47 protein-coding genes, 4 tRNA genes and 1 other RNA gene (1 of these 52 running past the window's edge) are annotated in these 57,671 nt (G+C 66.6%); 15 read left to right on the top strand and 37 right to left on the bottom strand.

Going from position 1 to position 57,671, the window contains the following annotated elements; translation table 11 throughout:
• Positions 1-539: 539 nt before the first annotated feature.
• The 4 genes from AQZ59_RS07850 to AQZ59_RS07865 all read right to left on the bottom strand — a co-directional run bounded on the left by AQZ59_RS07850 (position 540) and on the right by AQZ59_RS07865 (position 3,728).
• Positions 540-612: transfer RNA gene (locus tag AQZ59_RS07850), tRNA-Ala, on the bottom strand.
• Between the two features lie 63 nt (positions 613-675).
• Positions 676-1,308 (bottom strand): alpha/beta fold hydrolase, encoded by a 633-nt coding sequence (locus tag AQZ59_RS07855; protein WP_062614117.1) that lies wholly within the window; start codon positions 1,306-1,308, stop codon positions 676-678.
• Complete coding sequence (locus AQZ59_RS07860; RefSeq protein ID WP_152994737.1) at positions 1,305-2,351, bottom strand: hypothetical protein; 1,047 nt, start codon at positions 2,349-2,351, stop codon at positions 1,305-1,307. The genes AQZ59_RS07855 and AQZ59_RS07860 overlap by 4 nt, the downstream gene beginning before the upstream one ends.
• Before the next feature lie 162 nt (positions 2,352-2,513).
• The gene (locus AQZ59_RS07865) at positions 2,514-3,728 is read right to left on the bottom strand and encodes a molybdopterin molybdotransferase MoeA (protein WP_062614119.1); all 1,215 of its coding nucleotides are present in this window, start codon (positions 3,726-3,728) and stop codon (positions 2,514-2,516) included.
• A gap of 82 nt (positions 3,729-3,810) precedes the next feature.
• Here AQZ59_RS07865 and AQZ59_RS07870 point away from each other — a divergent pair, with 82 nt between their 5' ends.
• Positions 3,811-4,458 carry a 5-formyltetrahydrofolate cyclo-ligase gene (locus AQZ59_RS07870; RefSeq protein ID WP_062614120.1) on the top strand — a complete coding sequence of 216 codons (648 nt, stop codon included), beginning with the start codon at positions 3,811-3,813 and terminating at the stop codon, positions 4,456-4,458.
• A 69-nt stretch (positions 4,459-4,527) separates the two neighbouring features.
• Positions 4,528-5,184, top strand: a complete 657-nt coding sequence (locus tag AQZ59_RS07875) for an SAF domain-containing protein (protein ID WP_062614121.1) — start codon at positions 4,528-4,530, stop codon at positions 5,182-5,184.
• Here the strand turns inward: AQZ59_RS07875 and AQZ59_RS07880 are convergent.
• From AQZ59_RS07880 to AQZ59_RS07905, 6 genes are all read right to left on the bottom strand, one after another.
• On the bottom strand, positions 5,181-5,489 hold the full coding sequence (locus tag AQZ59_RS07880) for a hypothetical protein (protein WP_148132144.1): 309 nt from the start codon (positions 5,487-5,489) through the stop codon (positions 5,181-5,183). The two genes, AQZ59_RS07875 and AQZ59_RS07880, sit on opposite strands and share 4 nt — an antisense overlap.
• Complete coding sequence (locus tag AQZ59_RS07885) at positions 5,482-10,302, bottom strand: hypothetical protein (protein ID WP_062614123.1); 4,821 nt, start codon at positions 10,300-10,302, stop codon at positions 5,482-5,484. The genes AQZ59_RS07880 and AQZ59_RS07885 overlap by 8 nt, the downstream gene beginning before the upstream one ends.
• 192 nt (positions 10,303-10,494) lie before the next feature.
• Positions 10,495-10,567: transfer RNA gene (locus AQZ59_RS07890), tRNA-Arg, on the bottom strand.
• Positions 10,568-10,661: 94 nt separating this feature from the next.
• Positions 10,662-11,603 carry a universal stress protein gene (locus AQZ59_RS07895; RefSeq protein ID WP_062614124.1) on the bottom strand — a complete coding sequence of 314 codons (942 nt, stop codon included), beginning with the start codon at positions 11,601-11,603 and terminating at the stop codon, positions 10,662-10,664.
• Positions 11,604-11,741: 138 nt separating this feature from the next.
• Positions 11,742-12,479, bottom strand: a complete 738-nt coding sequence (locus tag AQZ59_RS07900) for a C40 family peptidase (protein WP_062614125.1) — start codon at positions 12,477-12,479, stop codon at positions 11,742-11,744.
• 106 nt (positions 12,480-12,585) lie between these two features.
• Entirely contained in the window at positions 12,586-13,263 is a 678-nt protein-coding gene (locus AQZ59_RS07905; RefSeq protein ID WP_062614126.1) for a metal-dependent transcriptional regulator, read from the bottom strand.
• A 106-nt stretch (positions 13,264-13,369) separates the two neighbouring features.
• Between AQZ59_RS07905 and serC the strand changes: the two genes are divergently transcribed.
• Entirely contained in the window at positions 13,370-14,443 is a 1,074-nt protein-coding gene (gene serC / locus AQZ59_RS07910; RefSeq protein ID WP_062614127.1) for a phosphoserine transaminase, read from the top strand.
• Between the two features lie 73 nt (positions 14,444-14,516).
• On the opposite strand, the gene AQZ59_RS07915 is transcribed toward serC, so the two are convergent.
• The 4 genes from AQZ59_RS07915 to AQZ59_RS07930 form a co-directional block, all read right to left on the bottom strand.
• Positions 14,517-15,983: an NCS2 family permease gene (locus AQZ59_RS07915; RefSeq protein ID WP_201783178.1), complete on the bottom strand. Its 1,467-nt coding sequence runs from the start codon at positions 15,981-15,983 to the stop codon at positions 14,517-14,519.
• 265 nt (positions 15,984-16,248) lie between these two features.
• Positions 16,249-17,589, bottom strand: a complete 1,341-nt coding sequence (manA, locus tag AQZ59_RS07920) for a mannose-6-phosphate isomerase, class I (RefSeq protein WP_062614129.1) — start codon at positions 17,587-17,589, stop codon at positions 16,249-16,251.
• Between the two features lie 6 nt (positions 17,590-17,595).
• Positions 17,596-18,384: a DUF3027 domain-containing protein gene (locus AQZ59_RS07925; protein ID WP_062614130.1), complete on the bottom strand. Its 789-nt coding sequence runs from the start codon at positions 18,382-18,384 to the stop codon at positions 17,596-17,598.
• On the bottom strand, positions 18,368-18,751 hold the full coding sequence (locus tag AQZ59_RS07930) for a cold-shock protein (RefSeq protein WP_062614131.1): 384 nt from the start codon (positions 18,749-18,751) through the stop codon (positions 18,368-18,370). The genes AQZ59_RS07925 and AQZ59_RS07930 overlap by 17 nt, the downstream gene beginning before the upstream one ends.
• A gap of 213 nt (positions 18,752-18,964) precedes the next feature.
• Here AQZ59_RS07930 and AQZ59_RS07935 point away from each other — a divergent pair, with 213 nt between their 5' ends.
• The 5 genes from AQZ59_RS07935 to AQZ59_RS07955 all read left to right on the top strand — a co-directional run bounded on the left by AQZ59_RS07935 (position 18,965) and on the right by AQZ59_RS07955 (position 24,578).
• On the top strand, positions 18,965-20,878 hold the full coding sequence (locus AQZ59_RS07935; RefSeq protein ID WP_082661238.1) for a TPM domain-containing protein: 1,914 nt from the start codon (positions 18,965-18,967) through the stop codon (positions 20,876-20,878).
• Positions 20,879-20,925: 47 nt separating this feature from the next.
• Positions 20,926-21,681, top strand: a complete 756-nt coding sequence (locus AQZ59_RS07940; RefSeq protein WP_062614133.1) for a PspA/IM30 family protein — start codon at positions 20,926-20,928, stop codon at positions 21,679-21,681.
• 81 nt (positions 21,682-21,762) lie between these two features.
• Complete coding sequence (locus tag AQZ59_RS07945; RefSeq protein ID WP_062614134.1) at positions 21,763-22,314, top strand: NYN domain-containing protein; 552 nt, start codon at positions 21,763-21,765, stop codon at positions 22,312-22,314.
• 9 nt (positions 22,315-22,323) lie between these two features.
• Positions 22,324-23,067, top strand: a complete 744-nt coding sequence (locus AQZ59_RS07950; RefSeq protein WP_062614135.1) for a response regulator transcription factor — start codon at positions 22,324-22,326, stop codon at positions 23,065-23,067.
• Positions 23,064-24,578 carry a sensor histidine kinase gene (locus AQZ59_RS07955; RefSeq protein ID WP_062614136.1) on the top strand — a complete coding sequence of 505 codons (1,515 nt, stop codon included), beginning with the start codon at positions 23,064-23,066 and terminating at the stop codon, positions 24,576-24,578. Before AQZ59_RS07950 ends, AQZ59_RS07955 begins: the two co-directional genes overlap by 4 nt.
• A gap of 134 nt (positions 24,579-24,712) precedes the next feature.
• On the opposite strand, the gene AQZ59_RS07960 is transcribed toward AQZ59_RS07955, so the two are convergent.
• Positions 24,713-25,408 (bottom strand): lysophospholipid acyltransferase family protein, encoded by a 696-nt coding sequence (locus tag AQZ59_RS07960; RefSeq protein ID WP_062614137.1) that lies wholly within the window; start codon positions 25,406-25,408, stop codon positions 24,713-24,715.
• On the bottom strand, positions 25,405-26,193 hold the full coding sequence (locus AQZ59_RS07965) for an SDR family NAD(P)-dependent oxidoreductase (protein WP_062614138.1): 789 nt from the start codon (positions 26,191-26,193) through the stop codon (positions 25,405-25,407). Before AQZ59_RS07965 ends, AQZ59_RS07960 begins: the two co-directional genes overlap by 4 nt.
• Before the next feature lie 97 nt (positions 26,194-26,290).
• Here AQZ59_RS07965 and AQZ59_RS07970 point away from each other — a divergent pair, with 97 nt between their 5' ends.
• The gene (locus AQZ59_RS07970; protein ID WP_145989888.1) at positions 26,291-27,604 is read left to right on the top strand and encodes a hypothetical protein; all 1,314 of its coding nucleotides are present in this window, start codon (positions 26,291-26,293) and stop codon (positions 27,602-27,604) included.
• Positions 27,605-27,874: 270 nt separating this feature from the next.
• Here AQZ59_RS07970 and groL read toward each other — a convergent pair whose 3' ends face one another.
• From groL to AQZ59_RS08000, 6 genes are all read right to left on the bottom strand, one after another.
• Positions 27,875-29,500: a chaperonin GroEL gene (gene groL, locus AQZ59_RS07975; RefSeq protein WP_062614186.1), complete on the bottom strand. Its 1,626-nt coding sequence runs from the start codon at positions 29,498-29,500 to the stop codon at positions 27,875-27,877.
• Positions 29,501-29,772: 272 nt separating this feature from the next.
• Complete coding sequence (locus AQZ59_RS07980) at positions 29,773-30,363, bottom strand: LytR C-terminal domain-containing protein (RefSeq protein ID WP_062614140.1); 591 nt, start codon at positions 30,361-30,363, stop codon at positions 29,773-29,775.
• A 106-nt stretch (positions 30,364-30,469) separates the two neighbouring features.
• Positions 30,470-30,865 carry a DUF3263 domain-containing protein gene (locus AQZ59_RS09000; protein WP_152994738.1) on the bottom strand — a complete coding sequence of 132 codons (396 nt, stop codon included), beginning with the start codon at positions 30,863-30,865 and terminating at the stop codon, positions 30,470-30,472.
• A 135-nt stretch (positions 30,866-31,000) separates the two neighbouring features.
• Positions 31,001-32,374, bottom strand: a complete 1,374-nt coding sequence (locus AQZ59_RS07990) for an ABC transporter permease (protein ID WP_062614141.1) — start codon at positions 32,372-32,374, stop codon at positions 31,001-31,003.
• Positions 32,375-33,391, bottom strand: a complete 1,017-nt coding sequence (locus tag AQZ59_RS07995; RefSeq protein WP_062614142.1) for a COG1361 S-layer family protein — start codon at positions 33,389-33,391, stop codon at positions 32,375-32,377.
• A 10-nt stretch (positions 33,392-33,401) separates the two neighbouring features.
• Positions 33,402-34,106: an ABC transporter ATP-binding protein gene (locus tag AQZ59_RS08000; protein ID WP_062614143.1), complete on the bottom strand. Its 705-nt coding sequence runs from the start codon at positions 34,104-34,106 to the stop codon at positions 33,402-33,404.
• Positions 34,107-34,215: 109 nt separating this feature from the next.
• Here AQZ59_RS08000 and AQZ59_RS08005 point away from each other — a divergent pair, with 109 nt between their 5' ends.
• Positions 34,216-34,884 (top strand): uracil-DNA glycosylase, encoded by a 669-nt coding sequence (locus AQZ59_RS08005; RefSeq protein WP_062614144.1) that lies wholly within the window; start codon positions 34,216-34,218, stop codon positions 34,882-34,884.
• A gap of 141 nt (positions 34,885-35,025) precedes the next feature.
• Here AQZ59_RS08005 and AQZ59_RS08010 read toward each other — a convergent pair.
• From AQZ59_RS08010 to AQZ59_RS08020, 3 genes are all read right to left on the bottom strand, one after another.
• Positions 35,026-35,098, bottom strand: a tRNA-Thr gene (locus AQZ59_RS08010).
• Positions 35,099-35,249: 151 nt separating this feature from the next.
• Positions 35,250-36,077 (bottom strand): DsbA family protein, encoded by an 828-nt coding sequence (locus tag AQZ59_RS08015; protein WP_160326887.1) that lies wholly within the window; start codon positions 36,075-36,077, stop codon positions 35,250-35,252.
• Between the two features lie 64 nt (positions 36,078-36,141).
• Positions 36,142-37,965, bottom strand: coding sequence for a serine/threonine protein kinase (locus tag AQZ59_RS08020; protein WP_082661240.1), 1,824 nt, complete (start codon positions 37,963-37,965; stop codon positions 36,142-36,144).
• Between the two features lie 395 nt (positions 37,966-38,360).
• On the opposite strand from AQZ59_RS08020, the gene AQZ59_RS08025 reads away from it, so the two are divergent.
• Both AQZ59_RS08025 and AQZ59_RS08030 read left to right on the top strand, forming a co-directional pair.
• Positions 38,361-39,542 carry an ABC transporter ATP-binding protein gene (locus AQZ59_RS08025; RefSeq protein WP_082661241.1) on the top strand — a complete coding sequence of 394 codons (1,182 nt, stop codon included), beginning with the start codon at positions 38,361-38,363 and terminating at the stop codon, positions 39,540-39,542.
• Between the two features lie 109 nt (positions 39,543-39,651).
• Positions 39,652-40,923, top strand: coding sequence for a DUF4032 domain-containing protein (locus AQZ59_RS08030; RefSeq protein WP_062614147.1), 1,272 nt, complete (start codon positions 39,652-39,654; stop codon positions 40,921-40,923).
• Positions 40,924-40,982: 59 nt separating this feature from the next.
• On the opposite strand, the gene AQZ59_RS08035 is transcribed toward AQZ59_RS08030, so the two are convergent.
• The 8 genes from AQZ59_RS08035 to AQZ59_RS08070 form a co-directional block, all read right to left on the bottom strand.
• The gene (locus AQZ59_RS08035) at positions 40,983-42,074 is read right to left on the bottom strand and encodes a Gfo/Idh/MocA family protein (protein WP_062614148.1); all 1,092 of its coding nucleotides are present in this window, start codon (positions 42,072-42,074) and stop codon (positions 40,983-40,985) included.
• A 29-nt stretch (positions 42,075-42,103) separates the two neighbouring features.
• Positions 42,104-42,559 carry a hypothetical protein gene (locus AQZ59_RS08040; RefSeq protein WP_062614149.1) on the bottom strand — a complete coding sequence of 152 codons (456 nt, stop codon included), beginning with the start codon at positions 42,557-42,559 and terminating at the stop codon, positions 42,104-42,106.
• A gap of 107 nt (positions 42,560-42,666) precedes the next feature.
• On the bottom strand, positions 42,667-43,299 hold the full coding sequence (locus AQZ59_RS08045) for an endonuclease domain-containing protein (RefSeq protein WP_062614150.1): 633 nt from the start codon (positions 43,297-43,299) through the stop codon (positions 42,667-42,669).
• Positions 43,300-43,835: 536 nt separating this feature from the next.
• Positions 43,836-44,891, bottom strand: coding sequence for an aspartate-semialdehyde dehydrogenase (locus AQZ59_RS08050; RefSeq protein WP_062614151.1), 1,056 nt, complete (start codon positions 44,889-44,891; stop codon positions 43,836-43,838).
• Complete coding sequence (locus AQZ59_RS08055) at positions 44,888-46,162, bottom strand: aspartate kinase (RefSeq protein WP_062614152.1); 1,275 nt, start codon at positions 46,160-46,162, stop codon at positions 44,888-44,890. The genes AQZ59_RS08050 and AQZ59_RS08055 overlap by 4 nt, the downstream gene beginning before the upstream one ends.
• 58 nt (positions 46,163-46,220) lie before the next feature.
• Complete coding sequence (gene recR, locus AQZ59_RS08060; protein ID WP_179853720.1) at positions 46,221-46,838, bottom strand: recombination mediator RecR; 618 nt, start codon at positions 46,836-46,838, stop codon at positions 46,221-46,223.
• Positions 46,839-46,840: 2 nt separating this feature from the next.
• Positions 46,841-49,945 (bottom strand): DNA polymerase III subunit gamma and tau, encoded by a 3,105-nt coding sequence (locus tag AQZ59_RS08065; RefSeq protein WP_070808070.1) that lies wholly within the window; start codon positions 49,943-49,945, stop codon positions 46,841-46,843.
• A gap of 521 nt (positions 49,946-50,466) precedes the next feature.
• Positions 50,467-50,551, bottom strand: a tRNA-Ser gene (locus AQZ59_RS08070).
• 132 nt (positions 50,552-50,683) lie between these two features.
• Between AQZ59_RS08070 and ffs the strand changes: the two genes are divergently transcribed.
• Positions 50,684-50,780, top strand: an RNA gene (gene ffs, locus AQZ59_RS08075) — signal recognition particle sRNA small type.
• Between the two features lie 64 nt (positions 50,781-50,844).
• Here ffs and ppk2 read toward each other — a convergent pair.
• The gene (ppk2, locus tag AQZ59_RS08080; RefSeq protein WP_062614154.1) at positions 50,845-51,777 is read right to left on the bottom strand and encodes a polyphosphate kinase 2; all 933 of its coding nucleotides are present in this window, start codon (positions 51,775-51,777) and stop codon (positions 50,845-50,847) included.
• Positions 51,778-52,058: 281 nt separating this feature from the next.
• On the opposite strand from ppk2, the gene AQZ59_RS08085 reads away from it, so the two are divergent.
• Together AQZ59_RS08085 and AQZ59_RS08090 are read left to right on the top strand one after the other, a co-directional pair.
• Positions 52,059-53,453 (top strand): MATE family efflux transporter, encoded by a 1,395-nt coding sequence (locus AQZ59_RS08085; RefSeq protein ID WP_062614155.1) that lies wholly within the window; start codon positions 52,059-52,061, stop codon positions 53,451-53,453.
• Between the two features lie 130 nt (positions 53,454-53,583).
• A complete protein-coding gene (locus tag AQZ59_RS08090) occupies positions 53,584-54,636 on the top strand; it encodes a hypothetical protein (protein ID WP_062614156.1) in 1,053 nt (350 codons plus the stop codon).
• Positions 54,637-54,689: 53 nt separating this feature from the next.
• Here the strand turns inward: AQZ59_RS08090 and AQZ59_RS08095 are convergent, their stop codons facing one another.
• From AQZ59_RS08095 to AQZ59_RS08105, 3 genes are all read right to left on the bottom strand, one after another.
• Positions 54,690-55,478 carry a CDP-alcohol phosphatidyltransferase family protein gene (locus tag AQZ59_RS08095; RefSeq protein WP_062614157.1) on the bottom strand — a complete coding sequence of 263 codons (789 nt, stop codon included), beginning with the start codon at positions 55,476-55,478 and terminating at the stop codon, positions 54,690-54,692.
• A gap of 44 nt (positions 55,479-55,522) precedes the next feature.
• Positions 55,523-56,527: a ferrochelatase gene (gene hemH / locus AQZ59_RS08100; protein WP_062614158.1), complete on the bottom strand. Its 1,005-nt coding sequence runs from the start codon at positions 56,525-56,527 to the stop codon at positions 55,523-55,525.
• Positions 56,528-56,713: 186 nt separating this feature from the next.
• Positions 56,714-57,671: the 3' portion of a potassium channel beta subunit family protein gene (locus AQZ59_RS08105; RefSeq protein ID WP_201783180.1), read on the bottom strand. The gene runs 14 nt beyond the window's last position; 958 of the gene's 972 nt are visible here — the last part of the coding sequence; the start codon falls outside the window, past its right edge — the gene reads right to left on this strand; it ends in the stop codon at positions 56,714-56,716.

Here is a 57,671-nt window from a genome sequence, read left to right on the forward strand (position 1 = left end):
AGCGGTCATCGTTACGTGCCTTTCGGTGAGATGTGGTAGTTGAGTCGAAGGTTACTGACGATGGCCGCCCCACTATTTCCGGGGCCCACCATCAGCAAGCGTTACACCACACTAAGGGACGCAACCCCTTGGCCTACCTGCTCGAGTTGAGCCCCATTTTTGCGTCGTGCCACCACAGATTTTGCATCGAGGATTTCCCATTCCCTAATCCAAATCGATTCAAACCCCGACCTTACCGCGGAATATCAATCAAAAACCGGGATAAAACCAACACGACCTGGCCAACCAAGAACTCAAGTCACAACGAGTCCAACCCCCACCTTTCGGCTTTGTAGCAACGAAAGACAGCCCAAAAACCAACACAACCTGACCTATAAGACCAAAACGTCACCCACGTGGGCAAAGCAAAAGGACGCTCACTTTGTATCAAAATGAACTTCCTAATGGTGCTAGTAATCCCTAACGGGATTAAGCACTATTTCGTCGTCCTTACTAATGAAAAAGCCCGAAGGCTTTTTCACCGTTCGGACTCCTCATCGTGGAGCTAAGGGGATTCGAACCCCTGACCTTCTCATTGCGAACGAGACGCGCTACCAACTGCGCCATAGCCCCTGACCAGATGATAGTAGCACTACTCGGCCGCCCTTCGCCCGTCCGCGACCGTAAAGTAGCTCACTAAAGCCCGTGAGCCGTGGCGAACTCGGCCACCCGCGCGGCGAACGCCGCAGGCGCGTAGGCATACCAGTCTTCGGAGGCTTCCCTGGCTACGTCGCGTTCCCAGCCAGCACCCTGGAGCTCGGTGGCACCCCGGGTCCCCACACTGTCCTTCTCCCCGGCGATCGCCACGCGCGGCACCCGCACCTGCGCCGCCGCCTTGCGCTCATCGAGTCCGACCAGCCCAGCAAGATACGTCCCCATCTGCTCCGACGTCACCGCCGTCGGCCCCTTCCGTCGCATCACCGCGCCCACCTGCAACCGCATCGACTCCCCACGCCGCAACGCCAGCCTCGGCCCTGAAACGAAGACCCCGGCCACCCGGCCCGGGTGCTCGACCGCGTAATGGATCGCGGGAATCGCGCCGAGCCCTTCGGCTACCACGATCACGGGCTCTTCCAGGCCCATCATCGCCAGGTCGCGGTTGATGTGTGCGGCCATGGCGTGGCGGTGGGCGTCGGCGTCGGAACCGACGCGCGCCGCGGCGAAGAGGTCGGGCGCCACGACAGCCCACGCGGGCGGCAAGTGGTCAGCGACCGGCCGCCATACCTCGGGCGTGTGGGCGTGGCCGTGAATGAAGGCGACGGCCGTCATGCCCGCCGGCGGTCGAGCAGCGCGTCCAGCGTGGAGCCACCGCCGAGCACGTCGGCACGGAACTCTTCATTGCCAGTCATGGCCGGTGCGGGGCTCGCCGCCTCGAGCGGCCCGTCCCCGATCCGCTCCCCCAGCCGGGTGGGGCGGAAGGGTACGTCGGCCACCGGCGCCTCGGGAGCCTCGTACGGCTTGACCGTGCGCCGCACCGCCTTCAGCGTGTAGGACGGCACGTCGGCGGGGCGCTCCTCACGTTCGACGACGTCGACCCGCGCACTTACGACCTTCGCCGGACGAGCCTTTCGGGCCGGGCGCGCTTCGACGGCGGGCACCTCCGCAGGCGCTTCCACGGCAGGCTCGGCCGCAGCCGCCTCAGCGGCACTCGCCGCGGCCACTTCATCTTCACCAACCTCAGCCTCGGCCGCCTCGACCTCAGCCAAGCCAACTTCAGCCGCTTCCAGCTCCGCCGCCGGTCGAGCTGCCACGTAGTCGCGAACACCCGCGCGCTTGGCCCGGCGCAACACCTTGTTGGCCTTGGCGATGCGCTCCTCGTCAGCGGCGTTGAGCACGGCCCAGGAGGAGACCAGGTAGCCGACACCGAGCAAGTAGAGCCCGCCGACCGCCGTCGCCGCAATGGCAAACCCGGGAGCGAGGGACGTCAGCCCGACCGCCACCCACAGCGCCGCGGCCAGGACCGCGAGCGCGGCGCCAGCCACGAGAGCGCGCTGCTGGTGAGCGCCACGGCGGGCGATGCGGGCGCGAGCACGTGAACGGTCGCGGGCGATGGCCCGCATCTTGGCTGCGTCGGAACCACGGGTGCCGCTCGGCCGAGTAGGTGTGCTCATTGTTCGCTCCGTCGTAAAGATCCTGCCGTGATCGCCGCCCTCTTGGCGCAGGGTCCGTTCGGTGATGAGCCTCAGGTCTTCTGAGTAGCGCTCACCGATTGGCGCGTCCGCGAAAACGGCTCTCCTTCGGGTGATCTGGGGGATGACGTATGCCAGGAGGAACAGCGTTCCCATGGCGACAACTGCCCCTTCGATACCCATGGTCCAACGCTATGACGAAAGCGGGAAGGGCGCGGCGAACCGGCGCTGGTGTGTTGCCCGTATCCTTGGATTAGCGCCATTTGTGACGAATTCAGACATCCTTCACATTGGCCACACCAGTCACGCCCGCCGGGCCCTCCGGCAGGCCTTCGGCGACCCCGGCTACCGCTCCCAGACGACGCACTCGAGCGTGTCACCCACCTGCACCGCCCGCTGCTCCTCCGGCACGATCGCCAAACAGTTCGCGGTGGCAAGCGCGGTCAGGAGCGGCCGGCCCGGGTCGCCAAGCGGCTCCACCCGGTAGCCCTCGTGCGGATTGCCGACGACGCGCGCCCGCACGAACTCTCGCAGGCCCTCCGGCGATTCCCATCCCTTTTCCACGACGGCGCGGATCGAGCGCCGGTTGATCGAGGAGTAGCCGGCCATGTGGCGAAGCGCAGGTCGGATGAAGACCTCGAAGGCCGTCATCGCGGCCACGGGCGAGCCAGGCAGGCAGAACACGGTGGTCTCCCCTTCCAGGCGGCCGACCCCGAGCTGGCGGCCCGGCGCCATCGCCACGTTGTCGAAGCGGACCGTGCCGAGAGGGGAAAGCACCTCTTTGAGGGTGTCGCCGCCGCCGTAGGACAGGCCGCCGGTGGTGATGATGATGTCGGCGCGGACCAGCTGGTCTTCGAGCAGTTCGCGCAGCTCGCGCTTGTCGTCGCTCACGCCGCCCACGCGGAAAACCTCGGCGCCGGCATCGCGAATCGCGCTGGAGAGAGCGTGGGAGTTGGCATCGTAGATCTTGCCGCGGGTGGCGGGCATGCCGGGCTCTTGCAGCTCATCGCCGATGGCCATGACCACGACGCGCGGGGCGGGGTGGACCATGACGGTGGAGTGCCCGGCGGAGGCGAGCACCGCGACCTGGCGCGACCCGATACGCACGCCCGCCCGTAGCAGCACCTCACCGGCGGCAAAATCTTCGGACTGGCGGCGAATGTTCTCGCCTTCGCGCGTGCCCGCGAAGAAACGCACCTCGGCCCTGCCCTGGTCCGTGGCCTCGATCGGGATGACGGCGTCCGCCCCCGCAGGCAGCACCGCACCCGAGGAAATGCGCACGGTTGTGCGCTCCACCATCGCCGTGGGATCCACCGTGTCGGCACGGACCTCCTCGAGCATCGGCAAGGTGACCGGGTTGTCGCGGCTGGCGCCATCGACGTCGGCGACCCGCACCGCATACCCGTCCCGCGCCGCCAAATCCGCCTGCGGAACATCGACAAGGGAACGCACGTCCTCGGCGAGAACGCACCCCACGGCGTCGCCAAGCGCCACGGCAAACGGCGGCAGCGGCTGGGCCACCGCGAGGCATTCGGCAAGGTGGTCGGCAACAGACTTCATCGGGCCTCCTCTAGATTAAGACCAGTTTACCCAAGAGCGTAGCTTCCCCGGGCACTTCTTCCTTTCATGGAAGAATGGGGGCATGTCAATCTCCCCGTTGAGCATTCCCGACATCGCCGACGTCGAGGTCGAGGAAGCCAAGCAGGTCCTGCGTGCCGCGGTCCGCGAGCACCGCAAGCAGCGTTCAAAACGCAAGCTCGCCGAGCTGGCCGAGGTCTGGGTTCCCACAGTGATGGACTTCGTGGGCGAGCGTGAGCTTGTCGCGTGCTACGTGTCCACGAACGCCGAACCGTCCACCGCATTCGTCCTCACCGCACTTCACGACGCCGGCAAGCGCGTCCTCCTGCCCAAGCTCGGCCCGGGCCTTTCACGCGCCTGGGGATACTTCGAGCCCGGTACGGAGCTGGTGAACATGGCGCCCGGGCGGCCGCCGGAACCCGAAGGCGAGGCCTTCGACAACTCGATCCTGGCGGGCGTGGACGCGATGATCCTGCCTGCGCTGGCGCTCTCGCGCAACGGCGCGCGGCTTGGCCAAGGCGGTGGCTGGTATGACCGGGCGCTCAAGCAGACGACCCCGCAGGCGGCCGTGGGCGCGATGATTTTTGCGGACGAATTGCTTGACGTGTCGATCCCGCAGGACGACATGGACGTGCGGGTGCCATACGCCATCTTCCCCACCGAGATCGTCCCCACTGAGGCCGCGGGCCAGACTTTTCCACAGCATCTCTAACGGGGGTGCCATCCACATTTAGCCGCTAACTCGGCGGTTTGCGCGGGGCGACTTGGCACAATCGGGTGCATGAAGATCACGCGCGCACCCTCCTCGTCCCGCACCACACCCATCCGGGCGCTCATGTGGCGCTGGAGGTGGGTGGGCATGGCCCTCTTCGCCGTCCTCGCGATCCAGGCGCTGCTGCCCGAGAAGGAGGAGCCGCCCGCGTTCGCCACCGTGGTGGCCGCCCGGCCGCTCTCCGGCGGGGAGCGCGTTCAAGACGGCGACGTGCGGGTGGTCAGCTTTGCCGAGGAGCTGCCCGATGTGGCACGGGAGGCCGAGCTGGTGGTCGGCGAGTTCGTGGTGGCGCCCGTTGCCGAGGGCGCCCCTGTCTTCACGTCCAACCTGCTCTCCTCCGAGTTCCTCGGGCGTGCGCCCGCGGGGACCGTGATCGCCGCGCTGCCCGTCGCCGACGCCGGGGGCCTCGCCATCCTCCAACCCGGCGTGACGGTGAACCTCTACAGCCCGCCCGACGAGTTCACCGACGGCGCCGCCACCCTCCTCGCCCGGGACGTACTCGTGGCCGGCATTGCCCACGAGAAGGGCACCAGCACGTTCCTCGGCACCACCGAGGACACGCGCGTGTTCTACCTGGCCGTCCCGGAAAAGGAGATCCACAAAGTGATCGGGGCGTCCACGCGGGCGCCCCTGCACGCCGTGCTCTCCGGGCCCGCTAGCGGTTAGAGCTTGCCAAAATGTGGGGGTACTTCGTTCAGGATTTCCTGGTCGCGGGCACTGAGCCAGGGCGCGGGCTGCTTGGCCTTGCCCTTGGGATCGCGGGGCTTGTGGCTGGCTGGCTTGCGACCGGATGGGTGCTGCTCGCGCGCGGGCTGTTTGGCGTCGCTGGCGTGCAAAACCTCCTCAACCGATGCGAACTCACCTGCCGCGATCCGCTTCGCATCCACCTGCGAGACCATGACGACGCGGCGGGAGCCACGACGCCGCACCGGCTTACCCGCCTGGCTCACCGCGTCGTCCATATCAGTCATTATCGCCGCTTAGGAAGGGGTCCTCATCACCGAGATCTAGATCATCCGTCCGCTCTTCCACGATCTCATAGTCCACCGGGGCGAACAGGGGATCGTCGGGGGCCGTGGCCGGCTTTTCGTGAGCGGTCGGCTCCTCCTCGGTCATCTCCTCCACAGCCGGTTCGTCTACCGGTTCATCGGTCGGCTCGTCTGCCGGCTCATCGGCCGGTTCTTCGGCTACCGATCCAGGTGCCGGTTCGTCGACGCCGTGCTCCGGCTCTTCGCCGACGGTCACCTGGGACTCTGCCAAGGACTCCGGCTCGGCCACCTCCACAATTAGGTCCTGAGCGGGATCTTCGGACTGCTCGGCGGCGAGCTCAACCACAGCCACCTCTTCGGCAACCGGCTCGGCAGCCGTTTCAGCAACCACTTCGGCCGCGGCCTCAGGCGCCACGTATGCGGATGCCTCCACGGCCACGCCAACCAGGCCCGAGCGCCGGGCCACGTTGCGCAGGATCACGTCCACCTGCTCCCCGCGCCGGGTGATGCCTAGCTCGGAACGTAGGTCGTGGACGAAGTCATCCTCGCCGCGGACGAGGCCATCGGAGGCGATCCAGGCGGTCATGTCGTCGAGCTGGTCGTCGGAGTAGGCGGCCAGGCTAAGGCCCGGGACCACCTCGGGGCGAGGTCCGCGCGGCCGCGCCACGCGGACCGGCTCGGCATCAGCGCCCGTTGCCGCCACGGCACCGGCACCGATTGCCGCGCGAGGCCCGATGCTCGTCGTCAGTTCGTCGCTGCGCTCGGGGTCGCGGACCGCAGTGCCGTCGTCGTCGACGATCGGGACCTGGACGGGCGCGCCCGGCGTGCCAAAGCTGGCCATGAGCAACGCCTCGATGGCGTCAGCCTGCCCGGCGGGATCGATGAAGAGGGAACTGGAGAAGGTTTGGAACACGGACCAGCCGTGCGCCTGAAGGGTCTCGATCCAGAAGCGGTCGCGGCGGCGCAGGGAGCGCTCGGCCACGTACGCCTCGTCATCGAGCACCACGGCCACGGTGAACCGGCCGTCCTTGCCCACCGCCAACGGGATGCGCGGGCACCCCTCGTAGCCGTAGTCGGCGCGAGTCTGCCAGCCGCGGGCGCCCAAGCGCTGGGCGACGTCGGCGAGGAGCGGGGTGACGGCGTCGTCGAAGGTGGCGCTGACGTCGGCGCCGGCGGAGTTCTCGATCAAGCGAGCGAGCAGCTTGGGGCCGGGCGTGGAGACGCGGCGCGTGTCGATATCACCCGGCCCGAGCGCGGAGATGATCGTCAGGTCGGAGCCAGCGGCGGCGATCGTGTCGATGAGGCCGGCCAGGCCGGCCGGGGTGGCGAGCGCGCCGAAGGTGTGCAGCACGCGCCCGTGCACGGTCTTGCCATAGCCGACCGAGAGGATCACGTGGTCGTAGCGCAGGCCGGCGGCCCGCGTGATGTCGGTGATGACGAAGTCCTTCAGCCGGTGCACGTCGCTCGAATCGGCGGCCACCAGCGCGTCGCGGATACGGCTCGCGTGTAGCACCGACAGGGCGATCACGGCGAGGGTCTCCCCCGGGCGCGCCACAGCGTGCTCGATGACGGCGTCCACCACCGCCTCGACCTCCACCTGCGTGGACTCCACCGCGCCGTCCCCGGAAATCCCCGGAACACCACGCCCGTCCACGTAGATGAGCCGCGATTCACGGCTCGCACGCACGGACGGGATCGCCGAGAGCTCGTAGCCGATCTCCTTCAGCGCATGGGCCGACAGCGCGTCATGCTCGGCGCGCAACGTGGGCAGGGTGGCCACGGGCAGCACCTCGTCGAAGACCCGCACTGCCTCGGCGTCGGGCCGGCGCAGGTCGCTCACCACCACGGCCTGGCGGCCGCGCATCATCGGGGAGATCAGCGGCGCCACCAAGTCGGTGGCCTCCACGAGTACCAGGTCCGCCCACGGCATCGGCGGGATGAACTCGGCCAGCACGTTCGGCGGGACCACCCACACGGGCCGCGCACTCTGCACGAGCCGGGAGTAGGTGGCAATCGCGTCACGCAGGCCGGACAGGCCCTGCTCGGCCAGGATCTCATCCAGGCGGAGCGTGTCCTGGCGGCGCGACTGCATCGCCTCACGCGCGTTATTCACCACCGCGCGTAGCACCGGCCCCCACAGGGTGCGGGTATGGGCGCAGTCGAGCTGGCGGAAACGGTCAAGGAGGCGGGTGAGGTCGCTCGGGCCGAAGCTGGCCACGGCCGGGGTGGTGCGGATCATCTCCTCGAAGACCGCGCTCGTGAAGGCAAGGTCAAGCTCGGCCGCGATCCTCGCTGGTGCCACCTGCCGGTTCGCTATATCCTCGATGAACTCGCCCAATCCACGCTCGCGCAGCGAGGCCAACGTGGCGTTGCGTTCGGGCAGGGTGGCCATGTGTCCGGCGTCGGCAACAAGCGCCGCGAGCCGAGCCTGCAGGGAGTCGAAGTCCATGTCGAGCAGCGACTCGCCGCCAAGGTACGACTGTAACGATTCCAGGTCGCGCTGCACCTCGGAGCGGGTGGCGCGGATCTGAGTGAGGCCGTCGGGGAGGGTGGGCCAGCCGCCCTCCGGGCTGTAGCGGCGCCACACCTCGCGGCGCTGCTGCACCTTGAGCAGCTCCTCGTGCAGAGTGGCCGTGGACTCACCGGGCCGGACCATGTCGAGCGCCTGCTTGCGGTAGCGCCGCCGGTCGGACATCTTCATGGAGTGCCCGTGCGCCTCGCGCCACTGCTTGGGCGCGGTGGCGATCGCCAGGTTCATCGGCGAGGTCTCGAAGACCACCGGCAAGAACGTGTCGAGGGAGTCGGCGATGCCGTCGAGCACGTCGATCTGCTCGAACCATTCCCCGAGCGTCTTGGGCTGCTTCATTGCGGTTTCGCCCGCCGAGCGCGAGGACTGGCTGATCGCGGCGGGGACCGTGATGTCGTTGAGGCGCCGCACGGCGTCGAGCGCGCTCTGTCCGTCGGCCGCGTTCGAGATGGTCGAGCCCGCCCAAGCCGACCGCGAGATCGCCGGGTCGAACGCGCCAAGCTCGGCTGCCTGGTCGAGGTCGGCTGTGATCGCCTCGATCCCGTCACGCTTCATCGCGGCCACGGCCGTCTTACCCAGGCGCACGCGCGTCTGCGGCGCGTCCGGCTTCGCCATGAGCCCGGCGAGCTTCTCCAGCAGGCCGTGGATGGACGTGCCCCAGTCCTCGTCCAAGCGGTGCAGGTCGCCCACGAACGCCTCGAGCTGACGACGCGCGGAGACCAACTCGCCGCGCAGTTGCAGCGTGTCCTCGGTCGGCAGCTCTGGGGTGGCGAGGCGCAGACCGGTGCGGATCCGCTGCGGGACCTTTTCCACCGCCGAAAAATCAAGCACGAGGTCGCCAAGTCCGAGCCGCTCGAGCTCCGCGATCAGCTGGCGCCCCGAAGACAGCCGCGAGGGCACAACCACCACGGATCTCTTCGACGCCGCCGCATCCGCACAGATCGATGCCACGGTCTGGACTCGCTGCGAACCCGGCGGGCAATCCACCACGATCGACCGCCCCGAGGCCACCGCCTCCACCACGTTCAGCTCGGCCACGTCCAGGTCGCCCGCCCCGCGCTCGACCTCCGGCGCGCGATCCTCCTCGCCACCCGGGGGCAGTGGCGCCGCCGACAACCGGCGTGTCTCCTCATCCCCCGCCAGCGCCATCATGATCCCCGACGTCCGGATGTACGGCTCCATCGCCTCCAGATCGGCCAGCATGGTCCGCTCTGGGCGCTCGAAGCACCCGAGCAGCATCTCGTTTTCAAAGTCGAATCCGGGCAGGAAGTTCCGCCCATAGGCCGCGACCAGCTCGAGCACCTGCTCCAAGTCCATCGACGCCGCCGCGCCGGTCAGCTCCGCCAACTGCTCGGCCGTGGCCCCGTTCTCGCGCAGCGCCCGCAGATAGGCCGGGTTGATCATCGTGTGATTGAGCTGGCGGACGGCCGCGTCGCCTTCCTCGAACTCGATCGCCACGCTCCGGTACAGTGCCGGCTCCTTCACGACGACGGCCTGGCGCGGCTCCCTCTCCACCGCGCGCTCCTCGCCGGCGGGCTCGGCCGCCTGCACGCCTGCCTGTTCGTCAGAGCTGGCCCGGTGTGCGTCTGCCGGATCCTCGGTACGGGCGTCACCGGGGGTGTCGGCGTGAGCGGCACCATCGGCGTCGTCGGCCCTCCCGCCGAAGGTGGCGGAGGATTCCCCGTCGGTGTCCACAGACACGAGCGAGCCGTCGTTGTCGATGATGAACTCGCCCGTGAGCTCGGCAAATTCAACGTTCGTGGGGGCCGCGGGCGCCTCAGACTTCGACGCCGACGGCAGCTCGGACCACGTCAGCCGCCCCACCGACAGCGAGACCGGCGCGTGGCCATACATCTCCGAGATGCGGCGCGTGGTGGCTTGGAGCCGGCGCAGGTTGGCAAGCGCCTCGCGCTGGGCCACGTTCTCACGAATGAGCGACGTGATCCGCACCGCCGAGCCGGACGCGAAGGCCACCGCCCCGGTCGGGTGCGGGTGGGTCAAGTCAATGACACCGTTGGCCTCATCCGACGTGACCTCGTCCGCCTGCTGGGCGCGCGCTGCCAGCTCGGCATGCCAGGCGCGGTAGGCAGCGTCGAGGAGCTCCTCGCGGGAGCGGGTGGGCTCCGGCGCGGGGATCGCCGCTTCGGGCGCGGACTCCTCGAGGTCGGGGGCCTGCTCGGCCTGCTGAGCCTGCTCGGCAGGCGCCTGCGCCACCGCGGGCTCGTCGGCCTTCGGCTGGGACTTCTTACGCTTAAAGAAAGGACTCACTCTCTTACCGTACAGAGGACTGCGCCACTTCTGACAGACGCGCGCCGCAACCGCCCCGAGCCCCGCCACACGCAGATCGCGCGGACAACTGGTGAATCTGAGCCCGCAAAGGCCCAGTTACGCGACGAAAGCTTCCAGACCCACCAGTTAGCCACGCCACCTGCCGGCACAGTGCGCTACGGGCATGAAAAGTGCCCTCGATAGGAATCGAACCTACGACACCGGCTTTAGGAGAGCCGTGCTCTATCCACTGAGCTACGAGGGCATGCCCTGCAAGACTACCCGAAAGGAGCCAAGGGCAAAAACGGCGCTGGCCGGCAACCCAGCCATAGGCTGGCACTTAGTGCTTGCCGGCCGGACTAGCCCTTGATGCCGGGCTCGTCGTCGTCGACCAGCTGGACCGGGCCCGGCCCGTGATCGTCGTCCTTGCGCACACGCCTGGGCACCACCATCGTGGGGCAGGCGGAGTAACCGAGCAGGGTCTGGGAGGTCGAGCCGAGGAGGAGGCCGGTGAAGCCACCGCGCCCGCGCGTGCCGAGCACCACCAGGTCCGACTCCTCGGACATCTGGGCCAGGATGTGGGCCGGGCTGCCCTCGACCGCCGTGATCTCGACGTCGATCTTGCGGCCCTCGTCCACCTCGGCCAGTTGCGCGGCCACGGCGGACTCCATCTCGTGCAGGTGCTCGTCGCGGAACGTGTAAGCCGGAACCCAGCCCACCGCAGACGGGTTCACCGCCACCAGCACGGTCAGCTTGGCGTTCCACCGATCCGCCTCCCACACCGCTCGCTGCAGCGCCATCTTCGCGTGCTCCGAGCCGTCCACGCCACACACCACCCGCTCGATCGGGACGTGCGACGACGGCGAATCCGTGGGCACCACCACCGTAGGGCAGTACGCGTTGGCCGGCACGGCGGAGGATACGGTGCGCAAGAGGCGGTCGGCGAGCCGGCCCGTGTGCTGGGTGCGCCCGCCCACCACCACGAGTGCCACGCGCTTCGAAATCTCCACGAGCACCTCGGTGGGATCACCGAACTCGAGCGCGGACGTCACCTCCACGCCTTGACCCTCCACCGTGACCACCGCCTCGTCCACAATCTTGCGCGCCGAGTCATACAAGTGATTTACGTTGCCCTGGGCGACCTGGAATTCCGGCGACATGTACTGGGACGGCAACTCGTACCCACACACGATGTGCAGCCGCGCCTCGCGGGCTCGGGCCTGGGCGAGCGCCCACTCGAGCGCGGAATTACCCGCCTCGGATCCATCTATACCAACGACAACAATGTTTTCGTGCGCCATTGCATCCTCCTTAGTTGCCTCTATTGTCTCAAAGTCGAGGTCACAGCGGTAGGAAATAGGCGATGTCGACGCCGGCGCCCCGCACCACCAACGCACACGAAAAAGGGCCCTTTCGGGCCCTTCATCGAAAAGCTTGTGTTAGAACACGCGGATCACGGTGGGGATGCCGATGGAGGCGTCCGAGCCGGTGGTGGTGCCCATCGACTCGTTCCAGGCGCCGACGTTCATGCCGTTGCCGAGCGAGATGGCCACGTGGCCGGGCCAGTAGAGGATGTCGCCTGCGCGGGCCTCCGAGTAGGGGACCTGGTAGCCGACCGAAAGAACGGAGGTGGTGTAGCCGCCGATGTGCACGCCGTGCTGGGCGTAGACGTAGCGGACGAAGCCGATGCAATCCCAGCCGGCGGGGGTGGTGCCACCCCAGCGGTAGGGGGCGCCCTGGTAAGCGAGGGCGGTGGCGCCAACGGAGCTCGCGGAGCCCGAGTATGCCTGCTGGACCGGCTCGGCCCCAACAGCCGGCGTGGCCTGAGCGGTGTCGGAGGTGGTGCGAGCCTCGGCGGTGGCGGTCTGGGCAGTCGCCTCGACAGGGGCCGCGGCAACCGGGGCGCCCTCGGCCTCAACGGTGACGGTCTCCATCTCCCATTCGCCCACCGACACCGTGCCCAGATCAACCGTGGCAACCGGGTTGGTGGTGGTAGCCGAGGTGGCCAGCTCGATCGAGGCTTTCGACGCCTGGGCGGCGGAAGCGTTGCCATCAGCCAGAGCCATCGGCGAACCGATACCCATGAGGACCCCTGCCGTGGAAGCCGTTGCAACCGCAGTCACGGTCGACTTCGAGAAGGTCGAGCGGGGCGCGATCATGTCGTGGCGACTCGCCATAGTTTTTTCTCCGTTGTGCTAAGAACTCCGCGCCAGTGCGGCGCGCTACGAGATCAGCATAACGGGACAATAACGATTTGTCACGATTTGATAACGATGTGATACGTCACTTGGCTTCGCGAACGAAAACTCCGCGCGCCACATTGGCCGAAAGCCGCACGGAATCGCCGTTTTGCACGACGATCGCGCTGTCGGAGTCGATAACATCCACCGTGATCTTCACCCCGGGCACGAGCCCCTCATCGGAGAACATCGACAGGATGTCGAGGTCAAGTTGGACCGATTCGGCCAGCCGCTCGATGACGTACTCCCCGCCCGGCTCGACCTCCATGACGGACTTGAGCCCGGCCTCGCGCACGTTGTGAATCGCCGACTCGCCAGCCGCCGGGATCGGGTTACCGAACGGGTCAGCCTCCGGGTGGCCGAGCAGGGCGTCGATCCGTTCGGCGACGTCGTCGGACACCACGTGCTCCCACCGGCACGCCTCGTCGTGAAGGTGGGGCCAGTCAAGCTTAATAACGTCCTGCAGCAGCCGCTCCACGAGCCGGTGGCGGCGCATCACGCGGATCGCGTAGTGGCGCCCCTCCTCCGTGAAGTCGATTTCGCGCCCGCGCCCCATCGACACCAGACCCGAGCGCTCCATCCGGCTCACGGTTTCGGACACGGTGGGCCCGGACTGGCCGAGCCGCTCCACGATGCGCGCGCGCAACGCCGGGATGTCCTCTTCGTTCAGCTCGAAGATGGTCTTCAGATACATCTCGGTGGTATCGATCAGCTGGCTCACGGCTCCCCCTCACTGGCTCTCCCCGCCATCTTAGCCGCTGGCACCCCCGCGCGCTCAGCACTCGAAATCTTGCCCGCCGCCTGCGCCCAAGTGAGATGATCGGACCATGAGTTTACTTCTTCCCGACGACGGCCGCTTCGGTTCCGGCCCCTCCAAGGTCCGCCCCGCCCAGATCGCGGCGATCGCTGACTCCGGCCTGATGGGCACCTCCCATCGTAAGCCGGCCGTTCGTGGGGCGGTGCGCTCGATCCAGGAGGGCCTATCCGATTTGTTCGGCCTGCCGGAGGGCTACGAGGCGATCCTGGGCAACGGCGGCGCGTCCGCCCTGTGGGACGCGATCTCCTTCTGCCTGGTGGAGGACCGGGCACAGGCCGCCGTCATCGGCGAGTTTTCCGGCAAGGCCGCCCGTGCGGTCGAGCGCGCCCCGTTCCTCGGCGAGCCCGAGGTGCTGCGCGTGGAGCCGGGGCAGATGGTCGAGTGCCGTCCCGCCGATGTCGACACCTATCTATACGCCCACAACGAGACCTCCACGGGTGCCACGACGCCGCTACGCCGGGTCGCGCCCGGATCGGGGGCCCTGACCGTGGTGGACGGCACGTCCATCGCCGGCGGGCTGAAGATCGACCCCGCCGACGCCGACTTCTACTACTTCTCCCCGCAAAAGTGCTTCGGCGCCGACGGCGGCCTGTGGCTGGCGTTCGCCTCCCCGGCCGCGCTCGAGCGGATTGAGCGCCTCACCGCCGAGCGCTGGGTGCCCGACTTCCTGAACCTCCAGCTCGCGGTCAACAACTCGCGCAAGGCCCAGACCCTCAACACCCCGGCGATCGCCACGCTCCTCATGCTCCAGGCGCAGGTGGAGTGGATGGTCGAGACCGGCGGGCTGTCCACCATGCAGGCGCGCTCGCGGGACAATTCCTCGGCCGTCTACGAGTGGGCCGAGGCCCGCCCGTTCGCCACACCCTTCATCGCGCCCGAGTACCGCTCGCCGGTGGTGTGCACGATCGACTTCGAGGGCGTTGACGCCGCGGGCATTGCGGCCCAGCTGCGCGAGCTCGGCGTCGTCGACGTCGAACCGTACCGTTCACTTGGGCGCAACCAGCTGCGCATCGCCACGTTCCCCGCGATCGACGTCGAGGATGTGACGCGGCTGCTCGGCGTCATCGACGAGCTGGTCGGCTAGCTCCCCACCCGTACACGACGTCGGGGATAGGAAAGGGCCCGGGCGTTCGCCCGGGCCCCACGATTAGCCAGCCTTAGGCCAGGCCAAGCGCCTTGTTGATCGGATCAAGCAGGAAGTAGATGACGAACGTGCCCGCCGTAGCGTACATGAGCGGGTGCACGTCGCGGGCCTTGCCGGCCACCGCCTGCATAATGACGTAGACGATGAAGCCCACGCCGATGCCCACCGTGATCGAGTATCCGAACGGCATGAAGATGATGGTGACAAAGGCGGGGATGGCGACCTTGAGGTCGGTCCACTCAATCTCCGTAACCTGCTGCATCATGAGGAAGCCCACCGCCACGAGCGCGGGCGCCGCGGCCTCGGAGGGCACCATCGCGAACAGGGGAGCGAGGAAGGTGGCCAGCAGGAAGAAGATGCCTGTGAAGATGGTCGACAGGCCGGTGCGGGCGCCGTCGGCAACACCAGTGGCAGATTCGACGAAGGACGTGTTGGAGGACACGCCGCCCATGCCGCCGGCGATCGCGCCGAGGGAATCGACAAGCAGGATGGACTGCGTGTGCGGCGGGTTGCCGTCCTCATCGAGCAGGTCGCCCTCGGAGGCGACGGCGACCATGGTGCCCATGGTGTCGAAGAAGTCGGCGAGCATGACCGAGAAGGCGAGCACGATGACTGCAAGCACGCCGATCTTCTGGAACGGGCCGGTGATGGAGAACTGGCCGAGCGTGGAGAAGCTCGGCACCTGGACAAGCGAGCCCTCGACCGCGGGGATGGTCAGGCCCCAACCGCCGACGTTCTCGGCGCCCTTGGGGCCCAGGTGGCCAACGGCCTCGACGATGATGGCGAGCACGGTGCCGGTGACGATGCCCCACAGGATCGCGCCCTGCACGCGGCGCACCATCAGCGCGAGCGTGACCACCAGGCCCACAAGAAACACGACGAGCGGCCACGTGGAAATCGAGCCGTTGACGCCGAAAGCGAGCGGGGTGGCGCCCGTACCCACGATGCCGGAGTTGATTAGGCCGATGAGCGTGATGAACAGGCCAATGCCCACCGAGATCGCGGTGCGCAGCACATTCGGCACGGCGCGGAAGATCGCCTCGCGCAGGCCGGTCAGCACCAGCAGCACGATGACGATGCCTTCGATGACGATGATGCCCATGCCGTCGGCCCAGGTCATGCCCGGGAGCTGGACGATCGTGTAGGCCACGATCGAGTTCAGGCCCAACCCGGCCGCGAGCGCCAGCGGGAAGTTCGCCACGGCGCCCATAAGGATCGACATGAGGCCCGCGACGATGGCGGTGCCCGCCGCGATCGCGGGGAGGTTCGGCTCGCTGCCGCCGCCGAGGAACTGGCCGGTCGAATCCGGGCCCGACAGGATGATCGGGTTCAGCACGAGGATGTAGGCCATCGCGAAGAAGGTCACGAGGCCACCGCGCAGCTCCTGGCGCACGGACGATCCGCGCTCGGAGAGGCGGAAGTAAGAATCAAGAATGGATGGTGTGTTCTGCTTATTCACAGTGGTCTTCGTAGTGCTCACCTACGTGAGTTTTACACCGCGAAACAGGTGTAGCAACTTCCGTCTCACACTCTGAAAGACTCGCGGCGACGCGTTGGTCACATTGTGAAACAGGCAACTGCCGAGGTCGCGGCTTCACGGCGCCACCCTCCCAATTACCGCCCGGTACCGGGTGTGCCCGTCACAAGTCGTGAATCTGAGGCCGGCCAGGTGGCTATAACAATCGCCAGCCGATATATTCACGAGTTCCGTCGGCCAGACCGCCCGACCAGGGTACCCGGCCGCCTTACGGGACCTCCGCGAGGACGAGCCGGCCGGCACCGCGCGCCTGGAGGATGCCATCGTCAGCGCGGACGAACGCGGCCTGGCCGGTGTTCATGAGGCAGTACTGCCCGGAGGCGGTGCGGATCTCGGCGGCGCCCGCCACACACAGGAGGATGCGCGGGCCGGCACCGCGCAGCTTGACGCGCCGGGTGGCATCTCGAAGGTTGACGATGGAAAGCTCGAAGTCGTCGACGGGGGCATAGTACGTGGACTGCACGGGCGAGATCCGCTCGGGCGCGATGCGGATGGGCGGGGCGGCCACGGTCTCCATGACGTCGAGTAGCTCGGGCACGTCCACATACTTTGAGGTCAGCCCGGCGCGCAGCACGTTGTCGGAGTTCGCCATGATCTCCAGCCCGAAGCCGGAAAGGTAGGCGTGGACCGTGCCGGCGGGGGTGAACATCGCCTCGCCCGGGTTGAGCGTGACGGGGTTGAGGAGGAGGGAGGCGACCACGCCGGGGTCGCCGGGGAAGAAACTGGCCAGGCGGCCCACGATCGCGTCCGCGCGCGGGGAGGGCGAGTCCTCGGCGGGGCGCGTGCGGCAGGCCTCGACCACCTCCGCCACGGCGTCCGCGCTCGGGCGCGAAGCGGACAGAAGACAGGAGAAGGCCTCGCGCACCCCGCCCGCGTTGGGCTCGCAGCGAATGAGGTCGGCCAGGCGGTCGGTCAGCTCGGTGCCGAGCCCTTCGAGCACGCCGATAATCCGGCGCGGGGAGCGGAAGCCGACCAGGGCCTCGAAGCGTGTGAAGGCGTAGACCAGCTCGGGCTTGTGGAGGGCGTCCTTGTAGGAGCGGTTCGGGGCGTCGAGCGCGATCCCCCGCTCCGACTCGCGCACAAACCCCCGGGCCGCCTGCTCCATCGACGGGTGCACTTGCAAGGACAGGGGCTGGGCCGGCGCGATGAGCTTGAGCAAGAAGGGCAGCTCGCCCTGGTGGCGGCGCATGACGTCCCGGCCCAGCACGCCCTCCGGGTCGCGGGCGATGTAGTCGCGCAGGTCGGCGGCGGGACCTGCTGGGCTGACGACGTCGGCTGGACTAACGACGTCGGCCGGGCAAGCGACATCGGCCCCGGCCTCACCGGCACCACCAGCGCTAGCCGCCGGGCCGGCGTCGTCAACACGCACATCCTCCGCCGCGAGCGCGACCGCGTGCGGCCCCACCCCGCACCGGGCGGGGGCGCCGGCGTGCGCGCCGAGCCAGAGCTCGGCAACGGGCGTGTCGGCGGCGGGCAGGCCGAAGAACTCGGGGATCACATCGCGCGCGCCCCAGGTATAATCGCGCACGCGACCCTGAATGATGTGCATGGAGAGCTACTCGTTCGCGGTGATATCCAGATCGTGGTCGTCGAGCACGGGGTCGGTGGGGTCCCACATCTTATCGGGCTTGGGCGTATCGGTTTCCGAGTGTGCGCCGCAGCCGTGGTCGAGCGAGACCACTCGGCCGTCGTAGGCGCTCCACTCATTCGCGCACACGCCGAACAGTTGGCGGGCCGAGCCACCCATGTGGAGCAGGTAGCCGCAGGTGGAGCAGGTAGCCTTGGCGGTGCGGGTGGCCTGGTTGTGGGGGCCGCCGTCGCCGTCGTACCAGCGCTTGAACGCCTCCTGGCGGCCCTGATCGGACAGGACGCGCGCCCGGCCGAGCCCCAGTTCAAACTCGGCGAGCTCGTCCCCGTCCACGCCCGCGGCCTCGAAGCTCTCATCCAGCAGGGGGTCGTTGGCGGTGAGGTTGGAGTCGTCGGGGTTGTAGGGCAGACGGTCGGTGCCGCTGACGTCGGAGGGCCGGAGCCGGTCTGCCCACGGCACCCACTCAGGGGCGAGCAGAGCGTCTGGGCCGGGCAGTAGCGAGACCTCGTCCACCGTGCCGCGCCGGGCCCGCGGCACGCGCGAGAGCGTGACGGTCCAGAACCAGCCCTTGTAGCCGGGCAGCTGGCAGGTGAAGGCGTGCGTCACCACGCGCTCTCCCTCCTGCACCACGCCGGCGTGCTCGCCAACGTTGGACGCGTGCGTGACGTCGAGCAGGGCTTCGCGCGCCTGGTCGACGGCGCGCGCGAGCGTCTTTTCACGAGTGACGTTGTGGGTTGGGTTAATACGATGAGACATCAAAATCCTCAGCGAGGGCCCGCAGCGCCTGAGCAATCCGCGCGCCGCCCTCCGGATAGCGCCCGCGGCGGAGCGAGGTGGAAGCATGGTCAAGAATCTTAATGAGGTCCTCGATGAGCGGAACCATGTCTTCAGCCGAGCGGCGGTTCGCGGCCGCCAGCGACTTCTGCTTCTCGATCACCGTGACCTGCAGCGCGGCCGGCCCCCGGCGCGTATCGCCGATGCCATATTCAACGCGCGTTCCAGCACGCAGGCGCACTCCCAGCGGCACCGAAGTTTCGGGCAGGTAGACCTCCTGCCCGTCGTCGCCGGCAATGAAACCAAAGCCCTTCTTCTCGTCGAAGAACTTCACCTTTCCCTTAGGCACCTAGCGTTCCCTTTCATCAATGTTGTTACGTCCACCTATTATGACACTTTCGCCGCGGCTTTTTCCTGTGCCTCTTTTTCTTCACGACGCCGCCACCCCGGCCTGTCCGCTCTGAGGCGATATCGGCGCCCGGCCCGGCATCTACTCGCGCGGGGCTTGCCGGAATTGGTAGGTTAGTGTTGCGCGACACACGCGCAGGTTCAGGGAGGTCCCATGAGAAAGTCGCACGTCCTGGCGTCAACGGTGATGGCACTTGGAATCGTGCTTGTGCCCGCGGCGGCGTTCGCTGAACCGCCCCAGGACTTGGATGCGCGTTTTACCGACCTGGCGGGCGTGGTCGACGACGACGCGGCGGCGGCCGCAGAGGTCGAGAAGGTGCCGGGCCAGGACCTGTGGGTGGTGACGGTCAAGAACCTCGACGGGATGGACGCCCAGGAGTGGGCCGAGCAGACGCACGCGGTGTCGGGGATGGATAAGTACGACGGCGTGGTGGTCATCTCGGTGGACACGCTCGAGGTGGGCTGGCATTCGACCAGCTCGGGCGACGTGTCCGAGGCCGTGCTGAACGAGTCGCTGAGCCCGTACGTCATGGATCTTTTCGGCGACGGCGACTGGGACGCCGGCGTCACCACCCTCGCCAAGAACGTGGCGTCGGTGGCGCGTGGCGGGGAGCTCGTGGACGATTCGGGCGGGTTCCCGTGGCCGCTGGTGGGGATTGGCACGGTGGCGGTGGGCGCGGGTGGCGCGATCGCCGTCGCCAATCGCCGTAAGACGAAGGCCTCCGTGGCGGACGCGGACAAGCAGGTCCAGGAGGCATCGGCGGCCCTGCTCGAGGTCGACGACGACGTGCGTGCGGCCAGCGCTGAACTCGAGTTCGCCCGCGCCGAGTTCGGGCTCGAGGCGACCCAAAGCTTCCAGCTAACGATCGACAAGGCGCGCGAGGCGACGTCGGCGGCCTTCCAGATCCATTCCCAGCTTCACGACGCCGATCCGGAGACCCCGCAGCAGAAGCTGGACCTGAGCGCGAAGATTACGCAGCTGGTGCGGTCGGCGCAGGAGGCGCTCGAGCACCACACGAAGGAATTCTCCGAGCTGCGCAACCTCGCCGCGCATGCCGATGCGAAGGTGGCCGAGTTCCGCACGCGCGTAGCGGAGATTAACCAGCGCCTGGAGCTGGGCAAGCGCACGGTGGACAACCTTGAGGTGAACTACCCGGCGTCGGCGCTCGCCACGCTGCGCACCTATCCCGCGCAGGTGGCGCACCTGCTTGAGGCCACGGGCACGTCGCTCGATTCGGCCGACTCCGAGGTGGCCGCGGGCGATCGCAACGGGGCGGTGCCGTACGTGCGGATGGCAGAGGCCACGCTCGCCCAGGCCTCCCAGCTCACGGACGCCCTCCTCAACGCCCCGCAGCAGCTGGAGGCTGCGAGCGCGGAGATGCGCGAGCGCGTGGCCTCGCTGTCCTCCGATATTGCCGACGCCCGCCGGCTGGCCCCCACCGATCCCACGGTGGCGCCGCTACTGGCCACGGCCCAGGAGGCGGTGCAGCGGGCATCGGGGGCGAACGCGGACCCGTTCCGCAGCGTCGAGGAACTGCACGAGACCGAGACGAAGATCGACCTGGCCCTCGAGCCCTTCCGCGCGGCGGAGGAAAACCGCAAGAAGCTCGAGGCCAACGCCAACCAGGCCCTCGCCTACGCGCGCCGCGCGATCGACGACGCCGAAGCCACGGTCACGCGCTACCGGGCCTCGGCCCGCAGCGGGGCCCGTGAGCAGCTGGCCCAAGCCCAGGATTCCTACCAGCAGGCGGCAAGCGGCGAGGATCCGCAAGAGCGCCTGCAGCTGGCTGAGTCCGCCCGCGTGGCGGCCAACCGCGCCAAGCAGGCCGCCCTGTCGGACGTGGAGCGGATGAACCGCGGCGGGCCCTACGGCTCGGGCGGGTACTCCTCCGACGGCGACGCGTTCGCCGGGGCGCTCGCCGGGTCGATCCTGTCCGGCGTAGCCCGCGGGCTCATCATCGGCGGGCTGTCCGGCGGGTTCGGGGGCGGAGGCCGCTCAGGCGGTGGCTTCGGCGGTGGCTTCGGCGGCGGTGGCGGCGGCTCTACCGGCGGGCGCCGAGGATTCTAGTTTTGTCCATGTCCAATTTTGACCAGGTAAGAGAAAGGTAATTTACCATGGCAGAAAAGCAGTCCATCCTTGGGCGCATGGCACAGTTGGCCAAGGCCAACATCAACGCACTCATCGACCGCGCCGAGGACCCGCAGAAGATGCTCGACCAGATGGTGCGCGACTACACCAACTCCATCGCCGAGGCGGAGGACGCGGTTGCCGTCACCATCGGTAACCTGCGCCTGGCCGAGGCCGACTACAACGAGGACATCAACTCGGCTCGCGAGTGGGGGCAGAAGGCACAGGCCGCCGTCGCGAAGTCGAACGAAATGCGCGCGGCCGGAAACGAGGACGGTGCCGCGAAGTTCGACAACCTCGCCAAGGTGGCCCTCGAGCGTCAGATCCAGCACGAGGGCGAGGCCCGCGAGGCCGAGCCGATGATCCGCTCCCAGCAGGAAGTGGTGTCCAAGCTCAAGGACGGCCTGAACGTCATGCGTAGCAAGCTTGCAGAGCTCAAGTCCAAGCGCGATCAGCTCAGCGCCCGCCAGAAGTCCGCCGCGGCCCAGAACAAGGTCCAGGACGCCATCGCGTCGATCAACGTGCTCGACCCGACCTCGGAGCTTGCCCGCTTCGAGGACAAGGTGCGCCGCGAGGAAGCCATTGCGGCTGGCAAGGCCGAGGTGTCCGCGTCCTCGCTGGATGCCCAGTTCGCCGAGCTGGAGTCAACCGACACGTCCGCCGAGGTCGCCGCCCGTCTCGCCGCCCTCCAGGCAGGCGAGGCACCCAAGGCGATCGAGGGCACGGAATTCACCGATTACTAAATCGATCAGCCCAGCGCGATACGACGGCGAGGTGGCCCACCCCGGGCACCTCGCCGCCTCATTCCGCGATAGCATGAGAATATGTATTTTCTGATCGACGGCGAGAATATCGACGCGACCCTGGGCGTCAACATCCTCAAGCGCGCCCCGCACCCGGAGGAGCGCCCCCGCTGGGATCGCGTGTTGCGCTACCGCCCATGGGGCGAGGACGAGGAGACCACCGGCCTGTTCTACATGAACGCCTCCCAGCGCACCGCGTTCACCTTCGTCCAGGCCCTGCTGGCGATCGGCTGGAAGCCCGTACTGCTTACGTCCGACGATCCGCACGTGAAGATCGTGGATGTCGGCATCCAGCGCACGCTCGACGCGATCGGGATGCACCGCCCGAGCGCGGACATCGTCATCGCCTCCCACGACGTCGACTACCTCCCCCAGGTCAGCGACCTGCTGGACGCCGGCCACCGCGTGGCGATCATGTGCTTCCGCGAATTCCTCTCGGCCCAGCTGACCGAACTGGAGGACCAGGGGCTGAAAATCATCGACCTCGAATACGACGTGGCGGCGTTTAACCAGACCCTCAACCGCATCTACCCGATCGACATCGACGATTTCGATCCGCTCGCCTTCATCTAAGGACCCAGGATGGACATGGCATCAAAGAAGCCCGAGACGAAGGTGCTCGTGGTCGACGACGAGCCCACGATCCGCGAGCTACTCTCCGCTTCGCTGCGCTTCGCCGGCTTCGACGTCGCCACCGCCGAAAACGGCGCCGAGGCGCTCAAGGTGGAGCGGACGTTCCTGGCCGATATCGTCGTGCTCGACATCATGTTGCCCGACATGGACGGCTTCGAAGTTCTCACCCACCTGCGCGAACAGGAGCCCGAGCTGCCGGTCCTGTTCCTCACGGCGAAGGACGACGTGCAGGACCGCGTGCGCGGGTTGGAAGTGGGCGGCGATGACTACGTCACCAAGCCGTTCTCCCTCGAGGAGGTAGTAGCGCGCATCCACGCGATCCTGCGCCGCACCGCCCCCGAATCCGCCAGCTCCGACGTACTGCGCTACCACGACCTGGAAATGGACGAAAGCTCCTACGAAGTACGCAGGGCCGGGCACGACGTCGACCTGTCGCCCACCGAATACAAGCTCCTGCGCTACCTGCTCATCAACGCCGAGCGTGTGGTGTCGAAGATCCAGATCCTCGACCACGTGTGGGATTACAACTGGGTGGGCGAGGCGTCAATCGTCGAATCCTACATTTCCTACCTGCGCCGCAAGATCGACTCGCCCGAAGCGCTCGGGATCACCGACCCCGACGAGGTGGCCGCCCTCGAACCGCTCATCCACACCAAGCGCGGGATCGGCTACGTGCTACGCCGGGCGAAATGAACGTCACGTTCCAATCCCGGCGCCCGGCGCCGAAGGTGCGGCGGACCCTGTCGGTCCGCATCGTGTTCGCGTTCATCGTCATCATGGCGATCGTGCTGGTCACCGTGTCGTGGCTCGCCACGGTCACGTTACGCGGCTCGCTCATCGATGAGACGGACCGCAACCTGCGCTCCTCGGGCCGCACGATCGCCACGGTCACGATCGACCAGCTCATCAACGACACGCAAGACCAGCTCCTGCCCAGCGACTTCTACCTCTTTATTACGTACACAAATCCGGCGGCGAACGTGCCCTTCGGGCACCTGACGGTTGTCAACTCCCAGATCAAGGACGAAAACGGCACGCCGCTCAACCCCGAGTTGCTGGCCCAGCGCAAAAGCTCAGCGCCCTCCACCGTGCCCTCCACCCGCGACGGGCAGGAGTGGCGCATCATCACCACCGACCTCAACTACTCCCCCACCAACCTTACTTCGGTGGGATCGGTGGTGATCGGCCTGCCGCTCGAGCCGATCAATGACACCGTGCGCAACCTCGGCGGAGCGCTCGCCACCCTCGTGCTCATCACCCTGATCCTCGGCGCGCTCGCCGCCTACCTGCTGGTCGACCAGTCGCTCACCGGCCTGCGCGACATCGAACGCGCCACCCACGAGGTGGCCGCCCGCAACCTGTCCGTGCGCGTACCGACCGGCACCGACGGCTCCGAAGTGGCCCTGCTCGGCCAGTCGATCAACAAGATGCTCGCCCGCGTGGAGGAATCCTTCGAGGTGCAGGTGGCCTCCGAGAAACGCATGCGGCAATTCGTCTCCGACGCCTCCCACGAACTCCGCACCCCGCTCGCCACCGTCCGCGGATACGCCGAGCTTTACCGGCTGGGTGGCGTTCCCGACGGCGGGGTGGACCTCGCCATGTCCCGCATCGAATCCGAATCCGAACGCATGGCCCACCTGGTTGAAGACCTCCTCCAGCTGGCCCGGCTTGACGAGCGGCGCCAGATCAACATGCAGCCCGTCGACCTGGCCACCATCGCGCTCAACACGGTCACCGACTTTCACGTGCGGGCCCCGCAGTGGCCCGCCGAGGTCGTGGGACTCACAGGCGACGAGCCCTGCTCGGTCATCGTCACTGCGGATGCGGAAAAGGTCACCCAGGTGATTACCAACCTGCTATCCAACGTCATCAACCACACCCCCGAGGGCACACCCGTCGAGGTGGCCGTGGGCGTGGACGCGGAGCGGCAGGTCGGCGTCGTGGACGTACGCGACCACGGCCCCGGCATCGACGCCCAGCAGGCCGGGCGCATCTTCGAGCGATTCTTCCGCACCGACACCTCGCGCTCGCGCGGGTCGGGCGGATCCGGGCTTGGGCTCGCGATCGTGGCCGCCATCATGGAAGTTCACGGCGGTTCGGCGCAGGCCTTCGATACCCCCGGCGGCGGGCTCACCATCCGCCTCGAATTCCCGGGAGTGATGACGGGGGATACCAAGAAGAAGCGGGGTCTGCTCGGGCGCTGAGCCCGGCTGCCCGCACGCGAGCAACTCACGGGGCGATTTAAAAACACTGGACGATTTCGGGGCGATCTCCTCATATGAGGAGATCGCCCCGAAATCGTCCAAAATAATTCAAACCCAGGGCCGGCGGGCGCGGGCTACTCCGGGTTTGCAGCCCCCTGCTCCAGCATCGCCAGAATCTGGCTGCGCACGCGGGACATGAAGGCCTCGGCGTCCTCGCCCTCCTCGGCAAACATCGGCTTACCGATAAACATGTCCACCGGCGGGCGGTTCGGGGCCGGGAGCACCGCACCCACCGGCATCGCGTCATGCCCGCCGCGCAGGGCCAGCGGCACGATCGGGATGCCGAACTTGATCGCGAGCGCCGCGGCCCCCACCTTGAACTCGCCCATCTCCCCCGAGCGGGAGCGCGTGCCTTCCGGGAAGATCAAGATCGGGATGCCCTCGCGCAACAGTCGCGCGGTCATGCCCTTCGCCGGCCCGCTGACCTGGTTCGCGCCGCGCTTGCGCTCGATCGGGTACGTGTTGAAAAACAGCGCCGTGATCTTCGACAGGGTGGGCCGCCGGTACCAATAATCCGCGGCGGCGCCCGTGGCCAGCCTCTCCGTCATGTGCTCCGGCAACAGCGTGAACACCATCGGCGCGTCGAGATGCGACGTGTGATTGCCGACCACGACGTACGCCCCCTCCAGGCCCTCCACGTTCTCCTGCCCCTCCACATTCGTGGACAGGATCGTCTTCAGCGCCGGGCGCGTGAAAAACCTCCGCACGTTCTTACGTGCGTGCATCTTCGACTCCGAATGATAGTCATCCAGCGGTTGCAGTTCGCTCATCGCCGACCCTTATTCAGCTTCTTCACCGCCACCGCCACCGCGCCCGCCGGCGCGTGCTTGGCCAGGAAACCAATAAGCTTGAAGCGCTTCGAAGGGGTGGACGAGGTACGGCCACGGTCGGCGTCGGCGAGGCACTCGGCCACCACGCGCTGGGCATCCAACCAAAGGAAATCCGGGATCGAGGACGTGGACACACCCGTGCGCGCATGGAACTCGGTGCGCACCCACCCCGGGATGAACGTCACCACCTGCACGCCAAACGGTGCCACCTCAATGGCCAACGAATCTGACCACACCCGCACAAACGCCTTAATCGCCGAGTACGCGCCCATTGGCGCCGCACCCGACATCGACGACGTATTAATAATGACGCCGCGCCCGCGCTCCTTCATCGCCGCCGCAGCCGCACCACCGAGCACCATTGGGGTGATCCCCATCAGCTCCGCGCCCGCCACCAGCTCCGACGCATCCGCGGTAGCCATCTTCGCATACAGACCAGCGCCGGCATTGTTCACAAAAACGTCAACCGGGGACTGCGAAGAGCCGAGACGCTGGGCGACGGCCGCGACGCCGTCGTCGTCGGAAAGATCCGCCGGTAGCGTCTCCACCGACACACCCGAACCACGCAACTCCTGCGCCGCCCGCGCCAGACGCTCCGCGTCACGCGCCACGAGCACAAGATCCAAGCCGCGCGCAGCCAACTGCCGCGCAAACTCCAAGCCCAGGCCCGACGAACCGCCCGTAATCAGCGCCCTCCCGCGCACGAGTGACGTTGGATGCGTCATACTGCCATCGCCCTCCGGCCCAGATAGAACATTGCCGATTCAGATACTACCGCCATTGTAGGTAGAATCGCGGACGTCATCGAAATTTTGGAGAGAGATGTCTTGTACCGACGTACCCCAGTGGGTAACGCAATCCTTCATGCGTTCCGCGCTCGCGGTAGGTTCAACAGCCCCACGCGAGACCATCGACCGCGTGTGCTGCCTCCTCATCGAACTGTGGTCCAGCCCCGGCCGCCACTTCCACGGCACGTCCCACCTCTACGACCTCCTGGCCCGCGTTGATGCCCTCGCTGTTGAGGCGCAGGACGCCGACGTCGTCCGGCTGGCTGCCTGGGGACACGGGCTTGTCTTCTCCACCGACGGCCAAGCCCTCTACACGCGTAACGGCGGCGAAGACCGCGGTGCCTCCGCGGCTCTCATGGCCAAGTACCTCGACGAACTGGGCGTCCCCGGCGACACCGTAGAAGAGATCCGCCAACTCATCCTCCACATGCGCAAGCACCCCCTGCCCGTGCCCGAATCCGGCATATTCGACTCGCACGACATGGACCTGCTCGTCCTCACCGACGCCCACCTTGGTTTCCTTGCCAACCAACCCCAAAAGTACAAGACCTACATGGAGAAGGTCCGCGAGGAATACGCCCACATCCCCGAACTGCACTTCCTCGAGGCGCGCCTCGAAGTGGTCACCCGCCTGCTCGACCGACGTCGCATCTTCAGCACCCCGCTTGCCACGCAGTGGGAGCAATCCGCGCGCCAGAACCTCGAACTCGAGCGGCAGCGCCTGATCGTTAAACTGCAGAAGACCACCGGGAGCATCCCGGTGATTAAGGCCGAGCTCGGCGGGAATGGCGGGCCGGGTGCTAGCGCGGTAGCTGGTGCTGCCGGCGGGCCGAGTGCTGGCGTTGCCGCGGGGGCGGCTGGGGCTGGCGCTCACGCCGCCGAAACCGCCGCCGATCGAACTGGCAGTCCGGCCGGGCCCGGCTCAACGCCGCATGGCGGACCTGCAGGTGTCAGCAATCCGTCCGTCGGGGCTCCCGCCGAGCCCCGCGAGCCTCACGCGCACTTCGAGTCTGACGCGACCACCGCTGGCGCCGATTCCGGCCGCGAGTCTACTGCCCCGCACCCGGGCCTCATGGCCGAACCGGAGAAGCGGCCCGTGGCGGCTCCTGCCCCGTCGCAGACGGAGCATGTGGGTTCCTCGTTGGAGTCCGCTTCCGCGGACCTCGACCCCGGCATGCCCGACCGCCCCCTCACCCCCGAGGAGGCCAAACAGGCCCGCCGCGACGAGATCGCCCGCGCCACCTACGAAAAGATCGAGCGCGCCAAGGCCGCCAAGGAGGCGCAGCGGGCGCGCGAGGCCCTGGAGCGCGTCCGGGAGACTGACTTCCCCTCCGGCCTGGTCGAATAGCCCAGCCCACCCCGCATCCGCGACACCTTTTTGATACCCGCCACAGCAAATTGCCATCGCCCCTGCCGGAAATGCGTCGCAAACGTCCGGGCAGATCTGGGTAGCCGGAGGCGGTCACGCCGGCGAGGAGGGATGAGGCTTCACAGCCCGAGGCAACGGCGTGACTGCCGGAGGCCCAAGTAGACACCGACCCAAACAGGCTCCCGCACAGACAAAGGGCGGCCCGCCGAGTCTCCTCGGCGGGCCGCCCCCTATCCAGCTACGTGCGGCTTAGTACATGCCACCCATGCCCGCGGCGGGGTCATCATGACCAGCGCCTGCCGGCTCCGGCTTGTTCGCCACCACGGCCTCCGTGGTGAGGAACAAGCCTGCGATCGAGGCGGCGTTCTGCAGGGCAGAGCGGGTCACCTTGACCGGGTCGGCGATGCCGGCGGCGAGCAGGTCCTCGTACGTGCCGGTGGCGGCGTTGAGGCCCTGGCCCGCGGGGAGCGAGCGGACCTTCTCCGCAACGACGCCGCCCTCGAGGCCAGCGTTCTCAGCGATCTGCTTGAGCGGGGCGGCCACGGCAATCTTGACGATCTGCGCACCGGTGGCCTCGTCGCCCTCGAGCCCGAGTCCGGCCAGGACCTCGTCGCCCGCCTGGATCAGAGCAACGCCACCACCAGCGACAATGCCCTCTTCCACGGCGGCCTTCGCGTTGAGGATCGCGTCCTCGATGCGCTGCTTGCGCTCCTTGAGCTCGACCTCGGTGGCCGCGCCCGACTTGATGACGGCCACGCCGCCCGCGAGCTTGGCGAGGCGCTCCTGCAGCTTCTCGCGATCGTAATCGGAGGTGGAGTTCTCGATCTGGACCTTGATCGTGGACACGCGAGCCTTGATGTCCTCTTCGGTGCCGGCGCCGTCAACGATGGTGGTGGCATCCTTGGTCATGACGACCTTGCGCGCCTGGCCGAGCATCGAGATATCGGCGGTGTCCAGCTTGAGACCAACGGTCTCGGAGATGACCTGGCCGCCGGTGAGGACTGCCATGTCCTGGAGCATCTCCTTGCGGCGGTCGCCGAAGCCGGGGGCCTTGACGGCGGCGGACTTGAAGGTGCCGCGGATCTTGTTGACCACGAGGGTGGCCAGGGCCTCGCCCTCGATGTCCTCAGCGATGATGGCCAGCGGCTTGCCGGTCTGCATGACCTTCTCCAGCAGCGGCAGGAGGTCCTTGACGTTCGAGATCTTCGACTCGACGAGCAGGACGTAGGCGTCCTCGAGCACGACTTCCTGGCGGTCCGCGTCGGTTACGAAGTACGGGGAGAGGTAGCCCTTGTCGAAGGACATGCCCTCGGTGAGCTCCAGCTCGGTGCCGAAGGTGTTGGACTCCTCAACGGTGACCACGCCTTCCTTGCCGACCTTGTCCAGCGCCTCGGCGATGAGCTCGCCGATCTCGGCGTCGCCCGCGGAAATACCCGCGGTAGCGGCGATCTCCTCGCGGGTCTCAACTTCCTTCGCGTCCTTGAGCAGCTGCTTGACGACGGCGTCAACCGCCAGGTCAATGCCGCGGCGCAGGGCGATCGGGTTCGCGCCGGCCACAACGTTGCGCAGGCCCTCCTTAACGAGCGCCTGGGCGAGCACGGTGGCGGTGGTGGTGCCGTCGCCAGCGACGTCGTCGGTCTTCTTCGCGACTTCCTTCACCAGCTCAGCGCCGATGCGCTCGAGCGGATCCTCCAGGTCGATCTCCTTGGCGATGGACACGCCGTCGTTGGTGATCGAGGGGGCGCCCCACTGCTTGTCGAGAACCACGTTGCGGCCCTTGGGGCCAAGCGTTGCCTTGACGGTGTTGGCGAGCAGGTCCAGGCCCCGCTCCATCCCGCGGCGCGCCTCTTCATCGAAATGAATGATCTTTGCCATGCGAACTTCCTCCACGTTAGTGGTTGTCCAGCCGACGCCCGCGACGGACGACCCGCGTGCGGCCGTTTCCTTCCCGGCCATCGGCGAGCCTCATCGGCTGCAGAATTATCACTCTCACTTCAAGAGTGCCAGTAACGATTTTGGCACTCGACGCCCGGGAGTGCAAATCTCCCCACGACCCCGCCCGGCCGTTTCACCGCCGGCTAAAAGTTGAGCGCGGCTATATCAACTTCTCGTGAGAGCGTGAGGCTCCGCATGCGCCGCCCGAGGTGCTACCTCGCGACGACGACAACCTCCGTCTGGTACTGCCCCGTCACCGCCGCATCCTCCACGACGTTCGCAAACCCAAGGGTCTCAGCTACCTTCTTCGCGGTGCCCTTATGTTCGGCGCCGCTGTAATACACGGTGGACTCGGTCGGCTCAGCCCCACCCTTGTAATCGGCCACGTTGAGGTTCGTAAACCCAGCCTCCTGCAGGATCGCCGACTGCTGCCCGGCAAAGCCCGCGGTCCCGCGGCCGTTGAGCACGAGCACCCGCTGACTCAGATTCGGCTCAGCCGCCGGCTCTTCGGTGGCGCTGGGCTCCTCCGTGGCGCTCGGCTCCTCGGTGGGCGCGGCGCTGGTCTCCGTAGCCTCCGGCTCCGTGGTCTCCCGGGCAGGCGCCGACGACGTCGTCTCCACCCGCGGCGAGTCCGACCCCGCAACCAACTTCCCAATGCCGATGCCCAGCAAGGGGGCAAGCACCAAGACCGCGACGATCCCGATGATCCACGGGCGAGCGCTCGGAGGCTGGCGGTGGCCGCCGATCGTCTTGCGCTCGGCGGCGAGTCGGTCGAATTCGTCTTCAGGATATGTAGTGGCCACGGGGCAAGTTTACAGGGAATCGGCACCGAATCGAGATTCCGGGCTGTGTTTCGGCTCGCGGCCGAGCCGCCCGCGCCTCGTCGGCGCCCCCAGTCCTATCTGCGGCCTAATCGCGCCCGTCGAGCTCGAGTGCGCCCTGGCTGTCCTGCCCGCTCTGGCCACCCGCCTCGCCCTCACCGCCGGACTCACCGTCACCCAAGTCAGACCCGACACCCACCTCGGGCCCTCCCCCGCGCGGCGCATGAGGGGCCGGCACCTCCGGCAAGTCAAGGCCGCGCTCGGTCAGGCGCGAGTCGCGCAAGCGCCGCAGCCGGTCCACAAGCGCGGGATCAGCAGTCCACACCCGCGGCTCGTCGAGCATCCGCGACAGGACCAGGTAGTACTTCGACGCCGTCATCCCCAGCTGACGCTGGATGGCCTGCTCCCGGGTAGGGGCCATCCGCCACCAACCGCGTTCGATGTCGAGGATCGAACGCTCCACCTCTGTCAGCTCGTCGTCCATGCCCACCACTCTAGCGCGCCCCTCCGACAATAATTTGTGACGCCTTTCCGACACGCGCGATAGCAAATTGCCGTCGCGGATGTCAGAAAGACGCCGCAAACAGGAAGGATTGGTGCGCTAGTCCCGGCCCAGCCGCTAGCGCTGTGCCGTCATCGCCGCCAGCGGACTGAGCCTCATGGCCCGGCGCGCGGGCACCATGCCCGACGCCATCGCGATGAAGGTCGCGCCCGCAACCGCCGCCACCGCCAGCAGCGGCGGGATCTGGGAGATGCCGCCACCTTGTTGGTCGGGCGAGGAGGCCAACGTGTTGATGACCGCCGACAGCACGTAGCTGAGCACGATCCCAATCACGCCCCCAAGGAAGCCGATCGAGGAGGATTCCACGAGGAACAGCCTCCGGATGTCCCGCATCGAGGCGCCGATTACCTTCATCACACCGATGTCGCGCTGGCGCTCATACACACTCATGAGCATCGTGTTCGCGATGCCGATCGCGGCCACAAGCATCGAGATCGCGCCGATTCCGCCGAGCGCCGCCTGGATGCGCGCCGCCGTCTTCTTCGCCTCGAGAATCCACTCGGCCTCCGAGTAAGCCCCGTAACCCGAATCGCGCAACTCCTCGGAAAGGCTGAGGGCGGCGTCGGCGTCCTTGGCCATGACGATGAACTCGTTGTAAATGAAGTTGCGCCCCGGCTTGGCGTTCGCGCTCTCCTGGCCGGGTAGCTTCTCGGTGGAGATCGACTTCTTCAGGGCCGCCACCAACGTGTCGAGGTCGGCGAAGTACGACGACGATATCATCGACCACACCTGCGGCTCCTCGTACAGCTGCCCCGAAACGGTGGCGAGGATCGGACGCGGCGGCGCGACCGACGTCGTGCCCTCACCCGAGCCCCCAGAACCCTCGCTCGAACCCTCACTCGAACCCTCGCTCGGCGCCGGTTGCGGCTCCGCCATCTCGTAGGCCATGCCGCCCTCGGTTTCCACCGTAAGGAAGTAGGTGCGGCCCTGGAGGTCGATCTCCTTCGACTCGCCAGTGCGCGGGTCCCACGACTGGTTGGCCTTGCCACCCGCAAGCAACTGCACGGTGCCGCCGTGCACGGGCGCCGCGCCCCAGGCCAGCTCATAGCCCAGCTTCTCGAAACCGTCGGACGGAATGGCGCGGATCTGGAGGTACTCCTCCATACCCGCCGCCTTCATCTTCATGTCCACGGCATACACCGGAAACACGGCCTCCACGCCCTCGAAACCGGCCAGCGACCGGGCAAGCGCGTCGTCCATCTTCGGCGCGGGCTTACCCCGCTCGGCCCGCGGCGGCGACTGCACGCTCACCTGCCGCACCGACGGACTGTTGGCGCTCACCTCGTTCTGCCGCGCCAGCCCGACACCGAGCGAAATCATCACCACCACGGCCATCGTGCCGATCACCACGCCCGTCGAGGTCAGGACGGTACGCAACGGCCGGCGTCGTAGTGACGCCACCGCCGATGCGAGGATGTCGGTAAAGCGCATTTAGATCAGGCCGTCGCTATCCAGGAGGCTCAGCGCGTCCGCCTCGTCCTCGACGTCCTTCTTCTTCCGATGACGACGCACGGCCATCACCGCCACGATCACGACGCCGATCAACACCAACGCACCAATCGCGATCGGACCCCACGGGATCGTGGACTCCTCTTCGTCGATGTCCCCGGGAGCGATGGGGCCATCCTCGGGAATCATTTCGATGACGGTGACGGGCACCTCGCGCTCGATGCTGGCCGTCTCCCCCTCGGAGTTTTCGTAAGTGAGGACGAGAGTGATGGGCCCCTCGGTGACGTCCTCGGCTCGGACGATCATGTCAACGTTCGCAGTGGAACCCGCGGCGATGTTGCCCACGTAGGCCTCCTGCCCCGTGATCGCCTGTCCCTCCTTGATGGAAGCCTTGACGTTCGAGATCGCGGACTTGCCCAGGTTGTTCACGGTGAACACGATCGAGCCCTCGCCGCCGAGGGTGAGCATCTCGGGCATCACCTGCGGCACCGACGTCTCCACACGGGCCGGCTGGCTGACCACGACCGCCACGGTCTCAGTGGAGGTCAGGGCCGTGAAATCCGCGTCCTCATACTCGATCGTGAGGGTGAGCGGGTAGGGCCTGTCCTCAAGCGTGGGCAGGGACGTGTAGTACATGGTGACGTCCACCGACTCGCGCGGGCCGAGCTTGGCCAGGTACACCGACGCCGACCCCGAGCGCGGCAGCAACCCGCCCTCGGCCGACAGGGAGAACTTGATGTTCTGCACCCGGGCCGTAGCGGAGGTGTTGCGGACGGTGAAGACGATGTCGAAATCGCTGCCTGCCACCACGGGCTTCGGCGTGGTAGTAAAGCCCTCCACCATGAGACGCGGGGTGGACTTGCCGGTCTGGACTGGGGCGTCGGCCGTCGGCGCGTCGCCCGGCTCGGGGGCATCTGCCGTATCCGCGCTGGCGGCGGGAACGATGAGGCCTGCGAAAAGCAACGTTAGGAAGGCCAAAAGGGTGCTGAAGCGTTTCACGGGTGTCTCCTCAGTCCATATGGTTGGTGTGCGTGATGTCTTGGATGCGGCCGTCGCCAATCGAAACGATGACGTCCGCGTAGCTGGCCAGGTGCCGATCGTGGGTGACCATGATCCACGTCTGGTGGTAGTGCGCGATGAGGCGGCGAAACAGGTCAAGCGTGGCGGCGGCGGTGTGGGAATCGAGGTTGCCGGTGGGCTCGTCCGCGAAGACAATCTCCGGGTTGGACACGAGCGCGCGCGCAATGCCGACACGCTGCTGCTCACCGCCCGACATCTGGCTCGGCTTGTGATTCAGGTGCGTGCCCAGGCCCAGCGTGGTGAGCGCCCGGGCGGCCCGCTTGCGCCGCTCCGCCTTGCCCATCCCTCGGAAAGTGAGCGGCAGGGCCACGTTGTCCAGCGCCGTCATTTCCTGCATGAGGTTGAACGACTGGAAGACGAAACCCACGTGGTCGCGGCGGAACGCGGCCAGCTCGGCCTGGCTCATCTTGTCGATCCGGCACCCGGCCACCTCCACGCTCCCCGCCGACGGCGGCTCCAGGCCCGCGAGCATGTTGAGCAGCGTGGACTTGCCCGAGCCGGACGTGCCGACCACGGCCACGAACGTACCCTTCTTAATCTCAAGGTTGACCTGGTTGAGGGCGACGACGTGCGAACGGCCTACCTTGTACAACTTTGACAGGTCGTTTGTGCGTACTGCTATTTCTTCTACCACGAACCTAGCTTCCTCGCCGGCATTATTAAGCCGATTCTATTCGAGGTGCGAGCTCCCCGATGTCCGCCGCAGGGCGGATATCAGGATGTGGGCGGTGTAGGTTAAAGGCATGAGTTTGAGCGACGTCATGGATCCCGAATGGGCCGAGGCGATGGCGCCGGTAGAGGCCAACATCCACGCGATGGGGGACTTCCTGCGCGCCGAGAACGACGCCGGGCACGGCTACCTGCCCGCCGGGAAGAACGTACTGCGCGCGTTTTCCTACCCGCTGAGCCAGGTGCGGGTTCTGATCGTGGGCCAGGACCCCTATCCCACGCCCGGACACCCCATCGGGTTGAGCTTCGCGGTGGACAGGCAGGTCAGCCCGCTCCCGAGGTCGCTGGCGAACATCTACCGAGAGCTGAGCGACGACCTCGGCATCGCTCCCGCCTCCCACGGCGACCTCACCCCGTGGTGCGAGCACGGCGTCATGCTACTCAACAGGGTGCTGAGCGTGCGGCCGGGTGCGCCGGCGTCACACCGGGGCAAAGGCTGGGAGGCAATCACCGACCACGCCATCCGCGTGCTCGCCCAGCGCGACCAGCCGCTCGTAGCGATCCTGTGGGGCCGGCAGGCCCAAGAGCTGACGCCCCTTCTTCGCACGACGCCGAGGATCACCTCCGCCCACCCCTCGCCGTTGTCCGCCACCCGGGGCTTCTTCGGCTCCAAGCCGTTCTCGCGCGCGAACGCCCTGCTCGTGGAGCAGGGCGCGGAGCCGATCGACTGGCGGCTGGAGTAAGGGACAGAGCGCGTTCGACAGAAGTCGTGAATATACCGGCTGCCGGTTGCTATTTCGGCCTGGTGGGCCTCAGGTTCACGACCATGGACTCGACCAGAACAGCAAAGGCCCCGGCCCTGGTGAGTTCCGGAGCCTTGGGAGAGCCCCCTGTCAGACTCGAACTGACGACCTTCGCTTTACAAGAGCGGCGCTCTACCAACTGAGCTAAGGAGGCACCTGGCACGGGCCAGACGATCCCAGTGTGCCAGATACCCGCGACCATTGACAAAGCAAGCATGCGGGGATGCGGCGGGGCCGCGGGGATGCTTCCCCGCGGCCCCGCACCGGCTTCCCGGCGTCAGATTCACTTCACGCTGGCGCCAGGCTTACTTCGCGCCGGCTTCGATCGCGGACTGGATCACCGAGTCGACGTCGCCCTCCGCCAGCCAGGAATCGTCCACCACGCCGTTGACCTCGAGGGTGGGCGTGGCGGTGTAGCCCTTCTCGCGGAAGGAGTCGGTGGCCGCAACGGCCACAGCCTTCCAGTCGTCGGAGGCGACGGACGCGGGCAGGTCGTTGGCCACGTCGTCGGGCACGCCCACGCTCTTGGCGATGTCGGCGAACTCGGCGAGGGTGGGCGCGCTTCCGCCGCCCTTGACTGCTTCGGCGGTGCGTGCGAACAGCGCATCGTTGTAGGCCCACGCCTGCTCGGGGGCGTATGTGGCCACGTAGAACATGGCCGCGGCGGCGTTATCGGACACCGAGTTGTTCAGGGTCGCCACCGGGTAGAGGCGCACCGAGAGCTCGCCGGCGTCGGCATGGTTGTGGTAGGTGTCGGCATAGTTGCGCTCGAGGTTGATGCAGCCCGAGCACGTGTAGTCGGAATAGACGGCGAAGACGCCCGCATCCTCGACCACCTGGCCTGCCACGCCGGCCGCATTGACGTCAATGCCGTAGTCGTCCGTGACGTTGGCGAGCGTGGCGGGGCGGACCGTGCCCTCGTAATCGCCCGTGTTTGCCTTGCCACCCTTGCCGACGATCTGCAAAATGGCGAAGGCCACAAGCGCGACCGCGAGCACGATTCCACCAATCATGAGCGCCTTATTGCGGCGTGCCCGCTTAGCTTCCTGCTCCCGTAGGATCCGCGCTCGCTCGCGGGCCATGTCACGCCGTTCCTTCTTCGTCACGCTCTGTGCGCTATTCTTCGTTGCCATTGTTCCTCTTTCGAACATTTCCGCGGTCAACCATGCGTTGCGACGCATCATCACTCATTGAACTCTAAACTATCTGGAGATGGGCCTGGCTGACAACTACGCCCGCAGCGAGCGCAACTAATAGCGTAGTCGCAATCCAGAAAAGTCGGTATCCCGCGGTTGGCGCGATGCCCTCCATGAGGTACCTCACGCCTTCGCGCCCGTTTTCGTTCGGCGCGATGAACCACGCAACGACGACGCCCACGTACACCCCCACCGCCTGGCCGCTCGCGGGTGGCAACGCGCCGAGGAAGTCGAGGAACAACCAGGTCAGCCACCCGACGCCGGCGCCCACACCCACCGACACCACCGACCTGGCCACCGCGCCGATAAGCGTGAGCGGCGAGCGCAACACCGCGCCCATGACGTCGTTCTGGTACGGCCCGCCGTTGCGCATCCGCCGCTCACGCAGGTCGCTCTGCGCGCCCCCGAGCCACGACAGTGCCACGATGAGCGCCGCCATCACCGCCGCCGACGTCACCGGCCACACCAGCGCAAACAGCCCGACGACGATCGACGCCACCCACACCTGCAACCGCGCCTTGCGCGGCGGCACCGCCCAGGCGGGGAGCTGGCCCGCCGGGTACCCGTAGCCATAGCCGTAGCCCACCGCGCCTGGCAGCTGGACGGGTGGCGCTGGCTCTGGTTCCAACATTCTCTCGAACACCGAGGTTCGGGCGGGTGAGGGATCGGGCCCCTCACCCGCCCCCGTTCCCGGAGTCGGATCAGCCACCGGCAGCGGGGCCGTGGCATCGACCGGCGGCTGTGCCGCCGAATACCCACCGGAGTAAGAGGAGGATCCGGCGCCTACGATCGGGCGGGTCGCATCCCCGCCACCCGCGCGGCCCGCACCAGCACCGCCCGGCCCCGCCGGGCCGTAGGCCACCGTATCGCCCGCGGTCTCATCGCCCGCCGACATCGGGGCGAACGCCGGCGCCACGGGCGGCTCGTACGACGGGGCCGCGCTCACTCCGGCCTCGCCGCCCTCACCGGTCCAGCCCTGGCCAGCCCCGCCAAACTCGCCGGGCCACGGGTGCAGGGCAGTGCGCGCCACGTCACCGAAGCTCGCCCCGCCCAACACATACATGAGCTGGGCAAACGTAATGCGCTCCTCCCGGCGCGGGGCCAGTGCCGCCCGGAACGCCCGCTCCACCTCCGGCGCGAGCCCCGGCAAATCCGCCTCCCCCACGACCACCCGGTGCATCACCGCCGGCGAGTTCCCCACGCCAAACGGCGCCTGCCCCGTGGCCGCGAACGCGAGGACCGCGGCGAGTGCCCACCAGTCGGCGTCCGCATCAGGGTCTCCCCCGCGCACCACCACGGGGTCACAAAAACCGGGTGTGTGGGTGAGAGCACCGGTCTGGGTCATGCGCAGGTCATCTCCCAGTTGCGCGATCCCAAAATCAATGAGCACGGGCCCTTCCTCGCCCATCATCACGTTCGACGGCTTAAGGTCCCGATGTAGCACCCCCTGGTCGTGGATCGACTCCAGCGCAGCCGCGAGCTCCTGACCCAGCTCCACCAGGTCCGCCCCCTCGTAGCGCCCCGAATCGCGCACGTCCTGATCCAACGTGGGCCCGTCGATCAGCTCCGTGACAAGGAAAATCTCCTCCTCGTCCGTCTCCGCATCCAGGATCTGCGCCACGTACTTCCCCCGCACGCGCTGCAGCATCGCCACCTCGCGCCGCAGCCGCTCCCGCGAGCGCGGGTCCGCCGCCAACTCCGGATGCAGCAGCTTGAGGGCGACATCCCGCCCGTCAGCGTCCACCGCCTGATACACGAACGACATCCCACCCGAACCGATCCTCTTCACGATCCGGTAGCCGCCGATCATCGCCCGTTGCCTCATGCCACCCTCCTTTCTGTCTTGTCACGACGCCGTCCGCCCCAGCCACGACACCAGCCACGCCGTCACGACGCTGCCCGCCCCAGCCGCGCGTCGTGCACGCCGCCACGCACGTCGCCGCGATCGACGCGAGCCGCGCGACCGTCGTCGCTCATTCTTGCAAGCGCCTCCGACAATCCCGACGCCCGCCCGGGCAAAACCGCGCAAACACGCCGCTTGCCAGGGATCCACCCCACAATTGTCTTACAAATACGTCACAGTCGTATCCTACCGCGGGCCACCTGTGGCACAATCTAAGGGATGCCAACACGGACGTCGGCATCGTGTCAGAGTTGACACTGACACCTTTCACTACGGATCGTCCGGCACGTACCTGCCGGTGAAGGGAACCATGAACCATGGCGACTGTTACATTTGATAACGCTACCCGCGTCTACCCTGGAGCAACCACCCCGGCCGTCGATGCACTCAACCTTGAGATCAAGGACGGCGAATTCCTCGTCCTCGTCGGCCCCTCCGGATGCGGAAAGTCCACCTCGCTACGCATGCTCGCTGGCCTCGAAGACGTCAACTCCGGCCGCATCTTCATTGGTGACCGCGACGTCACCGACGTCTCCCCCAAGGACCGCGACATCGCGATGGTGTTCCAGAACTACGCCCTCTACCCGCACATGACCGTGGCCGACAACATGGGCTTCGCGCTCAAGATCGCTGGCGAAGATAAGGACGTCATCCGCCAGCGCGTGGAGGAAGCCGCCAAGATCCTCGACCTCACCCAATACCTCGACCGCAAGCCGAAGGCCCTCTCCGGCGGCCAGCGCCAGCGCGTCGCCATGGGCCGCGCCATCGTCCGCAAGCCGCAGGTCTTCCTCATGGACGAGCCGCTGTCGAACCTCGACGCCAAGCTCCGTGTCCAGACCCGCACCCAGATCGCCTCGCTCCAGCGCTCGCTCGGCGTCACCACCGTGTACGTGACCCACGACCAGACCGAGGCCCTCACCATGGGCGACCGCATCGCGGTCCTCAAGGACGGCCTCCTCCAGCAGGTCGCCTCCCCCGCCGAAATGTTCTCCCGCCCGGCCAACGCCTTCGTCGCCGGCTTCATCGGCTCCCCCGCCATGAACCTCGGCACCTGGCGCATCGACGGGAACGACGCCGTCTTCGGCGACGCCCGCTTCGCCCTCCCGGCCGACGTGCTCGCCGCCGCCCGCCCGGACGGCTCCCTCACGGTCGGCCTGCGCCCCGAGGCGCTCGAAGTCGCCGGCGCTGGCGAGGGTGGCATCCCGGTGAAGGTCACCTTCGTCGAATCCCTCGGCTCGGACGCCTACGTCTACGGCACGATCGTCGGCGCGGAGCGCGAAAACACCAACTTCGGCTCCGGCGACCAGTCCGAGACCATGGTCGTGCGCATCGAGCCGTACGTCGTTCCCAAGGCGGGCGACGTCGTCTACCTCAAGCCCAAGGCCGAGCACACCCACTACTTCTCGACCTCCACGGGCGAGCGCATCGACAGCTCGATGCACAAGCCCTCGATGGGGAACGTGGACAACGACGCCGCCGAAGTCCACATCGAGGACTAATCGCAGTAGCTGAGTGAACGACGCCGGGGCTCGGGTTTCGACCGGGCTCCGGCGTCATTCGCGCGTGCGGTAGCATTGATTCGGCACGCCGAGGAAGTGGGGGAACAAAGTGATCAAGTCGCTGCAGATCACGTCAGCGCAGGTGGAACCGGCGCTCCTTGACCTGCCGTGGAACGTGCCCCTCGAACAGTGGCCCACCTCCATCATCGCCGCCCTCCCCCGCGGTATCTCCCGGCACATCGTGCGATTCGCCTACCTAGAGGGCAAGGTCGTGGCCGTGAAGGAAATCGGCGAAACCGTAGCCCACCACGAATACGAGACGCTTCGCGACCTCAACCGGATCGACGCTCCCTGCGTGGAACCCATCGCCGTCATCACCGGCCGCTTCGACGCCGCGGGCGAACCCCTCAACGCCGCCCTCGTCACCCAACACCTGCCCTTCTCCCTGCCCTACCGTTCCCTGTTCGGCCAGGCCTCCATGCGAATCGACACCGTCAGCCGCCTCATCGACGCGCTCGCCGTGCTCATGGTCCGCCTCCACCTCCTCGGCTTCTACTGGGGAGATGTGTCGCTCTCTAACGCACTCTTCCGGCGCGACGCCGGGGAATTCTCCGCCTACCTCGTGGACGCCGAAACCGGCGAACTCGAAGACAACCTCTCCGAGAAGAAGCGAAACTACGACATCGACGTCGCCCGCGTCAACATCATTGGCGAACTCATGGACCTCCAAGCCGGCTCCATCCTCGACCCCGAATTCGACGCCATCGCCGTCGGCAACCGCTTCGAAGAACGCTACCTCGAACTGTGGGACGAACTCACCAGCGAAGAATCCTTCGACCGCTCCGAGCGCTGGCGCGTGGACGCCCGCATCCGCCGCCTCAACGACCTCGGCTTCGAAGTGGGTGAGCTCGCCATGTCCACCGACATCGACGGCACCTCCATCTCCATCCAACCCAAAGTGGTGGACCTCGGCCACTACTCGCGCAAACTCATGCGCCTCACCGGGCTCGACGTGGAAGAAAAGCAGGCGCGCCGCCTGGTTAACGACATGGAGTCTTACCGCACCTACACCGGCAAATCCGACTACCCGCTCGAGATCGTCGCCCACGAATGGATGACCAACGTCTACGAGCCCACCGTCCAAGCTGTCCCACCCGAGCTACGCACCAAGCTGCAGCCCGCCCAGCTCTTCCACGAAATTCTCGAACACCGCTGGTTCATGTCCGAACGCCAAAACCGCGACGTGCCCATGCGCGAGGCCGTCAACTCCTACGTCCACGAAGTCCTCACCCACCGCCGCGACGAATCGCAATTCATCGGGCGCGACGCCGACGGGCCCGCCACCGAGGAATTCGATGTCGGGACGATCTTCGGGGACTAGGGGCGGGGCTCGCGGCTAGCCCGCGGCTCCGCCGCGGGCCCAACCGGCCAACGTCAGACTTAACCCGTGATCTCCGAGATCGCCACAGTGCGGTTCTCCTTGAGGGACAGCGTGCAGGCGTCCGCTGTTGCGATCGACTCCATCGCCGCCGTGCCATCGGACAGCTTCGCAAACTCCTCTGCCACCGGCTCACCCTGCATGAGCCCATGGAAGTAGGTCATCTCCTCCTCCACAATCCCCGACAGCCACAACGGCAACTCCATGTCCGGGTGACCAAACTGCACCCCACCATCCGTACCGGTCAAGCCCGCGTAAATCTCCGCGCGCTGGCGATCCTCCTCCTCGGTGCGATGCAGAAGGTAGCGGCGCTCGTCGTCGTCGACCCGGACCGTCACCCCCACATCCTGGAGGTCAATCTTGATCGCACCCTTCTCCGCCTGAATCAGCAAGTAATGCTCCGGCCAGCGGAAGGCCGAGCCATACTCGAGGGTGGCGAAGGCGCCGTCGAACTGGAGCTGGATGAGGAGCATGTCGTCGACGTCGTCCTCGCTGTGTGCCACGTTCCCGCCGATCATCGTGGCAAAGCGCGCCGGGCCAAGGATCGACTGCACGCAGTCGAGCTCGTGGACGTGATGATACAGGTGGCCGCCCGACAGCTCGCGGACCTTCTTCCATGTCGCAACCGGCTGCACGGACTCCCAGCCCGTGCGCGTAGAGCGGATGTGCAAGACCCGGCCCAGCTCGCCCGACGCGATCAGGCGCTTGGCTAGGCGCACCCCATTCATGAAATTCATGACGTGGCCGGCCATGAAGAAGACGCCAGCTTCGCGGGCCGCGTCTACCATTGCGGCGCAATCGGCGTAGCTCAACGCGATCGGCTTCTCAGCGAAGATCGCCTTACCCGCGCGGGCAGCTGCCAGGGTTGGCTCCACGTGCATGGAATTCGGGGAGGCAACGATCACGGCGTCGACCCGCGGGTCGCGCACCAGGGCCTCCATCGAGTCAAAGACCTCCGCGCCAAACTCGGCGGCAGGGCGGGCGGCGTTCACCGGGTCGTACACGCCGAGCACGTTCGCGCCCTCCAGGCGATGTAACGCGCGGCCGAGCTCCGCGCCGAAGTAGCCGGTTCCGACGATTCCGTAGTTAACCATGGGATGTCCTTTCATTCGTGGAGGTAGGCTCAAGCACGCTTGCGGCCGCGTTGGTTCTGGCGCCGCTCGAACTTCTCAGCGCGGGCAATGAGGGTGGGCAGGCTGTAGTAGCGCACGTCGACCTTGATGAGCGTGCCCCTCGTGTCGAGCAGGTGGAGGTAGTTGCGCGGCTCGTTGAGGAAGCGGACCTCGGCCAAGTCCGCGTAGGCGATGCGCTTTGGTGCGGCCGGCCACTCGCGCAACTCGAAAAAGTCCGGGGCGTCAACTGCATAGTTGAGCCTGAGGCCGATCGCCTGCCTGGCCAGCACGCCAAGTAGCAGGATCGCCGCCAGGAACATCGCCGCCTGCGGGATCCCCTGCGAGCGCAACCCCGCCACCACCATGAGCGGCACGAACACGATCGTGATCGAGGCGATGACCGCTACCATCTTGCGATAGCGCAGGCCGGGGGTCTGTTTGCGCGCGGGGTCGAGGCGCTGGTTCATGGTCGTCCTTGACGTCGGGATTGGGCTCGTGTCCCATCGTATACCACCGCCCGCCCGTCAAATCTCAGGACTCTGAGCGCAAAATCCCGGGATTCCGCAATGAAAAGCTACAGGGTCCTGATTCTTGACGGAGACGGGCGGCGCAGGTAGCGGCGCTGCTTGAGAATCGCAATCAGATGCTTTTGAGTGTTTTCCCAGTCGTACCAGATCTGCTGGTAACTCAGCCGCGTGACCTCATAGCCCAGTGAACGGAACAAGAGATCGCGGTGGCGATCGTTCTCAAATTCAACGCGCCCCATGTGGTGCGCCACGGAATCGCACTCAAGGATCCACGATTCCCCGATCAACATGTCGGCGAATCGCCCCGCGATCGGGGAGAACTGCTGAACAACCTTCACACCCCGCTTGCGCATGAAGTGAGCAACGCGAGTCTCGCTACCGGACTGTGACCCAAATGCGGCACAACCGAGTTTCCGTGCTCTGCTTTCCGGAATTCTCTCCAACATCATCTGGATCCCAGACATCGTCATCATGCCTAGATTCAGCGCTGATTCCATCACCACCAGGGCAGTCTCCGAATCATGGAACCGTGCAACCTGCTCAACGGCATCCTCAGCGGCGACAACCAACTGCCGCTTGTCGCCTGCAGCACGGTGCACCTGCGCAACAGTTCGGCTATTGCCAAGACCTGACACGGCTTGTTTGATCTTGCTGGCCGACTCCCAGTGATTCGCGACCACGTGAAGAGTCGGCCCTGGCTCCGGCGGAATCCAAAGTCCGTGCAACTTTGCAGCCGAAAGGCATCCAAGCCGAGTGTGACTCGACGCGGCTATCGCAACGCATTCTTCCGCTCCTCTCCACGCATACCAACCGTGACTCAGATGTCGGAGCTCACCCGCAGAAACGAGCTCAGCTATGCCGTTGCCGTCTAAGCCTTGCAATTCGAGCTCTGCACGAGACACAACACCATGGAACATGGCACCAGCATGACAAGAACTCCGCGCAGCTGTTTTCCGATGCTCCCCGAAAATGGGGTTCCCACTCCACGAACGTTGTCTGTGGAAAAGATCCTTGGCCGCCTCACCCCAAACACCCGACAAACCGGACATCCGGCATAGCGCACAGCGTCAAGATCTCAAGATTCCCGTCAAATCTCAGGACTCTGAGCGCAAAACCCCGGGATTGCGCAATGAAAAGCTACAGGGTCCTGATATTTGACACCCGTGGCACAGCAGTGGGCCCCGGGAAACCCCGGGGCCCACAACCCGGCCACGTTCTACCCGCGCAGCTCCTGGATCACCAGCTCCGCGATCTGGATCGTGTTGAGTGCCGCGCCCTTGCGCAGGTTGTCGCCCACCACGAAGAAGGACAGCCCCTTCGCCGGGTCATCCGCGGCGAAGTTCTGCCGCACACGGCCCACGTAGCACGCATCCTCGCCGGCGCACTCGAGCGGGGTGGGCACCTCGACGTACTGCACGCCCGGCGCATCCTTCAGCAGCTCGATCGCACGCTCCACGGAGATCTCGCGCTCAAACTGCGCCGACACCGCCATCGAGTGACCCGTGAACACCGGCACGCGCACGCACGTGCCCGCCACCTTCAGCTCCGGCAGACCGAGGATCTTGCGCGACTCGTTGCGTAGCTTCTGCTCCTCATCGGTCTCGAACGTGCCGTCATCCACGATCGCCCCGGCCATCGGCACCACGTTGAACGCGATCGGCGCAACATACGGCGTGGTGTCCGCGGGGTGAGCAATCGCATAGCCGTCCGTGGCCAGCCCCTTGAGTGCCTCGCCCTCCTCCACGCCGGCCCGGGCCTGGTTCGCCAGCGCGTTCACGCCCGCGAGCCCCGAACCCGACACGGCCTGGTACGAGTTGACCACCATGTTCGTCAGCCCGGCCTCATCGGCCAGCACCTTCACCACGGGCATGATCGCCATCGTGGTGCAGTTCGGGTTCGCGATGATCCCCTTCGGCCGGTTCACGATCGCCTCCGGATTGACCTCGGTCACCACCAGCGGAACGTCCGGATCCTTGCGCCACGCCGAGGAATTATCCACGACGACCGCGCCCGCCGCTACGAACTTCGGCGCGTACTCGAGGGAGACCGCACCACCGGCGGAAAACACAGCAACATCAATCCCGGAATAATCCGCGGTGGCAACGTCCTCCACCACCACATCCTGCCCCCGGAACTGGAGCACAGTGCCAGCCGAGCGTGCGGAAGAGAAGAAGCGGACGGCGTCGACGTCCACCTCCCTCTCCTCGAGGATGGTGCGCATGACGTGGCCAACCTGGCCGGTGGCGCCTACAACTGCGAGGGTGATGCTCATCGTCCCGTACCTCCATAAACAATTGCTTCATCTTCGGCATCCAGGTCGAATGCCTTGTGGACAACCCTGACGGCCTCGGGCACGTCGGCGGCGGCGAGGACCGTGGAAATCCGGATCTCGGATGTGGAAATCATGTCAATGTTGATGCCGGCTTCGGCGAGCGCAGCGAAGAACTTCGCGGTGACACCCGGGTGGGAGCGCATGCCCGTGCCGATGAGTGACAGGATGCCGACGCCGTCGTCCTTAATGATCTCAGCGAAGCCGAGCTCCTCGCGGGCCCGCTCGAGCGCGAACACGGCGCGCTTGATTTCGGGTACCGGCAACGTGAACGAGATCGTGGCCTGGCCTGGCTGGTTGACGGGCACGTTTTGGACGATCATGTCGATAGAGGAGCCGGCGTCGGCAACCACTTGGAAGATGCGCGCGGCGGCGCCGGGTTCGTCGGGCACGCGCGTGACCGTGATCTTCGCCTGCGACGTGTCGTGGCTGATGCCGGAGATGATGGGGGCTTCGTTGTCGCCGTCCCAGCGGCTGCGGGTGGACTCGTTCACGATCCACGTTCCTTCCTTGTTGGAAAACGATGAGCGAACATGCAGGGGCACGTCGAACCGGCGGGCGTATTCGACGGCACGCAGATGGAGGATCTTGGTGCCGTGTGCCGCCATTTCGAGGGTTTCTTCGTAAGTGAGGGCAGCGATGTGGCGGGCGGATTTGCAGATGCGGGGGTCGGCGGTGAGGACGCCGTCGACATCGGAGTAGATCTCGCACACGTCCGCCCGGAGCGCCGCCGCGAAGGCAACCGCGGTGGTGTCGGAGCCGCCGCGGCCGAGGGTGGTGACGTCGTTGTGCCGGTTCACGCCCTGGAAGCCGGCGATGATCGCGATTTCGTTGTTTTTTAGGACACGGCCGATGCGTTCGGGCACGACGCCGACGATCGACGCCGCGCCGTAGACCGTGTCGGTGTGAAGGCCGGCCTGCTGGCCAGTGAAGGCGTGGGCGGGGACGCCGAGGTCGGTGACAGCCATCGCGAGGAGCGCCATGGAGATGCGCTCACCGGCGGAGAGCAGCACGTCCATTTCGCGTGCGGTGGGTTCGGTGGTGACGGCGGCGGCGAGGTCGATGAGGTCGTCGGTGGTGTCGCCCATGGCGGAGACCACGACCACAACCCGGTTACCCGCCTTGTGGGTGTCCACGATGCGCCGGGCGACGCGCTTGATGCCATCGGCATCAGCAACTGACGAGCCGCCGAACTTTTGCACTATAAGAGCCACGTCTACTCCTTTCGGTGCCCTCATGCTACGGGAGGCGCCCCGGGTTCGGCTGGGGCTCTCACGTGCTGGGCGTGTGAATCCTCTGACGCCCTTCCATGGCGCGGGAGATCGTGACTTCGTCGGCGTATTCGAGGTCGCCGCCCACGGGCAGGCCGGAGGCGAGCCGCGAGACGATGACGTTCATGTGCGACAGGTTGAGGGAAAGGTACGTGGCCGTGGCCTCTCCTTCGACGTTTGGGTCCATGGCGAGGATGACCTCTTGCACGACGCCGGAGCCCAGCCTTGCGTACAGCTCACGGATGCGCAGGTCTTCGGGGCCGATGCCGCCGATCGGGTCGATCGCGCCGCCGAGTACGTGGTAGCGGCCGCGGTATTCGCGCGAGCGCTCGATGGCGACGATGTCCTTGGCTTCTTCGACCACGCAGATGACGGAGTCGAGCCGGCGGGGGTCGGCGCAAATGCGGCAGAGCTTGTCCTCGGTGACGTTGCCGCAGATTTCACAGAAACGGACCTTGGATTTGACGGATTCGAGGGCGCCAACCAGGGCGTCGACTTCCGAGTCATCCGCCTCCAGCAGGTAGAACGCGATTCGCTGCGCGCCCTTGGGGCCGATCCCGGGCAGGCGCCCCAGTTCGTCAATGAGCGCTTGGACCGCGCCGTCATACACTCCGGCCATGCCTACTCCTCCCGTTCTTCGATCACTTTAGCCTCGAAGCGCTCGAGCAGGACCTGCAGACCCACCATGGTCGACTGTGAGATGTCCGGGTCGTCGGCGGAGGCACCTTCCCATTCGGGGTGGGAATCGTCGACGACGGCGGGCTCGTCCGGGTAGTCGGCACGAGTGGGGTGGGCGTGTGCGGCGGCGAGGGCCTGGAAGTCGGTGCCGGTAAGGCCGGCGCGGGTGGGGGTGGGGGCGGCCTGGGCCGGGTACGTCTGGGTGGAGGCGTCGGCGCCCTCGTCCGGGAGGTCGTCCGGGTCCGGGCCGTCCGGGCGGCGGTCCAACGACGACGGTTGCGCCCACTTGCCCAATGTCGTATGCGTATAGGGATCTTCGACGGGCGGCACGTGGAACTGTGCGAACCCGGTCGGGTCGTGGCCCGTGGTGTTGGCGTGGCCGGAGGCCAAGCTCTCTGGTAGCTCGGCCGGAGGCGGCATCGGGAAGCTCTCGGCTGCGGAGCCGAGGATGTCAGCGGCGGAGCGCTCGGGCGACTCGCCGTGATCGTGGCCGGGAGCTTGGTCAAGACCGGGGCCGGGCGCCGCGCCGGATTCTGTAGCAGGTGTCGCCCCGAAAGCAGGGCCGCCGGTCGCGCCAAAGGCAGGGGTGCCGGGCATGCCGTCGGTGGCCGGCTCTGCGGTAAAGCTCGGGTCGTGGGCGGGGTCCGGTTCGCCGAGATCAGAATCGTCGACGTTAGATTCGTCGAAGTCGGGCTCGTCGCCGTAGGGCGGGGCCCAGTCGGGCTCCGCGGCCGAGTGAGATTTGGAGGGCCTGCGAGGTTCGCCAGTTTCTGCGGGCTCGCCCGCCCGCTTCGTTACCGGCCTTGCCTGCTGGTGCGAGCCTGAGCCGGCCACCGGTTCACGCACATCGGCTGACTCCGGCTCCGACTCCGCTGCAGATGCGCGCAAGTCACCTGACTGCGCACCCCGCAAACCCTCGGCATCTTGAGGCGGGCCGGCTGGTGCATGCTCAGGATCTCGGCTCACCGCTGGGCGTGATGGTTCGGCTCGCTCAAAGTCGACGGCCGGCGGTTGGGGTGCCGCGGCCTGCGCGGCGTCAGCTTTTGGGGCCGACGGTTCGCCTCCCGCCAATCCTTCGACTCGGAGGGCGAGTCCGAACATGTTCGCTATGATCCGCTCGACCTCGCGAGCGCCACGCGCCGTGAACGCCCCGGCAACGCCGGGCTGTTCGAAGCCGACGTAGAGTACCCCGCCCTCGACCCTGACCGGGCCATTTGCCGCACCGAGTTGGGCGTGGGCGATGCGGGACAGGCTCTGGTCGGCCATGATCGCGGGCCACTGCGCGCTGATCTGCGCAAGCGGGTCGCCGCCGGACTGCCCGGCGGGTTCGGCCGGCTGTGCCGGCGCCTGCTCGGGCGCACCCTGGGCCTGAGTTGGCTGCGGAGGGTGAGTCGCCTGTTGTTCCGGAGCCGATTGCCGTGCTGGAGCCGACTGCTCGGAAACAGCGCGTTCGGGTGCCGGTTGCGCCGACGCCTGCCGCACTTCTTGCTGTTCCCCGGCCTGCCGCTCGGGGGCTGGCATATCGGCATGCCCCTGCTGGGGCGCGCGGCCTTCGGACGCGCGCCCGGCCGACTCCCCCTCCTGCGAGCTCTGTCTTTCCAGAACAGATTGCGCGGGCGCCTTGCCATCGCCGTCGAACCCTGCACTCGTCATCACAGGCATGGGCCGTCTGCGTGGATCCATCTGGTCCAAGCGCCGCTGCTGCTCAACAGATCCAGCCACACCCTGCGCACCCGAGATCTGCCCGCCTGGGCCCGCATTTCCGGCCTGGCCCGCCTGCTGACCGACCTGATGTCCCTCCGGCTGCCCCGGCCCGCGCCCGGCCAGCTGTGCGCCACCGGTCACGCGCCCAGACCCGGCCGGCTTCGCCCGGAACTTCGCCAGGCTGCTGGCCACCTCGGGGCTGGGCGCCTCGGGCCCGCTCTCGACCACCTGCGCCGGCACGCCCACCCGCGCAATCACCAGCCGAGCGCACAGCAACTCCAGCTGGAGTCGCGGCGCGGTGGCACCGGCCATATCGCTCAGCGCAGCGTTCGTCAGGTCCGCACACTGCGAGGCGCGCTCCGCCCCAAGCGCCGCCGCCTGCTCAACCATCCGCCCATACTGATCCTCCGGCACCGAGACGAACACGTCCTTCGCCTCATCTCCCGCGAGCGCGATGATCACCAGATCCCGCAGCCGCTGGAGCATGTCCTCAACGAAACGCCGCGGGTCGTGACCAGACTTAACCACCTTGTCCACAACCCCAAACAGCGCCGAGCCATCCCGCGTGGAGATGGCGTCAACGGCGTCGTCGAGCAACGCCGCCGAGGTGTAGCCGAGGAGGGCGACGGCGCGGTCGTAGTCAAGGCGCGTGCCCTCGGAGCCGCCGATAATCTGGTCGAGGACCGAGAGCGTGTCACGCACCGAGCCCGTTCCCGCGCGGACCACCAACGACAGCAGGTCCTTCCCCGCGCTCACGCCCTCACGCGCGCAAACCAGCGCCAGGTACTGTTCGAGCTCCAGCGGCGGGACCAGCCGGAACGGGTAGTGGTGCGTGCGCGAGCGGATCGTGCCGATCACCTTTTCCGGCTCGGTGGTCGCAAAAATGAACTTCACGTGCGGCGGCGGCTCCTCCACCAGCTTCAACAACGCGTTGAAGCCCTGGTTGGTGACCATGTGCGCCTCGTCGATAATGAAGATCTTGAAGCGATCCCGCACCGGCGCGAACCCGGCCTGCTCGCGCAGCTCCCGCGCGTCGTCTACACCGCCGTGCGACGCCGCGTCCAGCTCCACGACGTCGAGCGACCCCGACCCATCGCGCGCCAACTCCCGGCACGACTCACACTTCCCACACGGCTTCGCGGTGGGGTACTCCACACAGTTGAGGCAGCGGGCGAGGATCCTCGCCGACGTCGTCTTGCCACAACCGCGCGGCCCGGAAAACAAATAGGCATGCGTGGTGCGGCCCGCCTCAAGAGCGGCCATCAGTGGCCGGGTGACGTGATCTTGACCGATCACTTCTTGAAAGGACTCGGGCCGGTAGCGGCGATACAGGGCTATACTCACGCCTCCTAGTCTACGCACACCCTCCGACAAATCTTTCGCCGGCCGCCACCTGGGGATAACCTCGCCGGGCGGTCGCAAGTTTTATGGCATGCGCCCGTCCTCTTGCGGCAAGATAGCCCTAGGTACCACAACCACACAATTGAGGCAGCCCCGTAGCAGCACCAAAAACCTTCATCGATTTCCCCACGCTCAACGCCTCCACCAGTAAAGATGACACTCTCTCCGGCGCGACTGCCCAGACCATCGTTCTGGTAAAGGGCCGCTAGCCCAGGACTCACGCCGGCATGGACGACTGGGGAAGCGCGTCTCGACGAACGCGTCGACGACGTCATGGGCCTCCTGTGCCCCTTCTCAGTTTTTGTTTGTACCCCTTTTGCACCCCCCTTACGGTGGGGTCTTGTGGGGTCGCTTGGGGTTTTGGGGTGGTTTTGGTGGTGTCTGACGAAACCCGACTACACCAACGAAAACCCGCGATAATCCAACAAAAAGTCCCGTCCCGCTACTGCGGGACGGGACTTTTGCGGAGGATGGGGGATTCGAACCCCCGAGGGCGTTAACCCAACCCGCTTTCCAAGCGAGCGCCATAGGCCACTAGGCGAATCCTCCTCAGATTCTGCCAATCTGCCTACCCAGTTTACGAAAACTGGCGCCCTTTGGGAAATTGCGGGCCGCCAGGCGCGGGTGCCGTTAGTCTCACCCTCCCGACGTTGCCACCCCGAAACTCATGGTAGGATCGGTGGCGGCTCCCCACGTGGCGTCATCTTGAGGAACTCCCCCAGGGCAGGAATGCAGCAAGGGTACTTGGGCTCTGGCGGGTGCGTGGGGAGTCCTTACTCTTCCCACATCCCGACGACTCCGGGGTCCAGCCAACCTTCGCCCGCACCTATCCCGCCGCGCGCCTATTCCCCGCCTGCAGCCTTGTCTTCCTCGCGCACCTTCTTGGCCGCCTTGCGAGCCTTCTTGGCCGACTTGCGCTCATCCTTTGCGGCCTTCACGCGGTCCTTTTCCAGATTCACGGCGACGTCGTCGACATAAATGTACTTCGTGCGGTCGAGGCGCTGGTGGGCGTCCTGCTCGGCGATCGCCGGCCGCTTCGGCACCTCCACCTTCTCCGGTTCAATGCGTTCCCAGGGGATCTCGTGCAGGATGTCGGAAATGACGTTGATGCGCGAACGCTTCTTATCCTCCGACTCGACCGTACGCCAGCGCGCCCACGGCGTGTCCGTGGCGGCGAACATGGCGTCCTTCGCCTGCGAGTATTCTTCCCAGCGGTTGATGGATTCGACGTCGATCGGCGACAGCTTCCAGCGTCTCATCGGGTCCGATGACCGCGACCTGAACCGCGCCTCCTGCTCCTCCGCCGACACGGAGAACCAGTACTTGAGGATGCGGATCCCGTCGTCGACAAGCATGCGCTCAAACTCGGGCGCCTGCCGCAAGAAGCGGTGGTATTCCTCGGGCGAGGCGAAGCCCATCACGCGCTCGACGCCCGCGCGATTGTACCAGGACCGGTCGAAGATGACGATCTCGCCCGCCGCGGGCAGGTGCGCCACGTAGCGCTGGAAGTACCACTGCGTAGACTCGCGCTCGGTGGGCTTAGGCAACGCGACCACTCGCGCATGACGCGGGTTCAAGTACTGGGTGACGCGCTTAATCGCCGACCCCTTCCCCGCCGCGTCACGCCCCTCAAAAAGGATGACGATGCGCTCACCAGTGGCAATAACCCACTGCTGCATCTCCACGAGCTCTGCCTGCAGGCGGCGGAGCTCCTTGTCGTACGCGCGCGAGTCGAGCTTGGGGAGCTTTGTTGAGAGGGAATCGGTATCAGACATGCCCCAAGTGTACTCTTCGTCACTGTTTGCCACTGGCGTTTTTCACGACGCCGCCCGCGCCTTGCGCCCACACCCCACGTCGCGATCGTCCCGCTTTGCACCCACGCCCTCACCTCGCGCAGGGGCAGTCACCTCGCACGCCCCGGCGGGCTCACCGTGCCGCCCGCCCCACCCCCTGCCTCGCATCTCACATGGACAAACCCTTATTTCCCAACGGCAAAGAATGGTACGATTTTTGACGGTTTTTGAGGATTGTAATTGCGCCGTCGGGAAAGACGAGTATGGCTAAAGAACTGACGCATGGTCATGAGGGCAAGCTGATTTTGCTTTTTATGCTTCCCCTGCTTGCGGGGAACCTCTTCCAGCAGCTGTACAACATTTCGGACACGTTCATCGTGGGACGCACGCTCGGCGCGGATGCGGTGGCGGCGGTCGGCTCGGTCGGCACCCTGTTCTTCCTAGTGATGGGCTTTGCCCAGTCGGCCACGGTGGGCATGACGATCCCGATGTCGCGCCACTTTGGTGCCCAGCGCCTGCCGGCTCTGCGCCGGAATTTCGCCACGTCGATCGTTTTGTCGGCGATCATGGCGCTTGTCATCACGGTTCCGGCGGTGGCCTTTTCCGGTGACATCTTGCGCCTCATGAACACCCCCGCCGACATCCTCCCCGACGCCACCTACTACCTCCAGGTCCTGTTCGCGGGCCTGGCCTTCACGGTGTTTTACAACCTGCTGGCCAACGCAATCCGCGCGATCGGCGATTCGACCACCCCACTGTTGTTCCTCGTCATGGCCGCCACGCTCAACATCGTGCTCGACCTCGTCTTCATCCTCTACGTTGGCATGGGCGTGGAGGGCGCGGCGCTGGCCACGGTGATCGCCCAGGGCCTGTCGGTGGTGGCGTGCGCGATCTACATTCAGACCCGCATCCCGATCCTGCGCATCAGCGGGGCCGACTTCCGCATCCTCAAGGTCGAGGCCCTCGAGCAGTTGCGCCTCGGCATCCCCATGGGCTTCCAGACCTCCGTCATTGCCCTCGGCCTCATCGTCATCCAGATCGCGCTCAACGGGCACGGCGCCGCCGCGATCGCCGCCTACACGGTCGCCCAGCGAATCGAGCAGCTGGCCATGTTCCCCTTCGTCTCCTTCGGGATCGCGGCTGGCGTCTTCGTGGCGCAGAACTACGGCGCGGGCAAGATGGAGCGCATGTGGGTGGGCATCAGCCAGGCGATTTACATGTCGCTTGCCTACGCCGCCATCATCGGCACGCTCATCCTCGTCTTCCAGCACGAGGTGATCAGCGCCTTCTTCGGCTCCGGCCTCACCGACGAAATCCTCCGCCTCGGCTCCATCTACCTGTGGGTGACCGTACCGTTCTACCCGTTCCTCACGATCCTGTTCGTCAACCGTTACTCGCTGCAGTCGCTGGGCAACGCGCTGGTCCCCACGCTGGCCGGTTTAATCGAGATGGGCGCCCGCGTGGCCACGGCGCTGTTCATCGCCCCGGTCTACGGTTTCGTCGGGATCGTCGTGTGCCATCCACTCGCGTGGATCGGCGCGTTCCTTATCCTCACGCTTGCCATTCGGAAGAAGAAGCGCGAACTGACCGCTTCGGTAGAATCGCCTTATTTCCATGTCCAGGTGGCGGAGGCCGAATGTGAGGTCGCACCCTGCTGACGCCCCGGGCGTTCACGACGCCGCCCGCCCCGCTGACCGCCGCCCCTAATAAGCCACACACCCTGGGCATGAGGACGCGCACGCCCCCGTTCCTTATAATGGCTGAGATTGGCCAACCCGAGGAGCGAGCATGCCACATGCCCTGACCAGCACTGACGACGCCGCGCGCCTCCTCACCCGCCACTCCGCGCTCGCTTACCCGATGCTGCGGGAGATCGGGATCGATCCGGCGGCGGTCAAGCGCGTCTCCGGCATCGACCGCCTGGGCAATCTCACCGCGCGCCGCACCGCCACGAGCCTGGTGCTCGGTCCGCTCTCCTCTCTGCTTGCCGATTCTCCGACCACGCCCGCCACCCTCCCCACCGACCTTCGCGACACCCTAGCCACCGACCTCCGCCGCCTCATCACCACCCGCCAACACCTCATGTTTGCCTTGGTCCCGGCCGAGCGGCTGGCCGCCCTTCAGGTGTTCTTCGGCGCCGACCCCTCCCACGCGGAGACCCACCTCCTCCAGCCACTGAGCGATTCCTTCCTCCCTTCGGCCCTCAAATTTGTCAGGGCCGGGTCCCTCTCCCCCGAGCTCGCCGAGCGCTACCTCGGAGGGGTGGATCGGCCTCACGTGGTGGTCGGGATGAGTCCGTCGGCGTGGTTGCGGGCGTGGGCCGCGGGCACCCCCGACCAGCAAGAGTTTGTGCGAATGGCGTTCGTGGGCGAGGAATCGTCGACGATCAGCTCGCACAACTACCGGGCGCTGCGCGAGGTCGGAGCACGGGTGGTGCCGTCGTCGCGGCTGTACCGCGCGTTGCACAGCCCCACGTTTTGGGCCTACCTGGTGGTCTTCATCTACTCGACGCTACGCGCGCTGCCAGCCACGTTCGTACCGCACTTCCACGGCAGCGTGCTGCTGCTGTGGACGATGGATGTGGTGACGGCGATCCCCTACACGTGGGGGCTGGTCGCGTTCTTCACCGCGCACAAGACCTGGGTGCGGGTGACCGGGTTTGCCGTCACGCTCATCACGTTCATCGCGCCCTACATCTACTTCTGGTCGCATGGACGCGGGTATTCGTGGTGGGTGCACGGCGTCGTGGGGGCGATGATCGCCGGCGCCCTCCTGTATGAGGGCTTCAACTACCTTCGCGACCGCGCGGTCGCCGCCGGCCTGCGCCACTCCCGTCTCTAGCCGCCGCCCGACGCCGCCCCCGAGCTATGCGGCTCAGGCGGCGCTCCGGCGGGCTATGCGGAGGCCGCGCGCCCCGGGCGCCGCGGCCGATCCGGCCCCGTCACCGTACGGATCACGCCCGTGCCGATGAACCACCCGCCCGAGACCCAGAACGTCACCAGTAGCCACATCGGCTGATGTGGGAACACCACCACCAGCCAGCCCGTGGCCGCGATCCACACGAAGATCGACGCCAAATTCAGCACCATGAAACGCTTCACTCTGAACGGGTGCGTCCAGTAGAACGGCACGATCGTCAGCACAATAAACAGGGTCACCCAGAAGATGTTCGTCGCCTGCCCCAGCTGGAGCACGTATAGGATGACGGCCACGATGTTCCACGCCGCCGGGAAGCCGTAGAAGTAATAGTCGACCGACTTCCAGTTCTCGTTCGCGTAACACAGTGTCGACGACGTCAAAATCAGCACCGTCAACACCCCCGCCAGCGGCTTCGGCCCCAGGTCCAGCTGGGTGTACATGAAGATCGCGGGGATGAAGGTCCAGGTGATGTAGTCGATCGCGATGTCGAGGATCCCGCCGTCGAACCACGGCAACACCTCGCGCACGCGATACCGCCGGGCGAAGAACCCGTCCACGCCATCCACGATCAGCGCCACCCCAAGCCACAGCCACATCCACGCGATCTGCCGGTCGATGAGCGCGAGCGTGGCGAGCGCAGCGAACGCCATCCCCGACATCGTAAAAATATGCACCAGCCAGGCACGCACCCGGTCCGGAAGTGGGGCTATCGCCTCGGGCGCGATCGAACGGGCGCGGCGAGGCGCAGAATGGTCAGTAGGCATGGACGGTCCTTTTGTGCAACGGCGTGTTTGTGCACAATTATTGCCTAACTTGCCTCACCCTCGATAACCCGATCTCGTACCGCGGTTGGACGCGGGCCCGCGTCCTCGAGAAGGTGGGCGACGACGTCGGCAAACACCGGGTCGTCATTCATCGGCGGCACGCGCACGAAGTGCGTCCCGCCTGCGCTTTCGAACGCCTCGCGGTTGAGGACGTCGAGCTCATCGAGGGTCTCGATGCAGTCGGCGAGGAACCCGGGGGTGGCCAGCACAACACTGGTGACACCCTGGCCGGGCAGCGCGCCCATCGTGTCGATTGTGGCGGGCTCGAGCCATTTGCCGGGCCCGAACTTGGACTGGTACGTGGTCACGACGGCGTTGCTCACCCCGCGCCTGCGCAACCCCTCCTCGATCGCGAACGTGGTGGCCTCGCACTGCGTGGCGTACTCGTGGGGGCGGTGGACGCGGCGCTCGGGCACGCCGTGGTAGGACAGCAGGATGCGAGCACGCTCCGGGGTGGGAAGGGCGGCGACGGCAGCCGCGATCTTCTCCGCATGCCAGTCCACAAAGTGCCCCTGGGCCGGCCACGGGCCGATCATCCGCACCCGGGTCTCGGGCGAGGCGGCCTGCCACGCCCGCACCTGCTGCACGATCGACCCCGTGTTCGACGGCGCCCACTGCGGGTACAGCGGCAACACGGTCACATCCCGCATGCCCTCCCGGGCGAACGCGTCCAGCTCCTGCGCGATCGACGGCTTCGTGTACGTCATCGCGTAGCGCACCTCCCACGGCAACGCCTCCGCGAGCAGGTCGCGCTGCTGGCGCGTGATCACGACGAGCGGCGAGCCTTCCTCCGTCCAAATCGTCTCGTACAGCGCGCCCGACTTTGCGGGGCGCGTACGCAGGATGATCCCGCGCAGAATAGGTAGCCAGAGGGCGCGCGGGAAATCGATCACGTCGGGGTCGGACAGGAAGTCGTCAAGGAAGGTGGCCACGTCCGCGCGCGACGGCGAATCGGGCGTACCAAGGTTGACGAGCAAAAGACCGGGCATGGCATCTAACCTAGCCTATGCGCCGAGCAGATCTCACGTGCACGGCAACCAGCCGGCCGGGTGCCTTGTCTCAGCCTCGACGGATAATTTGCGGGACGATCTGGGCCAGGTCTGCACATATATGCAGGTGGGACTCAAGTCGTCCCGCAAATTTCGCTTGGCCGGGGTAACCGGCGCCGGGCGGCGTTAGAACAGCTCGTCGATGGAGGCCTTGAGGCCGGCGTCGTCATCCAGAGACTCGAGGGCCTTGAGCGCCCCGAGGTTCTCCTCCAGCTGCTTAACTGAGGACGCGCCCAAGATCACCGTGGACACGTGCGGGTTGGCGGCCACCCAGCCGAGGGCTAGCTGGCCGGTGCTCACGCCGAGGTCGGCGGCGATCTTGGCGAGCTCGCGCACCTGGTCGCGCGACTTTTCGGCGCCAGCGCGCAGGTAGTCGTGGCCCTCGAGCGTGGCGCGCGAACCTTCCGGGATCCCGTCCACGTACTTGCCCGTGAGGATGCCACCCGCCAGCGGCGACCACGTGGTCAGCCCCAGGCCGAGGTCCTCGTACAGGCGGGCGTACTCGTTTTCCACCCGGTCGCGGTGGAGGAGGTTGTACTGCGGCTGCTCCATGACGGGCTTGCGCAGGTTGCGCTTGTCGGCGATTTCCCACGCCGCGCGGATCTCATCCGCGCTCCACTCCGAGGTGCCCCAGTACAGGGCCTTGCCCGACTCCACGATGTCGCTCATCGCATACACCGTCTCCTCGATCGGCGTGTTCGGGTCCGGCCGGTGGCAGTAGGCCAGGTCCACGAAGTCGAGGCCGAGCCGCTCGAGCGAGCCGTCAATGGCCTGCATGAGGTACTTGCGATTGAGGGTGTAGTGCATGTTCGGCATCTCGCCGTTGATGCCCCAGTAGAACTTGGTGGAAATGACGTACTCGTGGCGCTTCCACCCCAGCTCGCGGATGGCCTCGCCCATGATCTGCTCCGACTTGCCGCCGGCGTAGACCTCAGCGTTGTCGAAGAAGTTGACCCCGGCGTCGGCGGCGGCCTGCAGCTGCTCCTTGGCAAGCCCGGTGTCCACCTGCCCGCCGAACGTGACCCAGGAGCCGAAGCTGAACTGGGAAACCTGAAGACCTGCAGATCCAAGCCGGTTATATGGC

The organism is Trueperella bernardiae, from assembly GCF_001469025.1.
GTDB classification, from domain to species: Bacteria; Actinomycetota; Actinomycetes; order Actinomycetales; family Actinomycetaceae; genus Trueperella; species Trueperella bernardiae.

Excerpts from the sequence above, each read along its gene's own strand:
- AQZ59_RS07855 (WP_062614117.1), bottom strand. The coding sequence starts at position 1,308 with ATGACGGCCGTCGCCTTCATTCACGGCCACGCCCACACGCCCGAGGTA.
- AQZ59_RS07860 (WP_152994737.1), bottom strand. The coding sequence starts at position 2,351 with ATGGGTATCGAAGGGGCAGTTGTCGCCATGGGAACGCTGTTCCTCCTG.
- AQZ59_RS07865 (WP_062614119.1), bottom strand. The coding sequence starts at position 3,728 with ATGAAGTCTGTTGCCGACCACCTTGCCGAATGCCTCGCGGTGGCCCAG.
- AQZ59_RS07870 (WP_062614120.1), top strand. The coding sequence starts at position 3,811 with ATGTCAATCTCCCCGTTGAGCATTCCCGACATCGCCGACGTCGAGGTC.
- AQZ59_RS07875 (WP_062614121.1), top strand. The coding sequence starts at position 4,528 with ATGAAGATCACGCGCGCACCCTCCTCGTCCCGCACCACACCCATCCGG.
- AQZ59_RS07880 (WP_148132144.1), bottom strand. The coding sequence starts at position 5,489 with ATGACTGATATGGACGACGCGGTGAGCCAGGCGGGTAAGCCGGTGCGG.
- AQZ59_RS07895 (WP_062614124.1), bottom strand. The coding sequence starts at position 11,603 with ATGGCGCACGAAAACATTGTTGTCGTTGGTATAGATGGATCCGAGGCG.
- AQZ59_RS07900 (WP_062614125.1), bottom strand. The coding sequence starts at position 12,479 with ATGGCGAGTCGCCACGACATGATCGCGCCCCGCTCGACCTTCTCGAAG.
- serC (WP_062614127.1), top strand. The coding sequence starts at position 13,370 with ATGAGTTTACTTCTTCCCGACGACGGCCGCTTCGGTTCCGGCCCCTCC.
- manA (WP_062614129.1), bottom strand. The coding sequence starts at position 17,589 with ATGCACATCATTCAGGGTCGCGTGCGCGATTATACCTGGGGCGCGCGC.
- AQZ59_RS07925 (WP_062614130.1), bottom strand. The coding sequence starts at position 18,384 with ATGTCTCATCGTATTAACCCAACCCACAACGTCACTCGTGAAAAGACG.
- AQZ59_RS07935 (WP_082661238.1), top strand. The coding sequence starts at position 18,965 with ATGAGAAAGTCGCACGTCCTGGCGTCAACGGTGATGGCACTTGGAATC.
- AQZ59_RS07940 (WP_062614133.1), top strand. The coding sequence starts at position 20,926 with ATGGCAGAAAAGCAGTCCATCCTTGGGCGCATGGCACAGTTGGCCAAG.
- AQZ59_RS07945 (WP_062614134.1), top strand. The coding sequence starts at position 21,763 with ATGTATTTTCTGATCGACGGCGAGAATATCGACGCGACCCTGGGCGTC.
- AQZ59_RS07950 (WP_062614135.1), top strand. The coding sequence starts at position 22,324 with ATGGACATGGCATCAAAGAAGCCCGAGACGAAGGTGCTCGTGGTCGAC.
- AQZ59_RS07955 (WP_062614136.1), top strand. The coding sequence starts at position 23,064 with ATGAACGTCACGTTCCAATCCCGGCGCCCGGCGCCGAAGGTGCGGCGG.
- AQZ59_RS07960 (WP_062614137.1), bottom strand. The coding sequence starts at position 25,408 with ATGAGCGAACTGCAACCGCTGGATGACTATCATTCGGAGTCGAAGATG.
- AQZ59_RS07965 (WP_062614138.1), bottom strand. The coding sequence starts at position 26,193 with ATGACGCATCCAACGTCACTCGTGCGCGGGAGGGCGCTGATTACGGGC.
- AQZ59_RS07970 (WP_145989888.1), top strand. The coding sequence starts at position 26,291 with ATGTCTTGTACCGACGTACCCCAGTGGGTAACGCAATCCTTCATGCGT.
- groL (WP_062614186.1), bottom strand. The coding sequence starts at position 29,500 with ATGGCAAAGATCATTCATTTCGATGAAGAGGCGCGCCGCGGGATGGAG.
- AQZ59_RS09000 (WP_152994738.1), bottom strand. The coding sequence starts at position 30,865 with ATGGACGACGAGCTGACAGAGGTGGAGCGTTCGATCCTCGACATCGAA.
- AQZ59_RS07990 (WP_062614141.1), bottom strand. The coding sequence starts at position 32,374 with ATGCGCTTTACCGACATCCTCGCATCGGCGGTGGCGTCACTACGACGC.
- AQZ59_RS08005 (WP_062614144.1), top strand. The coding sequence starts at position 34,216 with ATGAGTTTGAGCGACGTCATGGATCCCGAATGGGCCGAGGCGATGGCG.
- AQZ59_RS08015 (WP_160326887.1), bottom strand. The coding sequence starts at position 36,077 with ATGGCAACGAAGAATAGCGCACAGAGCGTGACGAAGAAGGAACGGCGT.
- AQZ59_RS08020 (WP_082661240.1), bottom strand. The coding sequence starts at position 37,965 with ATGAGGCAACGGGCGATGATCGGCGGCTACCGGATCGTGAAGAGGATC.
- AQZ59_RS08025 (WP_082661241.1), top strand. The coding sequence starts at position 38,361 with ATGGCGACTGTTACATTTGATAACGCTACCCGCGTCTACCCTGGAGCA.
- AQZ59_RS08035 (WP_062614148.1), bottom strand. The coding sequence starts at position 42,074 with ATGGTTAACTACGGAATCGTCGGAACCGGCTACTTCGGCGCGGAGCTC.
- AQZ59_RS08040 (WP_062614149.1), bottom strand. The coding sequence starts at position 42,559 with ATGAACCAGCGCCTCGACCCCGCGCGCAAACAGACCCCCGGCCTGCGC.
- AQZ59_RS08050 (WP_062614151.1), bottom strand. The coding sequence starts at position 44,891 with ATGAGCATCACCCTCGCAGTTGTAGGCGCCACCGGCCAGGTTGGCCAC.
- recR (WP_179853720.1), bottom strand. The coding sequence starts at position 46,838 with ATGGCCGGAGTGTATGACGGCGCGGTCCAAGCGCTCATTGACGAACTG.
- ppk2 (WP_062614154.1), bottom strand. The coding sequence starts at position 51,777 with ATGTCTGATACCGATTCCCTCTCAACAAAGCTCCCCAAGCTCGACTCG.
- AQZ59_RS08085 (WP_062614155.1), top strand. The coding sequence starts at position 52,059 with ATGGCTAAAGAACTGACGCATGGTCATGAGGGCAAGCTGATTTTGCTT.
- AQZ59_RS08090 (WP_062614156.1), top strand. The coding sequence starts at position 53,584 with ATGCCACATGCCCTGACCAGCACTGACGACGCCGCGCGCCTCCTCACC.
- AQZ59_RS08095 (WP_062614157.1), bottom strand. The coding sequence starts at position 55,478 with ATGCCTACTGACCATTCTGCGCCTCGCCGCGCCCGTTCGATCGCGCCC.
- hemH (WP_062614158.1), bottom strand. The coding sequence starts at position 56,527 with ATGCCCGGTCTTTTGCTCGTCAACCTTGGTACGCCCGATTCGCCGTCG.